This is a genomic window from Siccirubricoccus phaeus (genome assembly GCF_008360935.1).
Lineage (GTDB): Bacteria > Pseudomonadota > Alphaproteobacteria > Acetobacterales > Acetobacteraceae > Siccirubricoccus > Siccirubricoccus phaeus.
Window position 1 is genome coordinate 284,447 of record NZ_SRXO01000004.1, and the last position, 57,183, is coordinate 341,629.

Sequence of the window (57,183 nt, forward strand, 5' to 3'; positions counted from 1 at the left end):
GACCTGCGCACCCCGATCCAGCGCCTGCGGCTGCGGGCCGGGTTCCTGGAGGACGCGGAAGCGCAGCGGGCCATCGATGCCGACCTCGACGAGATGGAGGGAATGGTCGAGTCAACGCTCGCCTACCTACGGGGGGAGACGGAGAGCGAGGAGCCGCGGCGGGCCGACCTGGCCGCCATCCTGCGCACGCTCTGCGACGACGCGGCCGACCGGGGCTCCGCCGCGACCTACGCCGGGCCCGACCGGGCGCCACTTCCCCTCCGGCCGCTGGCGGTGAAGCGCGCCTTCGCCAACCTCATCGACAACGCGGTCAAGTACGGCGGCGCCGCGCGCGTCACGCTCTCCGACCTGTCGGGCGACGCGACGGTCCGGATCGAGGACGACGGGCCCGGCATCCCGGCACCGGAACTCGGGGCGGTGTTCGAGCCGTTCCACCGCCTCGAGGCGTCCCGCAACCGCGGCACCGGCGGCTCGGGGCTGGGTCTCACCATCGCCCGGCAGGTGATCGCGGCCCATGGGGGCACGGTGTCCCTCGCCAACCGACCCGGCGGCGGCCTGACCGTGACGGTGCGGCTGCCGCCCACAAGCGCGAGCGCGGGCGTGGCCACCACCGAGGCCGAGACCGGATCCCCGGCATGAACGCCCTTCGGTCACAGAGCTCGCCAGACCCATTGGGAGGACAAGGGCATGCTGCAACGCCGCCATTTGCCTGCCGCCCTGGCCTCGGCGGGCATCCCTCCGTTGTTCGCCCTTGCCCAGGGCACCGGCGGCACGGGTCCCGCGACGCCGGAGATGGGCCATGGCAGGATGCTGCCCCGGGACTGCGTCCTGATCTGCGTCCGGTCCCACGCCATGTGCCTCGAGACGGCGCGCTACTGCACCGAGCAGACCAGCGGCCACATGGGGCCGGGCCACATCGCGCTGCTGCAGGACTGCGCGGAGATGTGCCAGCTCACCGCCAACTCCCCGCTCCGGCGCTCGCCCCGGCACGCGGTCGTGTGCAACGCCTGCGCGGAGCTCTGCGAGACCTGCGCCAAGGACTGCGAGGCCTTCCCCGACGACACGCAGATGAAGCGCTGCGCGGCGGTCTGCCGGGACTGCGCCGGGAGCTGCCGCGACATGGCCAGGTCGCCCATCTGACGGGGGCGGGACAGCGCCTGGCGGTCCTGTCCAGCACCTTCGGCGACCTGGAGGGTTGGTGCGAGCGCGCCCCCCCGACCGCGGTTTCGGAATCGGACGGCTTGTTGATCCCGATCAAACTGCGGCCGCCACGGCCATGCTAGACAAGACAAATGGGCGCCCTCTCCTTCCGGTGCGTCGTGGCCATCTTGGCGGCGATCGCGCTGCTCCTCTCGGGAGCCGCTCCGGCGGTGGCGGGGGAGCCGTGCGCCCAGACGGCCGCGGCGGCGTCGACGGCAAGCCACCACGGCACGCCATGCGACCCGGATGGCAAGGCGCCCGACCGCCCCATGGGGACCGCCTGCGCCTCGGCCTGCTTCACCAGGTGCCCAGCGCCGATGCCGAGCCTGGACGCACCCCAGCTGGTGCCGCTCGCCTGGCCGGTCGTGCCGTCGGCGGCGCCTGACGTCCAGCTCGCCGGGATCGGCGTGGCGCCTCCGCTCCAGCCACCGAAGGTCTGAATCCGATCCGGCCGCGCCGTTCGCGGCCGACCCGTCCCGCGGGCGCCGGGCGAATGCCCGGACGGTCGCGCGTGCAGGCGACTGACAAGGATTCAGGACGATGTTCGGTTGGATGAGGCTGGCGGCTGCCGCGGCGGTGTCCGCGGCCACGCCGCTGGCGGCGAGAGACGGCGAATTCCGGCCGGTGGCGCGAGGCGAGCCGGTGGGCTGGCCGCACCACACCGGCCCAGTCACGGGCGACGCCTGGGCGCCGGGCCTCGGCGCCAGGGTGGAGGGCGACGACGGCACCGTCCGGTCCCGCCTCCCTCACGGTTCGATGGGAGGTTGACGATGCGACGCGGCATCCTCCTGGCGGCCCTGATCCCGGCGGCCGCTGTCGGGCTCGGCGGCTACGCCGCCCACCGGGCGGGCTGGATTGACCTGCTTCCCCGCCCTGCCCTGGCGTCCGAACGCCATGACCATGGCCCCGGTGGGGTGCATGCGGCCGGTGAGCCCGGATCCGGGCATCCCACGGCTGCTTCGCCCGCGGACGGCCACGCCACCCACCAGGCGCACCCGACGGAGGCGCAGCCCGCGGCCAGCGGACAGCGGCGCATCCTCTACTACCGAAATCCCATGGGACTGCCGGACACCTCGCCGGTGCCGAAGAAGGACTCGATGGGGATGGATTACGTCCCCGTCTACGAGGACGAGGCCGAGAACGGCCCGGTGGTCCGCGTGGCGCGCGGCCGCCTCCAGACCACCGGCGTGCGGTCCGAGCCGGTCCAACGGCGCGAGGTGGTCCGCTCCGTGCGCGCCCCGGGCAGCGTCCAGCTCGACGAGCGGCGGGTGGCGGTCGTCGCGCTGCGCACCGAGGCCTTCGTCGAGCGGGTGGAGAACGTCACGACGGGGGACCGGGTCCGCCGCGGCCAGCCGCTGATGCGCCTCTACTCGGCCGAGGTGGTCGCGGCGGGGGCGCAGTACGTCGCGGCGCTGAACATGCCCTCTGGCCTCACGGCGGCCACCCCTGACGGCGCCAGGCGCCGCCTGGAGAACCTCGGCGTGCCGCCCGAGGTGCTGGCCGAGATCGAGCGGACCCGGCGCATCCCGCACAGCTTCACCTGGCCCGCGCCGCGCGACGGCGTGGTCCTGGAGCGCACCGCGGTGGACGGCATGCGCGCGCCGCCGGGCGACGCGCTGTTCCGCCTCGCCGACCTCTCGGTGGTCTGGGTGCTGGCCGAGATCCCCGAGCGCGACGTCGGCGCCGTTGCCTCTGGCCAGGCCGTGGAGGTGCGCCCGCGCGGCCTGCCCGACCGGGCCTTCGAGGGACGCGTCGCTCTGCTCTACCCGCAGCTCAGCGCCAGCGCCCGCACCGCCCGGGTGCGGATCGAGTTGCCGAACCCCGACGGCGCGCTGCTGCCCGGGATGTACGCGGAGGTCGAGATCGCCGCCAGCGGGGGCGGTGGCGCGGCCATCGCCGTGCCGGAGGGCGCCGTCATCGACAGCGGTACCCGCCGGGTGGTGTTCCTCGAGCGTGGCGAGGGCCGCTACGAGCCGCGCGAGGTGCGCACCGGGCGGCGCGGTGGCGGCTTCGTCGAGGTGCGCGAGGGACTCGCCGAGGGCGACCGGGTGGTCGTCGCCGCGAACTTCCTGATCGATGCCGAAAGCAACCTGCGCGCCGCCCTGCGTGGCCTCGCCGCCGCCACCCCGGCCGGGGAGGACAGCCAATGATCGCCCGCCTCATCGCCTGGTCGGCGCGCAACCTCTTCCTGGTGCTGCTGGCGACCGCCTTCACCGTCGCCGCGGGCGTCTGGGCGGTGCGCAACACGCCGCTCGACGCGCTGCCCGACCTCTCGGACACCCAGGTCATCGTCTACACCGAGTTCGCCGGGCAGGCGCCGCAGGTGGTCGAGGACCAGGTCACCTACCCGCTGGCCTCCGCCATGCTGACGGTGCCGCGGGCCAAAGTGGTGCGCGCCTTCTCCTTCTTCGGCGCCTCCTACGTCTACGTCATCTTCGAGGACGGCACCGACATCTACTGGGCGCGGAGCCGCGTGCTCGAGTACCTGAACAACGCCTCGCGCGGGCTGCCCGCCGGGGCGGCGCCGACGCTCGGGCCGGACGCGACCGGCGTCGGCTGGGTATTCCAGTACGCGTTGCTGGCCAAGGATTTGACGCTGGCCGAGCTGCGCTCGCTGCAGGACTGGCGGCTGCGCTACGGCCTGGCCCGCGCCCAGGGCGTCGCCGAGGTCGCCGCGGTCGGCGGCTTCGTCAAGCAGTACACGGTCGTGGTGGACCCGCTGCGGCTGCGCGCCCTGGGCGTGCCGCTCGATCAGGTGCGCGAGGCGATCCGGACCAGCAACCAGGATGTCGGCGGCCGCACCGTCGAGATGTCCGAGTTCGAGTACATGGTCCGCGGCCGCGGCTATCTGCGCGGCGTGGAGGACATCGAGCGCATCGTGCTGCGCGCCGAGGCGGGTGGCACCCCGGTGACGCTGGCCGACGTGGCACGGGTGGAGGTCGGCCCGGACGAGCGGCGCGGCTTCGCCGAGCTGAATGGCGAGGGCGAGGTGGCGAGCGGCGTCGTCCTGCAGCGCTACGGCGCCAACGCCCTCGATGTCATCCAGAACGCCAAGGAGAGGCTTGCGGAACTCCTGCCCAGCCTGCCTCAGGGGGTCGAAATCCAGGCCGTCTACGACCGCTCCGGCCTGATCAAGGAGGCGATCGAGACCCTCAAGCGCACCCTGCTTGAGGAGAGCCTCATCGTCGCCCTGGTGACCATCGTCTTCCTGCTGCACCTAAGGAGCGCGCTGGTCGCCATCCTGATGCTCCCGGTGGGCGTGCTGATGGCCTTCCTCGCCATGAAGGCGCTCGGCATCGGCTCGAACATCATGAGCCTGGGCGGCATCGCCATCGCGGTCGGCGCCATGGTGGACGCGGCCATCGTGATGATTGAGAGCGCCCATAAGCACCTGGAGCGCGCCGCCCCCGGCAGGCCGCGGATCGAGGTGCTGATCGAGGCCGCCACGGAGGTGGGCCCGGCGCTGTTCTTCAGCCTGCTGGTCATCACCGTCTCCTTCCTGCCGATCTTCGCCCTGGAGGCGGAGGAGGGGCGGATGTTCCACCCGCTCGCCTTCACCAAGACCTTCGCCATGGCGGCCTCGGCCCTGCTCTCGGTCACGCTGGTCCCGGCCCTGATGGTGATCTTTGTGCGCGGGCGGATCATGCCGGAGCACCGCAACCCGGTGAACCGGCTGCTGGTCTGGCTCTACCGGCCCTTCATCCGTCTGGTCCTCCGGGCCCGGGTCCTGACCATCCTGGTTGCCGTGGCGGTGCTGGCCGCCACCGCTTGGCCCGCACGGCAGATCGGCGGCGAGTTCATGCCGACGCTGAACGAGGGCACGCTGCTCTACATGCCGACCACCCTTCCGGGGCTGTCGGTCACCAAGGCGGCGGAGTTGATGCAGATGCAGAACCGCATCATCCGCTCCTTCCCCGAGGTCGCCTCGGCCTACGGCAAGGCGGGCCGGGCCAACAGCGCGACCGACCCGGCGCCCATCGAGATGTTCGAGACGGTGATCCAACTCAAGCCCCGCTCGGAGTGGCGGCCGGGCGTCACCCCCGAGAGCCTCGTCGCCGAGATGGACCAGGCCCTCCAGTTCCCCGGCGTCAGCAACGCCTGGACGATGCCGATCCGGGCCAGGATCGACATGCTGTCGACGGGCATCCGCACCCCCATCGGCGTCAAGGTGTTCGGCCCCGACCTCACGGAGGTCGAGCGCCTGGCCCGCGAGGTCGAGGCCACGGTGCGCCACGTGCCCGGCACCACCAGCGCCTACGCCGAGCGCATGATCGGCGGCTACTACCTCGACGTCGCGCCGGACCGGGCTGCACTCGCGCGCTACGGGCTCGCGGTCGGCGACGTGCAGGCGGTGGTGTCCTCGGCCCTCGGGGGCGAGACGGTGACCACCACCGTCGAGGGGCGCGAGCGCTATGCGGTGAACCTCCGCTACCCGCGCGAGCTCCGCGGCGACCCGCAATCGATCGCCACCGAGGTGCAGGTGCCGCTGCCCGGCGGCGGCATGGTGCCGCTCGGCGAGGTGGCGCAGGTCGGCCTCAGCCGCGGCGCGACGGCGATCCGCACCGAGAACGGCCAGCTCGCGGGCTACGTCTACGTGGACCTGCGCGGCCGCGACCTGCGCGGCTATGTCGATGAGGCGCGGCGGGTGGTGGCCTCGGAGGTGGCCTTCCCGCCGGGCTACTACGCGGCCTGGAGCGGGCAGTTCGAGTACCTGGAGCGGGCCGAGGCGCGGCTGCGCGTCGTCGTCCCGGTCACGGTGCTGCTCATCTTCCTGCTGCTCTACCTGAACTTCCGCTCCGTCGCCGAGACGCTGATTGTCATGCTCTCGCTGCCCTTCGCCATGGTCGGCGGCGTCTGGCTGGTGTGGTGGATGGGCTTCAACATGTCCGTCGCGGTCGCGGTCGGCTTCATCGCCCTCGCCGGGGTCGCGGCGGAGACTGGCGTGGTGATGCTGATCTACCTCGACCACGCCCTCCGGGACGTCCGGAAGCGGTGCGAGGCGGAAGGCCGGGCGCTGACCCGGGCCGACCTGCGCGAGGCCATCATGGTGGGCGCCGTGGACCGGGTCCGGCCGAAGATGATGACCGTGGTCGCCATCATGGCCGGGCTGCTGCCGATCCTCTGGAGCGACGGCACCGGCTCGGAGGTGACGCGGCGCATCGCCGTGCCCATGGTGGGCGGGATGGTCTCCTCGACCCTGCTGACGCTGCTGGTCATCCCGGCGATCTACGGCCTGGTGAAGGGCTGGAGCCTGCCGCGGTCGGAGGCCGACAGGAGCCGGGGCGTGGCGCCGGGCGCGCGGGCCGGGATGGCATCCCTGGACCCGGTGCCGATGGCGGGAGAGTAGGAGCGTCCCGTGCCGGGCCGATCACGGTCGGGCGCGGGATCGGCCCAGCCGGAAGCGCGGGTCCGGGCCGGGGCCCCGGCGGCGGCCGCTCCATGGGCCTTGACCTTCCCACGATGGGAAGCCCCATGTTCGGTGATGCCCCCGCACGGCACGGCGGGCGACGGAGGCCAGCATGAACATCGGGCAGGCATCGGCGGCATCGGGCGTCTCGGCCAAGATGATCCGCTACTACGAGGGCATCGGACTGATTCCGATGGCGGGCCGGACCGAGGCGGGCTACCGCGTCTACACCGCCGCCGACGTCAACACGCTGCGCTTCGTCCGGCGGGCGCGCGATCTCGGGATGCCGATCGAGCGCATCCGGCTGCTGGTCGGCCTGTGGCAGGACCGGGCGCGCTCAAGCGGCGACGTCAAGCGCATCGCCCTCGAGCACGTGTCGGAGCTCCGCACCAAGATCGCCGAGTTGACCGCGATGTGCGAGGCGCTCGAGGGCCTCGCCCACGCCTGCCACGGCGACCACCGGCCGGATTGCCCGATCCTGGAGGACCTCGAGGCCGGTGGCAGGCAGGCGCGCACCCGGGCCGGGCGGCGGCGCCGGGTTGACGCGGATCAAGGTGTTTCGAGTGAGGCGGCGTAGCCTGGAAGCTGTCGGGGTCGCCGCAGGACAGGGACAACCGAGATGCCGAGGCGCAAGGTCGGGTTCAGGAGGGTCGTCGCAGCGCTGCTCGCGCTGGCCCTGCTCGCCCTGCCGGGTGCCCCGGCATGGCATGCCGCGGCTGCCGCCCCGCCGCAGCAGCACGCGGCGCATCACTGCGTCACGCACGACCACTTGGCGCACGAGGGGGCGCTCGCCTCCCATCAGCGGCACGACGGCCAGTCCGACGAGGACCCCGGCGGCATGCCGGGCCTCGGCTGCTGCGTCTCGGCCCAGTGCCCGGCCACCGTCGCGGTCCCGCTCGTCCCGCCCGGGCAGCCATTGAGGCCGTCCAACCTGCGGCTCGTCGGCATCGCCACCCCCGTGGTGCCGGACGGCATCACCGTGGCCCCTTCCCTCCACCCGCCTCGCCCCTGGCCTGACCCGTCAAAGGGTGCCGCGCGGCCGGACGGCGGCTTGCGCGCACCTGAAACGCGCGCTCGTCGGGATAGGCACCTGTAGGCGCGCAACCTGAACCTCGCCTCGGACCCGATGCGTCACACGCGATCCGAAACTGCGACACGGACAACGGAGGAAGTTATGAGCATGACCAACCGCCTCACCAGCAACGCGATCACCGCCGCGCTCGCGGCCAGCCTCGCGCTCGGCGGCGCTGCGGGCGCCAGGGCGCAGTCCGCCCAGGAGCACGGGGCGCACCACCCTGGGGGCAGCGCGGCGCAGGCGACGCCCGCACCGGCCCCGGCGCCCGGCCCGGCGCAGCAGCAGCGCGGCACGCCAGGCATGATGGGCGGCCAGGGCACGCCGATGCCGGGCATGCAAGGCGGCATGCCCGGAACGATGGGCAGCCAGGGCATGCCGATGCCGGGCGCACCCGGTGGCCAGCAGGGCGGCATGCCCGGGATGATGGGCGGCGACATGGGCCGCATGATGGAGATGATGCACCGGATGATGGCGGCGCGGGGCATGATGGGCGGCCCCGGTGCCATGCGGCACTTCGAGCGCATCGACGCGCACCTCGCCTATGTCCGCACCCTGCTCCGCATCACCGACGCGCAGGCGCCGCAGTGGAACGCCTTCGCGGACGCCTCGCGGGCCGCGGCGGACAAGCTCCGGCAGGCCTATGCCCAGGCCATGCAGGCGGCCGGGCAGCCCGCGACCGCACCGGCGCTGCTGGAGCGGCGGATCGCGCTGCTCTCGGCCCAGCTCGAGGCGATGCGCACCTTCGCCGCCGCGACACAGCCGCTCTACACGGCGCTGTCGGACGAGCAGAAGCGCGCCGCCGACGAACTCCTGGCGGAGCATCTGCGGGACATGCGGAGGCTCGGGCTGTGAGCGGCGCCAGCTCGCCCCAGAAGGCCGTGACCAGGCGGGGAGCGCTGCTCCTTGCCCTGGCGGTACCCGGCGCGGTGTCGGCGCAGGCCGCGCCGCTAGCCCGGGTCGAGGTCTGGCAGGACCCGACCTGCGGCTGCTGCGAGGGCTGGGTCCGCCACATGCGGGCGGCGGGTTTCGACCTGGCGGTCCGCAAGGTCGCGGACGTCCGGCCGGTGAAGGCGGCCAATGGCGTGCCCGAGGCGCTGTGGTCCTGCCACACCGCCGTGGTGAACGGATACGTCATTGAGGGGCACGTCCCCGCCGCCGACATCTGGCGGCTGCTGGCCGAGCGGCCGCAGGCGCGGGGGCTGTCCGCCCCCGGCATGCCGCCGTCGTCGCCCGGCATGGACATCCCTGGCACGCCCTACGAGGTCGTCCTGTTCGGCGCGCCCGGCGGCGAGCGGATCTGGGCGCGGCACTAACGACACCCTGCCGGGGCGCGCAGCCCCGGCGGGGATCTCCGGAGGAGACGTGAGATGGACAACCAAACCCCGGTGCCCTGGTGGCGGACCCGCGGCGGCATCGCCGCCATCGGCTTCGGGCTCGTCATCGCGTTCTTCGGGCTCCGCGAGCATTACGAGCACGCCCTCGGCCTGCTGCCCTACCTGCTGCTGCTCGCCTGCCCGCTGATGCACCTGCTGATGCCGCACGGGCATGGCGGGCACCACGGGCATGGGGCTGCCCGGTCGGACCGCGGCGGCGGCGCCACCGGGGACCGGTCCGCATCCGGGTGACGGGCGCGCGCGGGAGCGGCGTCGCGCTGCCGAATTGGCTCGCCGTGGTCAGGGCTACCTGGCCGCGGCCGCCATCGGGAACCTCGCCTGGGAAGTCGCCCAGATGCCGCTCTACACGCTGTGGCGCACCGGCTCGACGGGCGAGATCGCCTTCGCCGTCCTGCACTGCACCCTGGGCGACCTGCTCATCGCCGGTTCTTCGCTTCTGGGCGCGCTGGTGCTCCTTGGGGCGCCGGACTGGCCGCGTCGGCGCTTTGCCGCGGTTGCCGCCGCGGCGATCGTCTTCGGCCTGGCCTACACGGTCTACAGCGAGCACCTGAACCTCGCCCGCGGTGCCTGGGCCTACACCGAGGTGATGCCGAGGCTTCCCTGGCTGGGCACCGGCCTGGCGCCGCTGGCGCAGTGGCTGGTCGTCCCGGCGGCATCCCTGGCCTGGGCCTGCCGGGCTTGGGCAGGCCCAGCCGCGGCACGCGCCGCCAGACATACTTTGACATGAACCTGGCCCACATCCGGACCCTTAGAATGACGCGGTCAGTTCCGGCAGGTGGCGGCGTGGTCGCCGTGCAGCGCCCGAATCAGGAGGAGAACCGCATGGCGAGACTGAGGACGGGCACCGGGCTGAGCCTGGCCCTGCTGCTGGCGGCAGGCCTTGCTGCCTGCGCGCCGCAGCAGCGGGCCACTCCCGCGGCCGCCGCGACACCCGGCGCGACTGGCACCGCAACGGCCACCCCGGCTCCAGGGGACCATCCGGCATGGATGGCCCACTGCGCGGAGATGCGGCAGCAGATCCGGCAGGGCGCACCGATATCGCCCGACATGCAGCGGATGGTGACCTACTGCCAGCACATGGACCACGCCATGGGCGCCCAGCGCGGTCGCTCCGGTCCTTATCCGTAAGCCGGTCACGGCGCAGTCTCGACTGGCTGCGCCGTGATTCCGGGGCTGCGGTCGCAGCTCGCCCCATCGCCAGGGCGCGCGGGGCGTCGTAGATGGGTTTCCGCGCAAGGGATGCGCCCTTGCTTGAGCGCCTTCGCCTGACTGCCGCTCGCCCCCTTTGGCGCCATGCCGCCGGGTGCCTCGCGTCTGCAAGACACGTCCGGCATGTTGCCCCCGCCGCGTCGCCGGTCCGGGAAGTCCACGCCTGAGGCCGAGCGCACGCCTCCGATGTGTTATCAATGTATTCCTTTTCGCCGTCTTCACCACTCGCGAATAAATCGCGGGAACCTCGACGGCGCCACACGGTATGCATTGTCACGCCCTGCTTCCGGCTCCTCATTCCCGCCCCATGAAGTCCTTGTCCCCACAAGGGGCGCCGCACCTCGTCGCTGACGAGACGGTGCTGCACGGACACGATCGCTGAGAGAATGACCATGCACACCCACTCGACGGCGGCCTGGCGCCACCCCCACACCTTCGGTCAGGACCGGCCCCGCGACGCCGAGCGGCGCACCCTGCTCGTGCTGGCCCTCACGGTCGCCACGATGGCGCTGGAGGTCACAGCCGGGCTGGCCTTCGGCTCCGTCGCCCTGCTCGCGGACGGCCTGCACATGGGCTCGCACGCGACGGCGCTCGGCATCAACGCCTTTGCCTACATCTACGCCCGGCGCCACGCCGCCGACCCGCGCTTCACCTTCGGCACGGGCAAGGTCAACGCCCTCGGGGGCTACACGGGCGCCGTCCTGCTCGCCGCCTTCGCGCTGGCGATGGTGTGGGAGAGCGTGACCCGGCTGCTCGCCCCGGTGGAGATCGCCTTCGGCTGGGCCATCGCGGTCGCGGCGGTCGGCCTCGCCGTCAACGCGGTCTCGGTCCTGCTCCTCGGCGTCCATGACCACGGCCATTCGCACGATGGCCACCACCACCATGAGTACGACGACGACGGCGACGACCACGATCACCATCATCGCCACCACGGACACGGCGACCTCAACCTGCGCTCCGCCTACCTGCACGTCCTTGCCGACGCCCTGACCTCGGTGCTGGCCATCGCGGCGCTGCTGGCGGGCAAGTTCCTCGGGGCGTGGTGGATGGATCCGCTGATGGGGCTGCTCGGTGCCGCGCTCGTGACCCGCTGGTCCTGGGGGCTGCTGCGCGACACCGGCCGCCTGCTGCTCGACCACCAGGCGCCCAGGCCGATCCAGCGGGCCGTGCGCGAGGCCATCGAGGACGTGGCCGACAACCGGCTGTACGACCTGCACATCTGGTCGGTCGCGCCCGGCGCCTACGCCGCGGTCCTGGGGGTGGTCACGCATGCGCCGCGGTCCTGGGGGTGGTCACGCATGCGCCGCGACCGCCCGAGCACTACAAGGCCCAGATCCCGGAGGATCTCGGCATCGTCCACGTCACGGTCGAGGTGCAGGAGTGCGACGAGGCACCCGTGCGGCCAGCCGCCTGACCGGCCGGGCATGTCCGCGTGGCCGCGGCGGCCTCCCGCGCCGCCACGGCCCGCGGGGTTCCCCCGGCCGCACGCCTAGACCAGCGACCGCGAGATGGCCTGGATGGGCTTCATGCCGTGGCCGAACCTGGCGATGGTCTCGCGGTTCGCCTTGAGCTCGCCGTAGGGCAGGTAGCGCACCTTGAGGTCCGCCACGCGGCTGAAGGCGGGCCGCGCCAGCTGCTCGCGCACCTCGCCCTCGCGGCCGTCCGGCGCGACGAGGAACATGCCCTCGAGGGCGTGCACCTCGGACCCAAGTGCCAGGTCGAGCATGCGGACGATGCCGGAGTAGATGGAGGTGGTGTGTTCCACCTCGCACGCCGCCACGATCCGGTTCGAGTCCTTGTCGAGCCACAGCACATCGATGAGCCGGACGGCGTCCGCGCCCGCGCCGGTGTCGAAGCCCGGCAGGGCGGCGAGGCAGCCGTCGCCCAGCTTGCCGCCGCCGAGCGGACGGCTGCGGTCGTTCGCTGCGACCCAGACGTCGTAGCCGAGCGACAGGCCGAGGTCGCGGAGCCAGCCCTGCACCTCGGTGTGGGTGTGGTCGGACTCCCGGGCCTCGGCCAGCGCCTTGGCGGCCCTCGCGCCCTCCTCGCGCACGCGGGCGAGGTCCGCCTCCCAGGCGGCCCGGGTGCCCAACTCGTCCTCGCGGGGCGGCGCCGGGTAGCGGCCGCTGCCGAGGTCGAACAGCAGGCCGCCGATGGCGCCGAGGTCGTTCGAGAGCAGGCCGCGGTGCCGGGCGTTCAGGGCGAGGATTCCCTGGCGCATGGCCAGGTAATCGTCCCAGCGGCCGAGCTTCACCTTGGCGCCGGTCAGGACGTTGTAGCCGTTGACGATGGCCGTGTTGAACGGCGGCACGAAGGTCGGGTGGAGGAAGTAGAGCAGGTTGGCGACCGCCGGGCCGAGGCCCTTGATGGCCCTGGCGTCGATCTCGCGGATGGCGGCGATGACCTGCTGCTCCGTCGTGCAGCAGACGCAGGCGTCGAGCAGGCGCCAAAGGCGCGCTGGTTGTCCGGGTTCTCGTAGATGTCCGGGATGCGCAACTTGGGTTTCCAGAGGAAGGCGTGGTCCGCCCCTTTGAAGATCTGCCTCTGCTCGGCGATGGAGTGGACCACCGTCTCCAGTGAGGAGCCGCGGTAGGCGACGCCGAAGGTGCCCGCCTTGATGTCGGCGACCACCTGCTGGATGCCGCGTCTGATGGAGCGGAAGTTCTTCACCCGCTCCTCCCACAGGAACCAGCTCCGGTAGGTGGCCCCGGGGTCGTCGCGCCAGCGGCGGAGCAGCGTGGTCATCGGGTCGGGCGAGCCTTCCCCCGTCTCCCCGGGCACCGGGAGGACTGCTGAAATCTGCATGTCGGCCTTGGTCCTGGACTCGGAGGCGGCGGCCCGTCAATCGTTGCCAATAAGGCGGTCCCCGCCCCCTCAATCGCAAGGCGGGCGTCGCGCCCGCAGCTCCGCCGCTCGTGAGCCCGGGCCAGAGCCAAGCCGGGCTGAACCGTTGTAAAACGAATGGGTGCGAACGGAGGCACGCGATGGTGCCGCAGGCCGACTTGAACAGCATCGCCCGCGCGGAGGCGAGCCCCGCGCAGGCACGCGAGATCCTGCTGGCCGTCTTCGGGCGGCCGTCGCCGGACCTGCTGCAGGACGCCTACCTCGCCCTGCGCTCCTGGGCCTGGAAGGCGCTGGACCAGCGGCGGCGCGATCCCGAACTGCTCGAATGGGACGGCATCCTCCGCGCCGCCTCCTGCCTGATGGCACGGCGCGGTCAGCCAGCCCTGGCCGAGCGCCTCACCGCGCTCAGCGAGTTGCTGGCGGAGTCCCTCGCCGTCGGCGAGACGTTGTCCGTGGCCGATGCCACCAAGCGCCAGCACGTTGCCGAGGCGCTGGACCTCCTCGCCCGGTGCGGCGGCCACGCCAGCCGCAGCGCCATCGGTGAGCGCCTCTCGCTCGGGCAGGCGAACCTCACTCAGCTGCTCAACCTCATGACGGCTGCCGGTCTCGTGGAGTGGACCACGCTCGGCAGGGAGGTCGCGTTCGGCCTGTCGCGCGGCGGACGTGAGGCACGACGCGCCGTCCCGCCAGCCAGTCTGGGAGCTGCCGCGCCGATCGGACCGGTCGGTTCATGAGCCTCGAGGGCGAGCGATGACCGAGGGACCGGACACCCAGGACGAGGGACCGGAGGACCCGGACGAGAACGCCGAGGACGAGATGTCCGCCGACGGGCGCGCCCTCCTCGACGCCTACCTCCTGCGACTCGCCGAAGAAGGCGCCCGCGACATCGAGCGGGGCGACTTCGTCGTCGCCCGCACTCCCGAGGAGCTTCGCCGCATCCTTTGGGACGATTGGACGCCGCCGTCCGGGGAGATCAAGGCAGGCTGAGGCGGCTTGGCCGGGGGTTCCTCCCCCGCCGCCAAGAGTCTCTGGCGCGCTGCCTCGCAGTGCCGGTGAAGGGGCGGCAACGATCACCGGCCCCATCTCCTGGTTGGTCTGACCGGGCCTCATGCGACGGGCGCCGACGCGGGACGCTCGACAGGCAAGCGCCTGGTGGTTCCTACCAAGCCCGCCGCCAAACCGGAGGGCCTGAATTCGATTGCCGGGCGGCCGCAATAGGACGCATGCGGGTTCATGTCATTTATCCAGCCGGGGATAAATTATCCCTCGCAAGATAATTACGTCTAATCGGCCCGGTTCGCGCATCGGGGAAGCGTCCACCGGCGACGGCACCCGGCTGGGCAGATCGGCCTGCCCGACGTTGAGTATCTCCGGCATGCGGTGCTGACGAACGAAGCGCGGGCGGCGCGCCGTGCTATGCATTCCGAATGCGGCGCACCCCGCAGACCGTCCGCATCTTCGGCGACTGGGCTCCCGCACGCTGGCTTCGGCGCATGCGGGCCTCCGACATGCGCCTGGACGGCGGCGATGACCGACGCTGCGCCCGCTGCGGCCGATGGCCGGACCAGCACACGGGCGTCACCGGGGATTGGCTCATCGAACCCCTGCGCCTCTGCCCGGGCTGCCTCCAGCGCGTTGAGTTCGTGCTCGCGCGGGCCGGGACCGGCACCGTCGAGGACCTCGCCGCGCGTTGGCCGTGCCGGGGCCCTGGGCTACCGTCATGCCGCCGCCCCCCCGAGCCGCCGTGGCTGACCCGGCCATCAGCCGCCCCCGCGAACAGGACTGCTTCCCGGCGAGTTGGTCGGAGCCGCCCTCGTGGAGCGCGTCGGCATCAGCCTCACGGTGTCCGCCGCGTACCAGCCCCTATGTCGCCGCGCGCGTCTTCCTCTTGCGCTCCAGCATCGCTCGGGCTTCCACCTCGGCTTCTTCGAGGCTGATGAACTCCCCCGCGCTGCGCTGCTCGATCAGCGACCGCAGGGCATGGAGTTCCGCGTCCCGGGCCTCGTGGTCGCGCCGCAGCAGATCCAGCCCGCGCCGGAGAACCGCGCCGGGGCTCGGGTAGTGCCCGCTCTCGACGAGGGAGTGCACGAAGGCGTCCTCGTCCTCGGTCAGCGAGATCGAAACCTCCACGACCATGCCCGCCTCCTGCCGCCACGCCGATCAGTAGCACCTGTGCCCTCGGCCGCCAGGGCGCCGGTCGATGACCACGCCAAGTTACTGCCTGGCGGGGAACGCTGGCGGACGCCATGAGGGCACCTGTCTCCGCGGCGATCTCCGCGACCGCGCAAGCCGCACGCCCCTAGGCATATGAACCCACAAGAGATCCAAGTGCCGACACGCTTGGGTGTCGGTGCTGGGCACGAGCAGCCGCCACGGAGCCCGCCGCGGCACATGGACACAGCAAGGATTCGCGCCCGCTCATCCCCGCGCCGCAGGGTTTCCCGGGCGGAGGCGCCCCAACCGTGAGCCCTGCTGCAGGAGGTGCCAATCGCCGGAAAGGTTTGTTGACTCTAGTCCTATCATTGTGGGTATGTTTTCCGCCATGACGGACGAGCCTCCCATTTCCGACACGGCCCCGCCGGGTGTCCTTGGCGCACCGGCCGACCATGTCGCAGGGCTCCGGCCGAGGCGAAGGGCCGTCATCTCCGCGCCCGCCTGAGGGCGCCGTCGGCCGCGCCCCGAGGCCGGTGACCAGCGCGACACCATCCCAGAGGAACAGGAGACGCCATGATCGTCATCGGCGAGGGCGGACGTGTGTCCGGCGACGCGGACGGAGAGGCCGCACGGCTGGAAGCGCTCGCCGCCGACCTCCGCCGCTTCGGGAGCCTCGCGGCGCCGTCGCCGGAGGAGCTCTCGGCGGCACCGCTGCTCGAGGCGTGGGCCGTTTCGGTGCGGCCGGTCGTGTGCCTGGTCGGGATGGTCACCGGGCACCCCCGGCTCCGCGGCCCACGCTGCCAGACCTCCGACGTCTGGGCCTTCGCGCCCGCGCTGGGATGGGCGCGCACCCTGAACCGCCTCTATCGGCTCGGCGCGCCAAACGCGGGGTCCCCCGTCATCCCGCAGCGCGGCGACTGCACCCGCGCGCCCGGCGGGAGGTGACGCCCCATGCCGGACACCTCCATCGACACCCCCGCCCCCACCCTCGCGCCGGGCGCGACAACATCGCCCAACAGCGCGGAGGGCGCCCTCCCCGCTGGAGACGCGCTGGACCTCGCGCTCAAGGGTTTGGCCGAGGCCGTCAGGGATGAGATCGGAAACGAGCCAGGAGAGGCCGAGCCCGCCCCGTCTCGGGAGGCCATCTGCCCGCCCTCAAAGAGTGCCGTGGTCGCGACCCCGCTGTGGTTCGACGACCCGATCGAGGCCGCCGCCTTCGTGCTGCTGCGCCGGGTGCTGGAGCGCGACCCGGGGCTGCGCGAACGCGCCCTGGCGCCGGGCGCCGCGGTCGTGTTCGAGGTGGCGGACGCCGAGTGGGTGGATCCGGTCGCCGAGGCGTGGCGCGTGCTCGTGCGCGGGACCGACGCGGTGCCGCTTGACGGGGACGAGGACCAGGAGCGCCCCTACCGACCGATTCCGCGCACCGAGCCGTCCTGGGGCGAGTTCCGCCGCGACGGCCTGGGCCGCAGGCACCGGCCGGAGGACGGCAACGGCTCCGTCCGCGCGATGGTCGCGGCCGGGCGGCCCGTCTATGGCTTCAGCCCCTCGCCCGCGCGCTCCCTGCCGTCGGACCTGCTGCGCATCGCGGTGGACACGGTGGTCGTCGGGCCCCTCGACCCGGCGGCCCTCGCCGAGGCAGCCAAGCTCCTCACGGACACCGCCCCCACCACGGCGGCCGTGCCCGCCGACCTCGCGCCGCTGGTGGGCGCCTCCGATCTGTGGCTCGCCCGGCGACCGGGCCAGGACGGCGACGACTACCTCGTGCGCCTGGCCGAGCTGGCCTCGCAGCGCCTCATCGCCCGCCCGGTGACCCTCCGCGACCTGCACGGCATGGACGAGGCCGTCCGCTGGGGCGAGGACGTCGCGCGCGACCTCGCGGACTACGCGCGCGGCGCGCTGCCCTGGCGCGACGTGGACCGGGGCGCCGTGCTGGTCGGGCCGACCGGGACGGGCAAGACGACCTTCGCGCGGGCGCTGGCAGCGCACTGCGGCGTGCCGCTGGTGACTGGCTCGCTCTCGGCGTGGCAGGGCGCCAAGGAGGGCCACCTCGGCAGCCTGCTCGGCGCCATGCGCGAGACCTTCGAGGCCGCGCGCAAGGCGGCGCCCTGCATCCTGCTCGTGGACGAGATCGACGGCTTCGGCGACCGCGCCTCCTTCCGGCACCGCGACCGCGACTACGCCATCCAGGTGGTCAACGCCCTTCTCGAGGAGCTGGACGGCGCGAACGGCCGCGAGGGCGTCGTCGTCCTGGGCTGCTGCAACGACGCCAGCCGCCTCGACCCCGCCATCCTCCGGCCCGGCCGCCTGGAGCGCCAGATCCGGGTGCCGCTCCCGGACCGGGCCGCGCTCGCCGCCATCCTGCGCCACCACCTCGGCGGCGACCTTCCCGGGGCCGACCTGTCGCGGCTGGCGCTCCTCGGGCTCGGCTCGACCGGCGCCGAGGCGGAGCGCTGGGTCCGCGGCATGCGCCGCCGCGCGCGGAACGCCCGCCGCGAGCCGATGCTCGCGGACCTCGAGGCCGAGTTGCGCGGCGGCCGTCCCCGCCCGCCCGAGGAATTCCTCCGGCGGACGGCCGTCCACGAGGCGGGGCACGCGGTGGCGGCGGCCCTCGGGCGTCCCGGCGCCCTGGTCTCGGCCACGGTGCTGGCGTCCGGCGACCGGGCCGGGCGCGTCCTGTGGGCGCAGCGGGACGGCGCCGATCCCTCGTTCACGCGCGCGGCGCTGGCGACCCTGCTCCGCGAGGTGCTGGCGGGTCGCGCGGCCGAGGAGGAGCTGCTGGGCGAGGCGTCGGCCGGGAGTGGCGGCGGCGCGGACAGCGACCTGGCCACGGCGACGCGCCTCGCCACGGCCGCCGTCACCGCGCTCGGCCTCGACCGGGGCGGCGGCGCCCTGGTCTGGCGCGGGCTGCCCGAGGCTGCGGACGTCCCCGGCCTGCTCGCGGCGCGGCCAGACGTCGCGTGCCGGGTCGGCGAGATGCTGGACACCGCCTACGCCGAAGCGCGGACACTGGTGCGGCGCCACCGCGAGGCGGTCGAGCGTCTCGCCGAACTGCTGGTCGCCCACGAGGCCGTTGGCGGCGCCGAGATCGCGTCCTTGGTCGCGGCCCATGTGTGCGGCACCGCGGCCGTGCCTGCCATCCTCTCCGGGAGTGAGGCCGGGCTGCTGGAGGCACCCTGACATGGGTGCAGCCGATGGAAGCCGCTCCGCGACCGTCGTCGGGGCGGCACTGGCTTACGCGGAGCGTGGATGGCCGGTGGTGCCCGTCCACGTCGCACGGAATGGTGCCTGCGGCTGCGGCCGCGCGGACTGCTCGAAGCCCGGCAAGCACCCTCGGGCCGAGCACGGTTTCAGGAGCGCCACGGCCGTCCCTGAGGAGATCCGGCGCACGTTCCGATGGGAGTCCAACGTCGGGATCGCGACGGGCGAGACGGCCGGGGTCTGGGTGCTGGACGTGGACGGCGAGCGCGGCGCCGCGTCCCTCGCCGACCTCGTCGCGCGCCACGGCGAGCTGCCGGTCACCGTCGAGAGCCGGACCGGCGGGGGCGGCCGCCACCTGTTTTTCCGCTACCCGGTCGGCCACGCCGTGAGGAACTCCGTGCGCAGGCTGGGGCCCGGTCTCGACACACGCGCGGATGGCGGCGGTGTAGTCGCGCCTCCTTCCCGGCACGCCTCCGGCCGGGCCTACGAGTGGGCGCAGGGCCGCGCCCCCGGGGAGGTCGAGGTCGCGCACGCACCGGCCTGGCTCTACGAGGCGCTGGATGGCGGCGACCGACACCGGGCCGGGACGCCCGCCCGCGCCCCACGCGATCCGGGCGGCGCCACGGCGGCGAACGCCTACGCGGGCGCGGCCCTGGACGGCGAGACCATGGCTGTCCTGGGGGCCGGGGAGGGGACGAGGAACGACACCCTGCACGCCGCCGCGGTGAAGCTGGGCAGCCTGGTCGGCGCAGGGCTGCTGGACCGGCGGCAGGTCGAGCACGAGCTGACCAAGGCCGCCCTCGGCTGCGGCCTACTCCTCCACGAGATCGAGGCCACACTGCGCTCCGGCCTCAATTTCGGGGTGGCCAACCCGCGTTCCCTGGAAGGGGTCGGGAGCGCCCAGGAGGCGCGCAGGCGGGCGGCGAACCACGAGGCCCAGGCGGCGCGCCGCAAGCGCCTCAGGGACAACCCGGCGGCCATGGCGTGGCTGACGGGCGAGATGAGGCTGGAGCAGGGGACGCTGGACCACTTCGCGTTCGGTCTGGACAAGCCCTACGAGAGCGCGAAGACCGGCAAGGTCTTCGCCGACGCCCTGACCTTCCCGCTGCGCTCGGCCGACGGCACGGCGCTCTCCGTCATCTGCAAGGCGAATGTCCCCGGGGTCACCCGGCATCCCAAGGCGGCCTGGTGGTCGGCCGCCAGGGAGGCCGCCACCTTCTACGCCGAGCCAGGCGAGTTCGCCGCCGTCCTCGTCTGCGACATGCCGGACCTGTGGCGCCTCTGGCAGGATCTCCGCCGCGGAGGGGAGCGCCCGGACATCCAGCTCGTCGCCTCGAGCGAGGTGGAGGCCACCCCCGCGGAGTGGTTCCGGGCGGAGTTCTGGGACCGCTGGAGCGAGATCCACGTGGCGACCGCGGCGGATGCGCGGGGCGACCGCGTCGCCCAGGAGGTGTTCCGGGCGGCAGGCAAGGCGGTGCGCCGCCTGCGTCCGTCGGCGGCGACCTGGCGCGAGGTGCTCGCCACCGGGACCGGCGTCGGTGACTTCCTCGAGGCCATGGTGGACGCGCAGCCAATGGAGGAGTCGCTGCGCTCCGAGGACGACGCCGGGCTCGGCCGCAAGGCATACCGTCCCCTCGACATCGGGCGCGCCTTCCACAACGGCCACCTCTACTATCCCGTGGACACCCTCCTGACCGAGATCGAGGTCGACAAGGACGGCGTCGTGCGGAGGGTCGAGCGCGTCGAGACGGTCGTCGTCCGCTCTGACGGGCGGCAGCTCCACGCCGTCGAGGTCCCGGCGCCGAAGGGGACGCCGCTGGACAAGCGCATCATGCGCCTCTCGGACGGCACGCTCATCGACGGCATGCCGAAGGCGCCCGCACACCCGAGCTGGTCCTGGCCCTCCATCAGCACCTGGCTCAAGGCGAAGGACGCGAAGCAGCCCATCCGGCACCGGCCCTTCCGCGAGATCCTGGAGGACGTGGTGTCGGCCTTCCGCGACACGGTGTGGCTTCCCTACGAGGAGGACTACATCGTCCTGGCGCTGACCTCGGCCGCGAGCTACTGCCAGGCCGTCTTCCAGGCGGTGCCCCTCCTCCTGCTCTGCGGCGAGCCGGGGTCGGGCAAGTCCACCGCGGGCATCGCCATGAGCATGCTCTCCGCGAACGGCACCATCGTCGGCCAGGTCAACGCGGCCGCGGCTGCGCGCCTCATCCACGAGACCAAGGGGCTCATCGTTCTCGACGACCTCGAGGCAATCGGGGCGCGTCCGGGCAAGGACGGCGCCTCTTTCGGCGACCTCGTGCAGTGGCTAAAGGTGTCCTACAACCGCGACACCGCGACCAAGGTCTGGGTCGACGCCAGCCGGAACTTCAAGGTCGAGCGACTGAACGGCTTCGGCATCAAGGTCGTCAACAACACGACCGGTGTCGACAGCATCCTCGGCAGCCGCATGATCCGCATCCAGACGCGGAAGATGCCGCAAGCGCAGGCTGACGCCCGCCGCGACCTGGTCCCGCCGTCGGCCGAGAGGCTGCAGGCGCTCCGCGACGAACTGCACACCTGGACCTTCGACCACGTGGCCGACATCGCCCGCGCCTACGCGGAGGTCTGCCCCTCGGCGACGGAGCGCTCGGAGGAGATCGCGGCGCCTCTTCGCGTGCTGGCGCGACTTTCCGGGGACGAGGGGCATCTCGCCCTCCTCGATGCCGCGCTGGCCCGGACGAGCAAGGCAAACCTCAACGCGGACGACCCCGTCGAGGTCTTGCGGGAGGCTGCCACGGTGCTGGCGCGCCAGGGATTTCGGGAGATCTCGCCCACCCACATCATCCTCGAGATGAAGCGGCTGGTGGACGCCTTCTTCGGGCAGGTCAGCACAACCGAGATCCCCGAGTATCAGCAGCCCGAGTGGGTCGGCCGAATGCTGAGGTCGCGGGACATCCTGGCCCCTGGGCAACCCGGCCACCGGAAGCGGTTCTTCGGCAAGAATCTGCGCGTTTACCCGTTCAGCCAAAATTTTCTCCATGAGGTTCTGGAGAATCAGGATTCGGTGCCCCGGAAGGAGGCGACGGACTTCTGCGTGGGATGCGCCGCATGCCCGTACCGCTCGCACGGCTGCCCGTTCATGGAGGAGCGAATGGCGGCCGAGGGCACCCGAGGGGGGCGGTATTGAGCGCTGCGGGACCGTGAGAGAGGCCAAAACCTAATGGTTGATGCCGTGCCCGTGGCCGACCGTAACTTCGAGCCACGGCCATGGGGTTGATGCTTGGCCTTCGCCATGTGTAGCACTAAGTGCCACATGAGGTCACGATAAGGGTATTCCTGACGCCGCAGGTCGCCAAACTTCAGCGAGACGAACGGCTCGGCGACAGCGTTTTCTGTGAGGTCGCAGGCGAGGTACTCAGAGGTGAGTTGGGGGTTGGGGAGGCGAATCTCGGAGGGGGGCTGTTCAAGGAGCGGGTGGGACGCGCCAACAAGGGGAAGTCGGACGGCTATCGGATGATTGTTGGTTACCGCACCCCGAACTCCGAGAGAGTTCTCTTCGCATACGGCTTTCCCAAGAGCGTTGCCTCAACTCTCACTCCCGCTGGCCGGAAGGCTCTCACCATCGTCGCAAGGGACTTCATCGCGGCCGACGACAAGAAGGTTCTGGCGTTGCTCAAGGACGGCAAGGTCAAGGAGGTGAAGTGCGATGACGGAGCAGAAGAGGCAGGCTAGGCCGAGCGCGAAGGCCGTCGAGGACGAGATCCTCGCCACCGCGCATGAGCTTGGCGCGGCCCTGCACAGCGTCGGCGCCACCGACGAGATCACCATGCGGGAACTGGACCAACTCTGCCTTCCGCCGCCCAGGGTCTATGGCAAGAGCGACGTGGTCAGGATTCGGCGCAGGACCCGCATGAGCCAGCCGGTCTTCGCCAAGCTACTGGGCGTGGGGAAGTCGGCGGTCGTTCAGTGGGAACTGGGCACGAAGAAGCCTTCCGGGACCGCCCTACGGGTTCTGGAGCTGCTCGACCCCGAGGCGTCCGGGAGTGCGCTCCTAGAAGTTCGCGAGATTTCCAGAGAGGAGCACCCGCGTCCCCGTCTGCGGTCGCATTCCCGTCATGCGGTGACTACCGGGTAGCTGGCGACCAGTTCCGCATCCCAAGGCTGGCGCCTTACGGAAGGCCGAAAGCGAACGCGTTCCATCCCAATTCGGGATGCCTGCATTCATCCGCATGCCGTGTCTGCCGCCTCCGTGTCGACGGCCTGCGAAAATGGCGGGGGCGGGTACCTCCTCGGCATTCCGGGCGGCCGGGCCACCCGTACGATTGTAGGCTCGAGGGGGCGAGGCCTCATTAGCCTCGTGAACCGCTCAACCCCGTTCGGCTCTTCAGCCAAGAATTGTCAACATTAGTTGCCGAGAATGTGGCGCCTCCCCCGACCGCCTCGACGGGTGAGTCTAAGTTGCTGATTTCATTGGGTTCGATGCGTCCTGTAAACCCTCGTTTAACAAGATTTGCACGTCTATTGCTACGCCGCAGACGGCCATTGAGGGTAGATCAGTTGCTATTAAAGCTTTGATTTCAAAGGACAATCCTCATTGCGTCCGAGCGGTCTTGTTAGGTGGCCTCTGGAGGCTTGTTAGCCCGCCCGAGATTGGCTTGTCGACGCCGAAGAATGCCCCAGGTTGCACAGTGAGGCCCGGCACGATCCGGGACGAGGCTTTCGTGGTTCATGGGAGCCGACCTGCCTCTTCCGCCAGCCTTCCTGCTGGACCAGCCCTCGATCCAACGAACGCGGCCGCCGAACCGATAGAGCATGAAGCTTCTAATCTTATTTACTAAATTTATGAACCAGACACTGAACCAGGTTCTCCACATGCTGAACCAGTACTCCTGAACCAGTCTGCTCTGTTTGGTTCGAGCTGGTCCGGCTTCTGGTTCAACCCCTCCCCCCAGCCCGGCCACGAGGAAATGGCGTGTCTCAAATGGCTTCCGAAGGTTGGCCGGGGATGCCCGCCCACCGCTGAACCGGTCGGTGCCGTCGGACCGGCACCCTCCGCCCGGTCCCCTGCCAAGATTGTCCGTTCGGGCTTGGCGCAATAATCTCGATGTCATCGCCCTCTTCGGTGGCATACAGCGGGAGAGGCGCGCAAACGTGAACAAAATAGAAACGAAATCGATCTAGAGTCCTCCTGGTTGCAGGCAGCAGGGGACAGTGCAGTATGCGTTTGGAAGACAGTTCGATATCACTATTGTAACGAGCACAGTAGATGTTGTGCCGGAGGAATCCCCACGTCTGACGCAGAGCCAGCTGGATGTCGTGACTTGGCTCCGCAGATTTTGGGCGACCACCGGCATTGGCCCGCGCAATGGGAGGTCGCGGCCGGGGTCGGGGCACCGTCGCAGGCGGCGACCGCTGCGCCGCTCGTCGGCCCGGTGGCGGCCAAAGGCTGCTTGGAGCGACCGGAGGCTGCCAGCCGGAATATTTGGCCGACGCTCGGGCCATGGGGAAGCTGAAACCCTGGGCGCATGTGCAACCGGAGACGGTGGCACTCGCCCCAAACTGAGGATTCTTGGAATGGATGGGTCGGTGCCCGTTCGCCAAGCAGGCAGATCTGCGCCTGCTGGACGGCTGACGTTCAAAGTCCTCAAGGCGGCGCGAGAGAAACTCGTGGCCTCGGGGCAGCTCGGCAGGAAGGCGTTCGCCAGCGACGTCTCCGCCTTGAACAACTTCGCCGCCACCCACGACCTCACGGACGACGATGCCTTCGCTCCCCTGCTCGGGGTGTCGGACGAGGAATTCGCCGAGCGGCTCCGGGAATACGAGAGCAGGGCCACGGTCTCGGCCGGGACCATGACCGGGTACCGCAGCCGCCTGCGCACGTGGAACGACGCGGCTAGAGAGCTTTCCACCCGCGACGGACCGCGGACCGCTCTGCTTTCGGACGTGCTCAGCGCCGCGATCGACGCTTTCGAGCGGAAGAATCTGGGGACCAGCTACAAGCAGGTGGCAGAGCGTGCAGGCGTCCACCCGGGCACGGTGTTCAAGTGGCGGAACGGCGCCCGCCCGTTCAGTGCCCCGAACAGTGTGAAATACGCAGGCAGCCTGGAACGCGTGCTGGGTCTTCCACCGAAGACGCTCTCGTCGCTTCTCAGGCCCAAGACGCAAGCCCGCAGGAGCAGGCGCGACTTGGTCAGGAGGCGCAAGGAACTCAACAACAAAGTCCAGCTGAACGGCATCCGTTTCAGGCCAAAGGAGCTTCCTCCGAAGCTCGCGGCCTTTTTTGAGAGGCTCAAGACATACAAGTCAACGGCCCACGTGTTATACGACTTGATCGGCGGTCCGCTGGAACGGCCACGTAAGACCTGGAGGGTCCAGCGGAAAGGTGGGGAGGTTCCCGCCTACGACCTCTACATGGCTCGGTTCCTGACGCGGATTGGATGGATGACGCTTCCTTCCTCGCTGGAGGGAGCGGTTCTCTACCTGCTCGACACCGGCAACCGAGTTGGGCAGCCGCTGTCACCCGAGATGGCGTCATCCCTTGCCCCGGTCTTCATGGGCAAGGGCATCCCGCTCGAGGACGTCACCCCGGCTCATCTTGTCGACCCAGAACTGCTCGGCGAGTTCATTGAGTGGCGCAAGAGAAGAAACGGCGACATCAGCAAAGAATACGTGCAAGATGCCCTGATGCTCGTGACGCCAGGAGGCTTCCTGCGGCAGCAGCCAGAGTGCGCGTGGGACTACGCGAAGACGAAGCTGTCTCCGGTCGACGTGACCGCTCCGGAAGGGGAAGACGACTACGCGCAGCGGAGCGCGGACTGGGCGAAGATGTGTGGTCGGTGGGAGAAGCAACTCCGCGGCCTCCTGCCCCATGTTACGAGAAAACGGTCAAGAAGGGCCAGGGACAAGCTTCAGCCGATTCTAGCTCTCCCAGAGCCGATGTCGGTCGTCAAGGGCGTCATCGAGGCCCACGCGGCCACCAAGCCGGTAGGCCGTTTGGTCAAGGGCTACAGCGGGGCCGTCCAACTCGCGCTTTGGTACCGCGATCAAGTCCTCCTTCGGATGCTGGCTTCCAACCCCCTGCGGAACAGGAATTTCCGCGAAATGCGGTATAGGGAGAAGCCCACGCAGGAGGACAGGGGCAATCTCTACCGCACGCCCGAAGGAGCGTGGCGGCTCCACTACGAGCCGCACGAGTTCAAGAACGAGGCCGGAGCCGCGAGCGAGACCTACGATGTCGAGGTGTCGAAGGATCTCTGGGCCCTCATCGAGCTCTACATCTTCAAGGCCCGGCCGATTCTCTTGGAAGGCGACTCAGAACTCGTGTTCGTCAGCAGGACTGGGAAAGCCATGAGCAGGGTCACCCTGTCCGACACGATCTGGATCCTCACCAGCATGTCCCTGCCGGACATACCGGGCATGCCGGACGTCTTCGGGTTCCGTTCCCACGCCTTCCGGCATCTCGTGGCCACGGCTTGGCTGAAGGCGAATCCCGAGGACTACCTCACGGTCAAGCACATCCTGCACGACACGCTCGAAACCGTCCTGAAGAACTACGCGCACGACAGGCCGGACGACGGACTGACCCGCTACAACAATTGGCTCGGGACGCAGCTGAAGCCACCGCAGAATCTGGATGACGCCTGACGCGCCCCGGATCGCCGGGGCGAGGTCCACGTCGGGCCCGTTGCAGGCGGCGGCCCGGCCGCTCCGGGGCCGCCTCGTCGGTCGCGTCCACCATGCCATGGCTGGCGCCGCGAGGCGGCGCTCCAAGTTCCGCCTTGAGCGATCGACACCGGGTTCTAAGCAGGCGCCTAGGCGGACCGGCGGAGATCCAAGGTTCGCATCCTCGCTCCCGGCGCAGGACAATGGCTGATGGCCAAGCCCAGAATCCAGTCCTCCCACTTGCGCATGGTCACCCACCTCGCATCGTTCGGGTTGCGGAGCGGGTGGATCTGTATCTCGAGCTCGTCCGGCCTCCCGTAGACCAAGACCGTCATCCGCGGGCCCTGCTCCCGGACGTGGTGCATGATCGCGGCCAGGTCGACGGGCTTGATGCCGAGCCGGGTCGGCCCATACGTCCCGAACGCATGCCTGAAGTCGTGCGGGTCGAGCGGATCCAGCGGCTCGGCCACGGGGTGGTAGGAGATGTGGCCGTCGCAGGGGCCGCCCTTTCTCCTAGGCCGGACCTGGGGGAAGAGCCAGTCGCCGGGCGCCGGGAGGGCGAGCGCCTGCCTCGCCACGTCCGCCGTGGCGGGCGGAAGGGGCACCACGTGGCACCGCTTGGCCTTAATGTGCTCCGCCGGGATCGCCCAGACCAAGCCGGACTCGAGTTCCCGGAAGTCCTGCCGCCTCGCGGAGATGACCGTCTCGACGCGCTGGACGGTCAGCAGCATCAGCAGCCCGGCTAGGCGCGACTGGGCGGAGATAGGCGCCGCCTCGAGCCGCCACGGCAGGAGACCGAGCTCCGCCTCGCTCGGCAGGTGCACCCTCCGCTTCGTGGCCTTGCCGCGCGGCAGCGGCTTTACCCCGGCGATGAGCGAGACGTCGATGCCACTGCCGGTCTGCTCTGCGACCCAGCTCATGCACGCCTGCAGGATGGACAGGACGTGCCGCGACTGCGCCGGGACGCCACGCTCGTGGACCGCGTTCCGGATTCGTTTGGCGTCCTCCGGGCCAATCTGCCGGACGAGCTTGCCCTCCAGAGGCTTCAGATCCCCGCTGTGCAGGGCGATGCGGTAGTCCTTGTAGGTCGCGGGCGCCAGGTTCTCCTTGACGTGGACGAGGTATCTATCCCGCGCCTCCTTCCAGTCCCACCCGTCCCGCGCCCTGTCGTGGTAGCGCTCCGTGAGACCGTCGTTCTCCAACTCGCGCAGCTTCTCTTCGGGATCGATTCCCCTCCTAATCAGCTTCCACGCCTCGGCGACATTCTCGCGGGCGGTGTCCGGATCCTCCATGACGCTGGCGTCGCCGACCCGCCAGGTCGTCTGCTTCGGACCGAACCGCGCGCGCAGGCACCAGATGGCCGACGTCTTGCGCACCCTCAGCGACAGTCCCTTGGACTGCTCGTCGCTCAGGGTGAGCTCCCGCTTGCCGATCTGCGCGACGGCGGCGGCGACGATGCCCTTGGTCAGCTTCTTGCGCTGGGTTTCCATGCGGCCTCCTGGGACACCGTGGGCGACATGGGACACCAGCGGGACACCAAATTCAATCCTTCCTCAATCCTTTGCGGTAAGGAATCGAACACAAGGAAAGGAGCCGTTTGCCGGGAGTTCTGGGGGGCGCGGCAGTGCGGCAAGGACAGGCCAGGCAGGGAACAAGGATACAATCAGCGATCGCGAACTCATGGCATTCAAGAGGTCGTCGGTTCGATTCCGATTGGCTCCACCAGTTCCGCCGCCGGCTTCCGAGTGATCGGGGCCGGCGGTTCTGTTTCTGCCGCAGCCTCAATGCGGCCGCGCCAGGCGACCGGCGGCGCGCTCTGGCCTCTGCCGCAGGCGAAGCCCCGCCGGGGCCGCACGGCGAGGCTAGAGCGGTTTCGCCTCGCGCTCGGCGGACCCGCTCCAGCTCCTTGTCCGGCCGCATTTTCCGGGTCGTCCGGCGATTCCGCCGGAATTGAAAATGCTTTAGCCCGAGCCCCCGGCCCCGGCCCCGGCCGGCGTAACCCTGACGGCGCAGAATTTGAACTCCGGGATCCTGCCGAAGGGGTCGAGCGCCGGGTTGGTCAGCAGATTGGCGGCCGCCTCGGCATAGCAGAAGGGCAGGAACACCATGCCCGCGGGCACATCGCGATCGGCGCGGATCCTGAGCTCCACCGCGCCGCGCCGGGTTTCCAGCCGCACCTGCCCGCCCGGCCGCAGCCCCAGCCGGCCCAGCTCCGCCGGCGAGAGCAGCGCCACCGCCTCCGGCTCCAGCAGGTCCAGCACGTCGGAGCGCCGGGTCATCGAGCCGGTGTGCCAATGCTCCAGCACGCGGCCGGTGGACAGCACCATCGGGTAATCCTCGTCCGGCACCTCGGCCGGCGGCGTGACCCGGGCGGGCACCAGCCGCGCCCGGCCGCTGGCGGTGGGGAAGCCGGTGGCGAAGAGGATCTCGTTGCCGGGCCGGTCGGGCGCCTCCACCGGGTAGGTCACCGCGCCCTCGCGCTCCAGCCGCTCCCAGGTGATGTGGGCGAGGGAGGGCATGACGGCGGCCATCTCGGCGAAGATCTCGCGCGGGCCGGCATAATCCCAGCCGAGCCCGAGCCGGCGCGCCATCTCCTGGATGATCCACCAATCCGGCCGCGCCTCGCCCGGCAGCTTCACCACCGGGCGCGCCATCTGCACGCGCCGGTCGGTGTTGGTGAAGGTGCCGGCCTTTTCGTAGAAGGCCGAGGCGGGCAGCACCACATCGGCATGGAAGGCGGTCTCGGTGAGGAAGAGATCCTGCACCACCAGGTGCTCCAGCCGCGCCAGCGCCGCGCGCGCATGGTGCAGGTCGGGGTCGGACATGGCCGGATTCTCGCCCTCGATATACATGCCGTGGATGCTGCCGGCATGGATCGCCTGCATGATCTCCACCACCGTCAGGCCGGGCTGCGGGTCCAGCGCCATGCCCCAGTAGCGCTCGAAGGCGGTGCGGATCTCCGGCTGCGCCACCGGCTGGTAATCCGGCAGCACCATCGGGATCAGCCCGGCATCCGAGGCGCCTTGCACGTTGTTCTGGCCGCGCAGCGGGTGCAGCCCGGTGCCGGGCCGGCCGATCTGCCCGGTGACCAGGGCGAGGGCGATCAGGCAGCGGGCATTGTCGGTGCCGTGCACATGCTGGCTGATGCCCATGCCCCAGAAGATGATCGCGGCGCGCGCCTTGGCGTAAAGCCGCGCCACGGCGCGCAGCGTGGCAGCGGGAACGCCGCAGACCGCTTCCATGCGCTCGGGCGGGAAGTCGCGGATGCGCTCGCGCAGCTCGGCGAAGCCCTCGGTGTAGCCGTCGATATACTGCTCGTCGGCGAGGCCTTCCTCGATGATCGTGTGCAGCATGGCGTTCAGCATCGCCACATCGCTGCCGGGGCGGAAGGCGAGGTTCCAGGTCGCCAGGCGGGAGAGGCTCTGGCCGCGCGGATCCATCACCACCAGCTTCGCGCCGCGCTGCTTCACCGCGTTCTTGATGAAGCTGGCGGCGACGGGGTGGTTCACCGTCGGGTTGGCGCCGATCACCAGGATCACCTCGGCCTCCAGCGCCGCCGCGAAGGGCGCCGTCACCGCGGCGGAGTTCAGCCCCTCCATCAGCGCCGCCACCGAGGAAGCGTGGCAGAGCCGCGTGCAATGATCGACATTGTTGCTGCCGAAGCCGGTGCGCACCAGCTTCTGGAACAGATAGGCCTCCTCATTCGAGCCCTTGGCGGAGCCGAAGCCGGCGAGCGCCTGCGGCCCATGCGCCTCGCGCAGACGGCGCAGCCCGCCGGCGGCGGCGTCCAGCGCCTCCTCCCAGCTCGCCTCGCGGAAATGCGTCCAGGGATTGGCCGGATCGACCTCGTCATCGGCGCGCTTGAGAACGTCCTCGCGGCGGATCAGCGGCCGGGTCAGCCGATGCGGGTGATGGGCATAGCCGAAGCCGAACCGCCCCTTCACGCAAAGCCGCTGATGGTTGGCCGGGCCATCCCGCCCCTCGGCATGGACGATCCTGTCGTCCTTCACTGCATAGGTGACCTGGCAGCCGACGCCGCAATAGGGGCAGAGCGAATCCACCTCCCGGTCGGGCCAGATGGTCCGCGTCTGGTTCTCGTCCAGATAGGCAGCGGGCATCAGCGCGCCGGTAGGGCAGGCCTGCACGCATTCGCCGCAGCCGACGCAGGTGGAGGCGCCCATCGGGTCGTCGAAATCGAACACCACCTTGGCGGCGGCGTTGCGGTGGGCCATGCCGATGACGTCGTTGACCTGCACCTCGCGGCAGGCGCGGACGCAGAGATTGCATTGGATGCAGGCGTCGAGATTGACCCGCATGGCCGGGTGGCTGGCGTCCGGCGCCCAGCGCTTAGCCGCCGGGAAGCGGCTCTCCGGCACTGCCATCCGCTCCGCCCAATGCCAGAAGCGGGAAGTGGGATCGTGCGAGGTCGCGCGCGCCGGCTGGTCGGCGACGAGCAGCTCCATCACCACACGGTGGGCGCGCTGTGCCCGCTCGCTGGCGCTGTGCACCACCATGCCCGCGCGGGGCTGCCGCATGCAGGAGGCGGCGAGCACCCGCTCCCCCTCGATCTCCACCATGCAGGCACGGCAATTGCCGTCCGGGCGATAGCCGGGTTCCGCAGAATGGCAGAGATGCGGGATCTCCGTGCCCAGGCGGCGCGCCGCGTCCCAGATGGTCTCGCCGGGCAAGGCCGCCACCGGGACGCCATCCAGCGTGAAGGGGATCGGCTCGCTCATCGCCCGTCCTCCTCAGCGGCCACTCCCTCCGGAAAGTGGCGCAGCAGGCTGGTCAGCGGATTGGGCGCCGCCTGGCCGAGGCCGCAGATCGAGGCGTCGCGCATCACCGCCGCCAGCTCCGCCAGCAGCGCGCCGTCCCAGACCGGGCGTTCCATCAGCAGGCGCGCCTTCTGGGTGCCGAGCCGGCAGGGCGTGCACTGGCCGCAGCTCTCATCCTCGAAGAAGCGCATCAGGTTCAGCGCGGCGGCGCGCAGATCGTCGCGGTCGGAGAGCACGATCACCGCGGCCGAGCCGATGAAGCAGCCATGCGGCTCGAGCGTGCCGAAATCCAGCGGCAGATCCGCCAGGCTGGCGGGCAGGATGCCGCCCGAGGCGCCGCCGGGCAGGAAGGCCGCCAGCCGATGCCCCTCCGCCATGCCGCCGCAGAACTCCTCCACCAGCTCGCGCAGGGTGATCCCGGCCGGGGCCAGCTTCACCCCGGGCTGGCGCACCCGGCCGGAGACGGAGAAGGAGCGCAGCCCCTTCCCGCCATGCCGCCCCTGCGCCGCCCACCATTCCGGCCCGCGCTCCAGGATGTCCCGCACCCAATACAGCGTCTCGACATTGTTGATCAGCGTCGGCCGGCCGAAGAGGCCACGCTGGAAGGGGTAGGGCGGCTTGTGGCGGGGCAGGCCGCGCTTGCCTTCCAGGCTTTCCAGCAAAGCGGATTCCTCGCCGCAGATATAGGCGCCCGCGCCGCGCCGCAGATGCAGCCGCGGCCCGCCCGGCGGCAGCTTCGGCAGCTCCCGCCGCAGGATCTCCCGCGCCAGCGGGTATTCGTCGCGGAGGTAGAGATAGACCTCCTCGGCCGCGACGACATGCGCGGCGATCAGCGTGCCTTCCAGGATGCGGTGCGGATCGGTGTTGAGGTAGTGCCGGTCCTTGAAGGTGCCGGGCTCGCCCTCATCGGCATTCACCGCCATCAGCCGCGGGCCCGGCTCGCCGCGCACCGCGCGCCATTTGCGGCCGGTGGGGAAGCCGGCGCCGCCCAGGCCGCGCAGCCCGCTATGCTCCATCGCCGCCAGCACCGCCTCGGCACTGAGCGCGCCGCTGCGTACCCGTTCCAGCAGGGCGTAGCCGCCGCCGGCGCGGTACTGCGCCGCATCCACATAGGGGGCGAGATGCGGGTGGGTGTCGTCCTGCCGGATCGCCTGCAGCACGGCCGGCGCCGTCGCCTGGTGCAGGAAGTGATGCCCCACCTCGACCACCGGCGCCTGGTCGCAGAGGCCGAGGCAGGGCGCGCGCAACACCCTGGCCGCTGGCCCGACCTGCGCCGGCAGCGCAGCCAGCAGCGCCTCCGCGCCATGCATCGCGCAGCTCAGGCTGTCGCAGACGCGCACCGTGAGCGGCGGCAGCGCCGGCGCCCCCTCCTTCACCACGTCGAAATGCGCGTAGAAGGTCGCGACCTCGTACACCTCGGCCTCCGAGAGCCGCATGGCCTCAGCCAGCGCCGCCAGCCAGGGGGCCGGGATCTGCCCGAAGCGGTCCTGGATCAGGTGCAGATGCTCGATCAGCAGGTCCCGGCGGCGGGGGCGGTCGCCGAGCAGTGCCGCCAGCGCCGCCCGCACCTCGGGATCCACCTGCCGGCCCCGCGGCGTCTCCCGGGCGGCGCGGCGGCCGCGGACCGGGCCGGCCTGTTGCGCAGCCCTGGACTCCCTCTGCTGCATCGGCGGCACCGGGGCTAAGCGCTCCCTTCGGGTTGGCGAACCGACGTCGCGGGCCGCGCCCGCCCTGTAGCAGGAACCGTGACGTTCATTGGCCCGGCCCTCCGATCCTTCTCGTTGGTCCGATCCTACCGGCTGTGCCTTGCCAGGACAGCCCCGATTTCGCCGGCCTCACCGCCTGTTCGTTGGCGGCCGGCGGCGGCCATGCCCCGCCGCGCCGTAGGCCGGGCCATGGCGCAGGCGCCGCGCCCCGATTGTGCCACCATGCCGTCATGCCCGCGACACACCGCCCCGGCAAATGGAGCATGCCGGAACGGGAGAAGAAGAAGCCGTCATGCGCCGCATCACCGCCATCATCGCCCTGGGCCTGCTGGTCGCGCTGCCTGCCTGCGCCCAGCCCTATTACGGGGCGGCGCCTGCGTACCGTGCCTACCGCCCGGCGCCCTACGCGGCCGCGCCGCTCTACTGGGGCGGCGGCGGGCACTACCACCATCGCGCGGCGCCACGATACCACCACCATCACGGCAGGCATCACCATGGCTGGCACCGAGGCGGCCACCATCATGGGCGTCACCACCACCACGGCCGCCATTAGAGCGGTTTCACGCTGACTGTGCAGCGCGAAACCGCTCTAGCTTATGGATGGTAGAGCAGATTCACGCCTCCGGGCGATGCCGCCCTCCGGCGATCTGCTCTAAGGCTGCGGCCTCTCGGGCGGCCCAGGCACCCGGCCGCGCCCTGGCCCCCCGGTGCTGCGTGGCCTGGTCCGGCGGCCCGTCCGTGGACGGCCTCTGGCTCCGACGCGGGCCGCGGCCCATAGCCGGGGCCGTCCGCCGCGCGAGAGCCGCGTGGCCGGGCCGAGATCAGTCGGCGGTGATGCCGGTGCTCCGTATCACCTCGCCCCAGCGGCGGATCTCGGTGGCGATGAAGGCCTCGTAAGCCTCCGGCGTCGTGCCGCCATCCGGCTTCAGGTTCGGCGGATTGCCGCCCAGCTCGTTGAGCCGTGCGCGATAGGCGGGATCGCGCGTCACCACATCCAGCTCATGGCCCATGCGTTCGATGACGGCGCGCGGCGTGCGCGAGGGTGCCTGGATGCCGAACCAGCCGGTCGCCTCCGCGTCCTTCACGCCGGCCTCGGCGAAGGTGGGCACGTCCGGCAGGGCATGCGCCCGCTCGGCCGAGGTGACGGCGAGCGGCCGCAGCCGGCCGTCGCGGATATGGCCGATGCAGGACGGCATGTTGTCGCAGGCGGCGTCCAGCCGGCCGGCCACCGCCTCCACCAGCATCGGCCCGGCGCCGCGATAGCCGACATGCACGATCCTGACCCCGGCGCGCAGCTTGAACAGCTCGAACGCCAGGTGACCGGAGCCGCCGCTGCCGGCGCTGCCGTAATTCAGCGCATCCGGCCGCGCCTTGGCGGCGGCGATCAGCCCGGCCAGGTCCTTGATGGGCGAGGTGGCGGGGACGAACACCACATTCGGCACCCGGATCAGCAGCGCCACGGCGGCCAGCTCCTCCGGCTTCACCGGCATGCGCTCGCCGAACAGGGTGTAGTTGATGGCGGCGGTGGAAATGGCGTTGACCAGCATGGTGTAGCCATCCGGCGCGGCGCGCGCGACCATCTCCGCCGCGATGTTGCCGCTGGCGCCCGGGCGGTTCTCCACCACCACCTGCTGGCCCAGCCGCCTGCCGACCATCTCCGCCGCCAGCCGGGCAGCGATGTCCGTGGTGCCGGCGGGCGAGAAGGGCACCACGAAGCGGATCGGCCGTGCCGGCCAGGCGGCCTCCTGCGACCTGGCGCCGCGCATCTGCGCGAACAGCAAGGCCGGGGCCGCAAGGCTGGCAGTCAGCACGCGGCGGCGCGCGAGGCCCATGGCGATCTCCTCCATATGCCTTTTCCGGCATTGCCGCGCATGATGCCCGCCGGCCCGGGCAACGGCAAGGCGGCGCGGCGAAGGCGTGCCCGCCCTCGGCCGCCGCTTCAGGCCGGCACGACGGCCGGCCGCCGGGGCCAGAGACCCGCGGCGAGGATCACTGCCACCAGCACGGCCAGGCCGAGGGCGAGCGGGCTCTGCACGAAGATGGCCGGATCCCCGTCCGCGATGGTCAGCGCCTGCCGCACCGAGCGCTCGATGATCGGGCCGAGCACGAAGGCCAGGATGACGATGCCGAGGTCGTAGCCGCGCCGGCGCAGGAAATAGCCGAGGAAGCCGAAGGCGACGCACAGCGCGACGCCGGAGGCGTCGCCGGTCGAGGAATAGACGCCGACCAGGCAGAGCAGCAGGATCACCGGCGAGAGCCAGGCGCGCGGGATCTCCAGCACGCGCACCAGCAGGCCGATCAGCGGCAGGTTCAGCACCAGCAGCATGAGGTTGCCGAGATACATGCTGGCGATGATCCCCCAGAACAGCTCGGGCTGCCGCTCGATCATCGCCGGCCCCGGGGAGACGCCATGGACCATGAAGGCGTTGAGCAGCACGGCGGTGATGGCGTTCGCCGGCAGGCCCATGCAGAGCAGCGGCACGAAGGCGCCCGCCGTGCCGGCATTGTTGGCGCTCTCCGGCCCGGCGACGCCCTCGACGGCGCCGGTGCCGAACTCCTCCGGCCGCTTCGAGAGCTTGCGTTCCAGCGCGTAGGACAGGAAGGAAGCGAAGACGGCGCCGCCGCCGGGCAGGACGCCGATGAGGAAGCCGAGCACGGTGCCGCGCGCCACCGGCCCGGCGGAGCGGCGCGCCTCCTGCCGGCTCGGCAGGAAGCCGAGCAGCCTGGCGGGCGGCGCGATGATCTGCAGCTCCTCCGCCCGCCGCCGCGCCATGAAGAGCAGTTCGGAGACCCCGAACAGGCCGATCGCCAGGGACACGATGTCGATGCCGCCCGAGAGATCGACCAGGCCGAAGCTCAGGCGTGGCTCGGCGGTCATCGGGTCCGGCCCGATGCAGCCGAGCGCCAGCCCGAGCCCGGCCATGAGCAGCGCGCGCAGGATGGAGGTGCCGGAGAAATAGGTGACGGCGCACAGCCCGGCGAGCATCAGCATGGTGTACTCCGCCGGGCCGAAGGCGAAGACCAGCCGGGCCAGCGGCGGAGAGAGGTAGGAGATGGCGAGCGTGCCCACGGTGCCGGCGAAGAAGGAGCCGATGGCGGCGATCCCGAGCGCCGCGCCGGCCCGTCCCCGCCGGGCCATCATGTAGCCGTCGAGGCAGGTGACGACCGAGGAGGCCTCGCCCGGGATGCGCATGAGCACGGAGGTCGCGGTGCCGCCATAGGCGACGCCGTAATAGATGCCGCACAGCATGATGATGGCCGAGGAGACCTCCATCTTGAACGTCATCGGCAGCAGGATCGCCATGGTGGCGAGCGGCCCGAGCCCCGGCAGGATGCCGATCACCGTGCCGAGGAAGACGCCCAGGAAGCACCAAAGCAGCTTCGCCGGCGTCAGCACCTGGCCGAAGCCGAGCAGGAGATTCTCCATCGGTCGACGCTCCCAGAGCGTGATCGCTTCAGGTTGCCTTCAACTTGAAGCGTGAATCACGCGACCGAACAATGGGCTAGAGCGGGGCGGGTGAGCGCAGCTCAACCGATCCCGCTCTAGCGGAAGATGCGCTGCACCGACTCGTCGAAGGACGAGCGCGGGATGTCCACGTTCAGCGCCAGGCCGAAGAACAGCACGCCGACCGCGGCGCAGCCGAGGCCGAAGGCGAAGGCCGACCAGGGCCGGCGGCCCTCGCCGAGCCAGGCCATCAGCAGGGCGATGCCGATGGCGGCGGCGGTGAAGCCGAGCCACGCCGCCGCCGGGACGAGGAAGAGCAGCGCCGCGATCGTGGCGCCGAAGGCCCGCCGGTCGGGCGGCCCTTCATCCTCCTCGCCCGCCTCGCTGCCGCCCAGCGCGGGCAGCAGGCAGAGCAGCAGGGCGAGCACGGCCACCGCGCCGAGCACGATGCTGGGGAACAGCCCCGGGCCCGGACCCATGAAGCTGTGCAGCTCGAGCTGCCGGGCCTGGCCGAGGCCGATCAGGGCCAGCAGGAAGACGAGCGCCGGCACGAGCCGCCGCGGAATCATCGGGTGCATGGCTGGGCCTCCTGCCGTTGCTCTGCGCCTACCGCCGCCGCATCCCCGCTTCCTCGAGCGCGGCGGTGATCATCGGCTCCTGCCCCAGCATGTCGGTCCGGATCTGCTCGGGAGTCATCGGGCGGGGCCAGCCGCCGAGATTGGTGATGGTCGTCTGCGTCTCCGGGTCGGTCGCCGCCTGGGCCAGCGCCGCGCTGAGCTTCTCGCGGATCGCCTCACTGGTGGCGGTGGGGCAGGCGAGGCCGAGCGGGACGAAATTGGCGGCCTCGTAGCCCATCTCGCGCAGCGTCTTCACCTCCGGGAAGCTCGGCCAGCGGTTGTTGCAGGCGGAGGCGAGGAAGCGGATCTGGCCGCTGCGGATCAGCGGCGTCATCTCCGGCGGCGACTGCACGACGGCATCGACATGGCCGCCGGCGACCTGCGCCACGGCTTCGGCCTGGGCGTTGGTCGGCACCCAGTGGAATTTCACGCCGGCGCGGTTGCCGAGCTGGATCATGGCGAGCTGGTTGACGATGACGTTGGAGCTGCAGGTCACCCGCCGGGTCTTGGCCAGGGCGATCAGCTCCTCGACGGAGCTTGCCGGCCCGCCGGCCTTCATGCCGAGCCCGTAGAGCACCTCGGCGAAGCCGCCGAGGAAGGCGAAATCCTCGGTCTTGTAGGGGACCGACATGAGCCGCGGCATGAGCAGAAGGGCGGTCATCCCGAGCAGGCCGATCGTGTAGCCGTCCGGCCGGGCGGAGGCGATCTGCGCGGTCGCGAGCGTCGGGTTGGCGATGTTCCGGACGACCATGGGGACGCCGAGGATGCGGCCCATCGGCGCGAGCACGCCGCGCAGGGAGACGTCGGCACCGCCCCCCGGCGCCGTGGGCATGATCACGGTGATCTCGCGGTTCGGGAAGGCGTCTGCGGCGGCGGCAAGCCGCGGCAGGGCCAGCGCGCCACCCGCGGCGGCTGCGCCGAGCAGCAATCTTCTACGCGACATCGTTTCCTCCGTTCGTTGTTCTTATGCCGGCGAGGCCTGCCTGCGCTTCCCTGCGATGCGGGAAGGGAGGCCCCTACGCCCGCCGGCTCATCGCCGCCGCGCGGCCTGCCCTGCCGGCGCGATCGACTGCTGCGGGCGGGCAAGGCGCGCGGCCGGCATCCGTGCGGCATGGCGCGAGGGCGGCGGCGCGGCCACGGGGCGGCGCCGGGTCCGGCGCAAGGCGCCTGGGGCCGGCCAGGCCATGGCGGCGCGGGCTCGGGCGGGGCCGAGGGGCTTGGACATGCCTTCTCCCTGGGCGGCCGAATTCTTGTCGCCGCCGCTGTTTTTTCCCTTTAGAGGAAATTGTGTTCCTTTCAACAGGAGCATGAGAGCGGCGGAAGCGTCAAGCGCCCGCGGCCCGCGCGGCGCGCCGCCCCTGCGCCGCGCCGGCGGCGTCAGCGCGCCAGATGGGCCTTCAGCATCGGCCGCAGCCGCGCCTCGATCTGCGCCGTCGCCGCCCGCATCTCCGCCAGCACCTCGTCCAGCCGGGGCGGCTGCAGCCGGGTCGAGATGGCGGCGAGGCCGAGCGCCGCGACCGGGTCGCCCGCCGGCCCGCAGATCGGCAGGCCGATGGCGCTGGTCCCCGGGACCAGATCCTGCACGATGCTGTAGCCATCCCGGCGCGAGGCGGCGAGCCATTGCCGGATCAGCGCCTCATCGACGCCGGCCCGGGCCCGCCCCGCCCGCTGTTCCGGCAGGCTCAGCAGGCGCTCGATCTCCGCCTCGTCCCGGATGAAGGCGAGCAAGGCGAGGCTGCCGGCGCCGAGGCCGAAGACGTGGCGGTCGCCCGGCTTCACGATCCGCACATAGATGGGGTAGGAGCCCTCGATGCGCGACACGCACATCGCCGTGTCGCCGGAGCGGAGCGACAGGTAGACCGTATCCCCCGTCACCTCGCAGAGATGGTGCATGACGGGGTGCGCCACCTCCGCCACGCCGAAGCGGTTCGCCGCGGCGAAGGCCCAGCCCGCGAGCTGCATGCCAAGGAAGTAGCGGGAATCCGTCGCCGCCTGCTCGACGAAGCCATGCTCGGCGAGGGCGGCGACGAGCCGGTGCACCGTGGTCTGGCTGAGGCCCGTGGCGCGGACGATGTCCACGAAGCGCATGCCCGCCTCGCCGGAGGCGGCCAGCGCGTTCAGGATCACCGTCGCCCGCCCGAAGGATTGTTCGAGCCCGCGCTCCCCCGGCGTGAAGCTGCGGCGTTCCGCCGCGCGCTCTGCGGTCATGCTGCGTCTCTCCCGAATGCGGCTGGGGCCGGGGTCAAGCGATGCGGGGCCAGGTGATTGATTGACACGCGGGCGCCCGTCATGTTTCCCTAAAGGGAAAGAAATTTCCTGATAACGGAAATTCGGACCGGAGACAAGCCGGCTCGCCCGCGGGGCGCGCTGGCACGTCGAAGGCACCGGGACATGCGCCACCCGGCGCATGTGTGGGAGGAGGACGGCATGGCACGCGAAGCGGAGCTGATGATCCGGGGCGGCACGATAGCCGATGGGCTTGGCGGTGCCCCCTATGAGGCCGATGTGGCGATCGGCGGCGGGCGCATTCTCGCGGTCGGCAAATTGGGGCCGGCGCCGCGCGGGGTGGAGGAGATCGACGCGAAGGGCCTGCTGGTCACGCCGGGCTTCGTCGACATCCACACCCACTATGACGGCCAGGCGACCTGGAGCAACCGGCTCGACTCCTCCTCCTGGCACGGCGTGACGACCGCGCTGATCGGCAATTGCGGCGTCGGCTTCGCGCCCTGCACGCCGGGGCGGCGCGACATCCTCGTCGCCCTGATGGAGGGCATCGAGGACCTGCCCGAGATCGTGCTGACCGAGGGACTGCCCTGGACCTGGGAGAGCTTCCCGGAATTCCTCGACGTGCTGGGTGGCCGCCGCTACGACATGGACATCGCTACCCAGGTGCCGCACGCGGCGCTGCGCATCCATGTGATGGGCCAGCGCGCCGCGGATCACGAGCAGGCCAACCAGGCCGACCGCGCGGAGATGGCGCGGCTCGCGGCCGAGGCCATCGCCGCCGGCGCGCTGGGCTTCTCCACCTCCCGCGCCCTGGCGCACAAGACGCTGGACGGCCGCCACACCCCCACCCTGCGCGCCGCCGAGGAGGAGCTGGCCGATATCGGCCGCGCCATCGGCAGGCTGGGGCGCGGCTGGCTGCAGGTGATCTCGGATTTCGACGAGCCGGGCGAGGAATTCGCCATGCTCCGCCGCGTCGCCGAGGCGGCCGGCCGGCCGATGACCTTCAGCCTGCTGCAGCGGGAGAAGGTGCCGTGGCTGTGGCGCTTCCTGCTCGACCGGCTGGAGGAGGCGAATGCCGCCGGCACCCGCATCAGCGGCCAGGTGATGGCACGCCCGATCGGGCTGATGCTGGGCTTCGAGCTGAGCCAGAACCCCTTCTTCGCCCGGCCGAGCTGGCAGCATGTGGCCAAGTTGCCCTTCGCCGAGCGCCTGGCGGTGCTGCGCAACCCGGAATTCCGCGCCCGCATCATCGCCGAGAAGACGACCGACCCGGCGATGCTCTACCGCCTGAACACCTGGCACATGCTGTTCCCGCTGGGCGACCCGCCGGACTACGAGCCGTCGCCGGAGCGCAGCCTCGCCGCCATGGCGGCGCAGCGCGGGGTGGATGTGCAGGAGCTGGCCTATGACCTGATGCTGGAGAAGGACGGGCGCGGCATCCTCAACCGCCCCATCATCAACTACGCCGATGGCGACCTGGCCGCGGTGAAGACCATGGTGGAGCATCCCAACACGCTGATGGGCCTCGGCGATGGCGGCGCGCATCTCGGCCTCATCTGCGATGCCAGCTCCACCACCAGCACGATCACCCATTGGACGCGCGACCGCAGCCGCGGCGAGCGGCTGCCGCTGGGCTTCGTGATCCGGCGGCTGTCGCATGACAATGCGCAGGCGCTGGGGCTGCGCGACCGCGGCGCCATCGCCCCGGGGCTCAGGGCTGACATCAACGTCATCGACTACGACCGGCTGCGTGTACGCCCGCCGGAGCTGGCCTATGATCTGCCGGCGGGCGGCAAGCGGCTGCTGCAGCGCGCGGAGGGCTATGTGGCGACGCTGGTGAACGGCCAGCCGGTCTATCGCGAGGGCGAGGCGACGGGCGCGCTGCCAGGGCGCCTGGTGCGCGGCGCCACCGCCTGAGGCAAGGCCGGGCGCCGGAGGCCGGCGGCGAAATGACAGCGGAGGAACCAAGATGACGCAGGATCAGCAGCGCGGCGCCGCGCCGCCGGATGTGGATGTGGTGGTGGTGGGGGCGGGCTTCGCCGGCCTCTACATGCTGTACCGCCTGCGCGGCCTCGGCCTGCGTGCCCGCGCCTTCGAGCAGGCCAGCGGCGTGGGCGGCACCTGGTGGTGGAACCGCTACCCCGGCGCCCGCTGCGACGTGGAGAGCATGCAGTACTCCTACGGCTTCTCCGACGAGCTGCAGCAGGAATGGAAATGGAGCGAGCGCTTCGCCTCCCAGCCGGAGATCCTGCGCTACGCCAACCATGTCGCCGACCGGCTGGACCTGCGGCAATACATCTCCTTCAGCACCCGCGTGCAGGCAGCGAGCTGGGATGAGGCCACCGATCTGTGGACCGTGCGCACCGACAAGGGCGATGCGGTGCGGGCGCGCCATGTGGTGATGGCCACAGGCTGCCTCTCCACCGCCCGGCTGCCGGAGATCGAGGGCATCGGCAGCTTCGGCGGCAGGACCTACCACACCGGGCAATGGCCGCATGAGGCGGTGGATTTCACCGGCCAGCGCGTGGCGGTGATCGGCACCGGCTCCTCCGCCATCCAGGCCATTCCGGTCATCGCGGCGCAGGCGGCGCAGCTCACCGTCTTCCAGCGCACGGCGAATTTCAGCATTCCCTCGCACAACGCCCCGATGGACGAGCCCTACGAGCAGGAATGGAAGTCGGACTACCCGGCCCGGCGCGCGAAGGCCCGCGCGCAGCACACCGGCATTCTGCGCAACCTGAACGACAAGGGCGCGCTGGAGGTCTCCGAGGAGGAGCGGCGGGCGGAATACGAGCGGCGCTGGGCGGTGGGCGGCACCGCCTTCATGGTCTCCTTCAACGACCTCGTCCTCAATGAGGAGTCCAACCGCACCGCCGCCGAATTCGTCCGCAGCAAGATCCGCGAGATCGTCAAGGATGCGCGGACCGCGGAGCTGCTGGCGCCGAAGGACCACCCGATCGGCACCAAGCGCATCTGCGCCGATACCGGCTATTACGAGACCTTCAACCGGCCCAACGTCTCGCTGGTGGATCTGCGTTCCAACCCGATCGAGCGGATCGTGCCGGAAGGGGTGAAGCTGGCGGATGGCACGGTGCACGCCGTCGACGCCATCGTCTTCGCCACCGGCTTCGACGCGATGACGGGCACGCTGACCAGCATGAACATCAGCGGCGTGGGCGGCGAGACGCTGGCGGAGAAATGGGCGGCCGGGCCGCGCACCTATCTCGGCCTATGCAGCGCGGGCTTCCCCAACCTCTTCATGATCACCGGCCCGGGCAGCCCCTCCGTGCTCAGCAACATGATCGTGTCCATCGAGCAGCATGTGGACTGGATCGCGCAATGCCTGGCGGAGCTGCGGCAGAAGGGGCTGACGCGCATCGAGGCGGAGCGCGAGGCCGAGGACAAATGGGTGGAGCACAACAATGAGGTGGCCCACCGCACCCTCTATCCGCGCGCCGGCTCCTGGTACATGGGCGCCAATGTGAAGGGCAAGCCGCGGGTCTTCATGCCCTATATCGGCGGCGTCGGCACCTACCGGAAGATCTGCGACGAGGTGGCGGCGGAGTCCTATCGCGGCTTCCGCCTCGGCGAGCCTGCCGCCGTGCCGGCCTGACGGGAGCGGTGCGCGGATGCGCCCGGGCTGAGGCACAGGTGGTGACGCCGGCCCATGGCCACTCGGCCGCCGGGGGCGCTCCCCTGCCCGGCGCGGGAAGCGCCGTGCCGCGGCCGGGCGGTCCCGGCGTGCTGGCGTCAGCGCCGGAGAGGCAGATCGATGTCATGGCTTCGGGCACCCTGCGGCCCGCGCCGCCGGGCGCTGCCGCCGGCGCATGACACAACGCCATCGGGCCGCCGTCGCCTCCGGCGTGCCGATCCGGCCGGCTGGCAGGGCCATGCGCGCCCTGCCGGGCCGGCTGCTGCGGGGAGGGAGGCCGGCCATGGCCTGATCGCCATCGCCAAGGGGAGGAAAAAATGCCAAGCAAGATTGCCAGGCCGCCCGGGGCCGGGCGTCGCGGCCTGCTGGCCGCGGCGGGGCTCGCCGCACTCGCCAGGCCGGCGCTGGCGCAGCAGGGCTTTCCCGACCGGCCGGTGCGCTTCGTGGTGCCCAGCTCGGCAGGGTCGGGCGTCGATCTCCTGACCCGCGTGCTGGCCGATTGCATGGCCCGGCAAAGCGGCCGCGCCTTCCTGGTGGACAACCGGCCCGGCGCGGCCTCGGCGATCGGCACCCAGCACGTCGCCCGGCAGCCGGCGGATGGCTACACGCTGCTCTATGGCGGCCCGAACATCACCATCCTGCAGGTGATGAACAGCAGCTTCGCGCGCGAGATCGACGTCCGCACGGCCTTCGCGCCGATCACCATCGCCGCCTCCGGCCCCTATGTCTTCGTGGTGAACAATGAGCTGCCGGTGCGGACGGTGCCCGAACTCATCGCCTGGCTGCATGCCAATCCCGGCCGCGGCAATTACGCGACCACGGGCATCGGCGCGACCATGCATCTGATGTCCGAGCTGTTCCGGCAATTGGCCGGCAACCCCGCCGTCACCATGGTGCCGTACCGGAGCGACGGCCCGGCCGTGCAGGCGGTGGCGAGCGGCGAGGTGCAATACGCCATCGCCGTCTCCGGCACCGCCAAGCCGCTCGTCGATTCCGGCCTGGTCCGGGCCCTGGCGGTCACCGGCCCGCGGCGCATGGCAGGGCTGCCGGAGGTGCCGACCATCACCGAGGTTGGCGTGATCACGGAGTTCGATATCGTCGCCTGGCTCGGCTATTTCGCCCCGGCGGGCACGCCGCCCGAGCGCGTCGCCTGGGTGCAGCGGGCGATCGCCCTGGCGCTGTACGATGAGGGCGTGCAGGCGCGGCTCGCCGATCTCGGCTTCGCGCCGGTCGGGTCGGAGCCGGCGGCGCTCCGCGCCGTGGTTGAGCGCGACGTGGCGCTGTGGACCCGGGTCGCCAAGGCGGCCGGGCTGAGTCCCTTGTGAGGCCTGCCTGCCGCCCGGGCGGCGCTACTCGCTGATCTTCTGCAGGAGGAATTCGAGGGCGAACCGCTCGGCGGGATTCAGGTTCTTCAGCGTCTCCTCGGTGATGCGGCGCGCCTGCGGGATGGCCGCTTCCAGCGTGGCCGCCCCCATGGTGGTGAGCCACATGATGACCTTGCGGCCATCGTCGCTGCTCCGGCTCATCTGGATCAGGCCGCGGGCTTCCAGCCGCTCCACCACGCCGCGGATGGTCGCCTGGTCCACCGCCGTCGCCCGGACCAGATCCGCCTGCGAGCATTCGCCGTGGTCGCGCAGGGTGCAGAGCGTGGTGAACTGGGCCGGCGTCAGGCTGAGCGGCGCGAGGAGGTCCGAGAAGATGGCGAGGTGCCGCTGGCTCGCCTTCCGGATGAGAAAGCCGATCTGCTTGGTGACGTCGTAGGTGGTGTCATCCGCCTTGAAGACCGGTTGGTCCATCAGAGCCTGCCTCCCGCACCAGCCATCCACCAAGCACATGAGGCCGGGCCGTGCCAAGTGCCTGTCCGACCGAGTCGCGCCGGATGCGGGCCACGGGGCTGCCCGGGCGGGAAAGAGCGCCCACGCTCGACATGAACAGCGCCTAAACTGCGCAAGGTGCCTGCCTATTCACCACCACTCGAAAATTTCGCGCTAAAATTCCGTATTCCGACCTCGCAAGGACGCAGGATTGTCGTTGCGGGGATAAGCGCCTGCGCTGCAATCTCCCCTCTGGGGCGGCCGAGACCGTCGGATGCCGGACAGGAGCGAGCCCGCTGTGCAGAGCCGTCGCCAGATGCACCTGATCGCCTATTCGAAGACGGGGCCGACGGCGCGGCATGTCGGCGGCTGGCGCCACCCGGAATCGACGCTGGACGATTTCCTCCGGCCGTCGCGCTATGCCCAGTATGCGAGGACGCTGGAGGACGCGAAATTCGACGGCTGCTTCTTCGCGGACCTGATCGGCATCTACGACATCTATGGCGGCAGCTACGAGACCTATATCCGCAATGGCGGCCAGATCAGCTACCTGGACCCGATGGTGGTGCTGCCCGTCATGGCCGAGGCGACGCGCCATCTCGGCCTCGGCATCACCCTTTCGACCACCTTCCACAACCCCTATCACCTGGCCCGCTGGCTCGGCTCGCTGGACGTGCTGAGCGGCGGGCGGGCGGCCTGGAACATCGTGACCTCCGCGGCCGAGCTCGAGGCCCGGAACGTGGGCGGCGAGCTGCCGCCGCGGGAGGAGCGGTACGACCGGGCGGATGAGGTGCTGGAGGCCTGCTGTGCGCTCTGGAACAGCTGGGACGCGGACGCCTTCGTCCTGGACAAGGAGAAGGGCGTCTTCGCCGACCCCCGGAAGGTGCATTACGTGGATTACGAGGGGCGGTGGGTGCGCACGCGCGGCCCGCTGCCCACCCCCCGCAGCCCGCAGGGGCGGCCCGTCCTCATGCAGGCCGGCAGCTCCGACCGGGGGCGGGATTTCGCGGCGCGCTGGGCGGAGGCGATCTTCACCGACCAGCCCAGCCTCGAGGCGCTCCGCGCCTTCTATGACGACATCAAGGGCCGCATGGTCGGGCAGGGCCGCCGGCCGGAGGATTGCGCCATCCTGAACGCCGCCACCTTCGTCATCGGCGAGACGGAATCGATCGCCCGCGAGCGCGCCGAGTATCTGCGGAGCCTGATCAACCCCGAGACCTGGGCCGCCCGCGTTTCTGGCAGCCTCGGCGCGGATGTGCGCCAGGTGGAGGATGAGGCGGCGCTGGCGAACCTCCAGGGCACGCAGGGCATCCAGGGCGCCACCGACCGGATCCTGCTGACCGTCAAGGACAAGGGCCTCTCCTTCCGCGAGGCCGCCAAGGCGGAGAGCAACAACGAGATCGTTGGCACGCCGGGCCAGATCGCGGACCATCTGCAGCATGTCTTCGAATCCGGTGCCTGCGACGGCTTCATCGTGGCCCCCACCTACTTCCCGGGCATGATCGAGCAATTCTGCCGCTCGGTCGTCCCCGAATTGCAACGGCGTGGGATCTTCCGGCGGGACTATACGGGCCGGACCCTGCGCGAGAACCTGCTGCCCGCCTGAGGCCGCCGTCATCCGTCGTGGGCCCCAAGCGCCCACCCTCAAGGAAGGACATCGTATGAGCGTCTCGCGTCGGCTTATTTACCGCCTGCTCGGCGGCCTGGCGGCCCTGGCCCTCCTTGCCGGCGTACCGGTCAAGGCGCAGACGGTCGCCGTCTCCGAGGCTGCGCGGGCGGCGCTCCCGGAGCGCGTGCGGCAGGAGGGCGTCCTCCGCATCGCGACGTCGCTGCAATGGGCGCCCTTTGCCTACCGCTCGGAGCGGGACGAGCCCGTCGGGATCGACATCAGCCTGGCCCGGCTGCTGGCGGCGAAGCTGGGGCTGCAGCCGAGCATCGACGACATGAAATTCCCCACCATCATCACCGGCGTCACCTCCGGCCGCTACCATATCGGGGTGAACCAGCTCTCCATGACGCCGGAACGTCTCGCAGCGGTGGACATGGTGCCGTATTTCAGCACGACCAGCGTCGTGCTCGTGCGCCGCGGCAAGACGATCGGCGATCTCGGCAATCTCTGCGGCATGACCTTCGTGGTCACCCAGGGCAGCGTGCAGATCCGCCAGCTCAACCAGATGAGCGAGGCCTGCAAGGGGCGCGGCCAGGCCGAGATCGTGCAGCAGCTCTACCCGAGCAGCGCGGACACGCTGCTGGCGCTGTCCAACGGGCGGGGCGACGCCTTCCTCACGGCCGCGCCGCAGGGCGTCTACATCTCCCGCATCAACTCCCGCGTCGCCCTGATCCCGGGCGACGTGCCGGATACCGAGCGCTTCCCGGCCGGCATCATGGTGGAAAAGGGCAACGCCGCCATGCGGCGTGCCGTCGCTCTCGCCCTGGCCAGCGCCATCGAGGACGGGTCCTACCGGAAGATCCTGGAGGAATACGGCGTGGCGAGTGCCGCGGTCAGCGCCGAGACCGTCATGCAGTCGGCCAACTGAGTGGCAAGCTTCGGCCTGAGATGATTCGGTTGCTGTGGGAGGCCGCATGAGCCTGCATCTGGCGAGGAAAAGGACGGGCTGGCCGGATGCGGCCCTCGGCGCCGCCGAGGTCATGGATCCGCCCCGCACATGGCGGTGGGTGGGCGTCGCGGTCGTGGCGGTCGGGTTGGCCTGGATCCTCTACCAGCTCCTGACCAATCCCGGATTCCAATGGGACATCGTCTTCCGCTACATGCTCGACCCGACGGTGCTGCGCGGGGTCGCCATGACGATCCAGCTTACCGTGCTGGTCATGGTCATCGGCATCGCCGTCGGCATCGTGGTGGCGCTTATGCGCATGTCGGGCGACCCGCTGCTCATCGCCTGCGCCCACGCCTTCGTCTGGTTCTTCCGCGGCACGCCGGTGCTCGTCCAGCTCGTCTTCTGGTACAATCTCGGCGCCCTGTTTCCCGATATCGGGCTCGGCATCCCGTTCGGCGGGCCGAAATTCCTCGAAATCCCCGCGACCGTTGCCATCTCCTCCTTCACCGCCGCCATGCTCGGCCTCGGCCTGAACGAGGGCGCCTATATGGCGGAGATCATCCGGGCCGGCCTGCTCTCGGTCGATCATGGCCAGACGGAGGCCTCGAAGGCCCTGGGGCACAGCCCGGCCCAGACCTTCCGGGTCATCGTGCTGCCGCAGGCGATGAAGGCCATCGTCCCGCCCACCGGCAACCAGCTCATCGGCATGCTGAAATACACCTCGATCGCGAGCGTGGTGGCGCTGCACGAGCTGATGCATTCGGTGGAGACGATCTACAGCCGGACCTACGAAACCATGCCGCTGCTGATCGTGGCGGCGCTCTGGTACCTCATCATGGTCAGCATCCTCTCCCTCCTGCAGTCCCTCATCGAGCGGCACTATATGCGGGGCTGGCGGGCCGACGCCCATGCCTCGGCCCAGCCCTGAGCCGCCGGTGCCGCAAGGAGCATCCGCCATGACCCGCGCCCCGCAGGCCGAGGAGCAGCCGCTGGTCCGCATTTCCCAGGTATGGAAGAAGCGTGGCGCCAACATCGTGCTCCGGGGCGTCGATCTCGATGTCCATCGCGGCAAGGTCGTCTGCCTGCTCGGCCCGTCCGGCGCGGGCAAGAGCACGCTGCTCCGCTGCATCAACGCGATCGAGCTGCCCGACCGCGGCACGATCCATGTGGACGGCCAGGCCGTCGGCGTCCGCGAGACGCCCGGCGGCAATATCCGCCTCCGCGAGCGGGCGGTGAGCCGCCAGCGGGCGGCGATCGGCATGGTGTTCCAGGGCTTCAACCTGTTCCCGCACATGTCGGTGCTGGACAACATCATCGACGCGCCGGTGCGGGTTCGCGGAGAGAGCCGGGCCGCGGCCACGGTGCGGGCGCAGGAGCTGCTCGAGCGGGTGGGCCTGGCCGCCAAGGCGCGGGCCTATCCGCGGCATCTCTCGGGCGGCCAGCAGCAGCGGATCGCGATCGCCCGGGCGCTGGCGATGCAGCCGAAGCTTATGCTGTTCGACGAGCCGACCTCGGCGCTCGATCCGCATCTGACGGATGAGGTGCTGGACGTCATGAAGGGCCTGGCCCTGGGCGGCATGACGATGATCGTCGTCACCCATGAGATCGGCTTCGCCCGGCAGGTGGCGGATACCGTCGCCATCATGACCGATGGCGTGATCATCGAATGCGGGCCGGGGCGGGAGGTCCTCAGCGTGCCGCGGGACCCGCGGACCCGCAAATTCCTCGCCAAATCCCTGGCGGAAGCGGCCTAGTGTCCTGCCCGCGAAGTTCGCCGGATTTCCAGCGAACGGAGCGGACAAGCAGGCCACTGGACACTAGAGCAGATCGCCGGAGGGCGGCATCGCCCGGAGGCGTGAATCTGCTCTACAATCCATAAGCTAGAGCGGTTTCGCGCTGCACGGTCAGCGTGAAACCGCTCTAGCCCGCCGGCGTGGGTTTGCCGCCGGCGCATGGATATCGGGGTTCGATCGGAGTGGCGCTATGAGGAAGATGCACCTTGGCTCCCTGTCGCACGGCGTCGGCGGCCATGTCGCGGGCTGGCGCATGCCGGGCGCCGAGACGGAGAAGGAGCGCTTCGAGAAGGTCGCCCAGGCGGTGAAGACGGCGGAGCGCGGCAAGTTCGACTTCGTGTTCTTCGCCGATGCGGTCAACACCGGCGCCGACGCCGCGCCGGGCTTCATCGTGCGGTTCGAGCCGCTGACGCTGCTCGGCGCGCTTTCCGTGGCCACCAGCCGGATCGGGCTCGTGGCGACGGTCTCGACGACCTATTCGGAGCCTTACAACGTTGCGCGCGCCTTCGCCTCGCTGGACCATCTCAGCGGCGGGCGGATCGGCTGGAATGTCGTCACCGGCTCCAGCCCGGACGCGGCCGCCAATTTCTCGCGGGAGAAGCATCCTCCCCATGCCGAGCGGTATGCGATGGCGGAGGAATATATCCAGGTCGTGAAGGGGCTGTGGGACAGTTGGGAGGATGATGCGGCGGTGGCCGACAAGGCCACCGGCGTGTTCATGGATGCGTCCAAGCTTCACGTCCTGAACCACGCCGGGACCTACTACACGGTCAAGGGGCCGCTGAACGCCAGCCGCCCGCCGCAGGGCTATCCGGTGATCTTCCAGGCAGGCGCCTCGGATCGCGGGCTGGAACTTGCCGGTGCGACGGCCGAGGTCGTCTTCGCGTCGCAGTGGTTCAAGGAGGATGCGATCGCCTTCTGCAACAGGCTACGCGATCAGGCCGAGGCGGCCGGCCGGCCGCGCGATGCCATCCGTATCCTGCTGGGCGTCTCCACGATCATCGGCGAGACCCGGGAGGAGGCGCAGGACATCATCGCCCGATTGGGCGCCATGGTCGATCCGGTCGCCGCCATGCGCGTCCTCTCGGACCGGCTGGGTGCGGATATGAGCCAGTTCGACATCGACGGGCCGGTGCCGGACCTGCCCCCATCCACCATGATGCAGGGGCATGCGCGCGTGCTGCAGGCCGTCGCCCGGCGGTTCAACCTGACCATCCGGCAGTTGCGCGACTATGCGGCGGTGAGTTCCGGGCATCGCGTCCTGGCGGGGACGGCGAGGGATGTGGCGGACGATCTGCAGGATTGGTTCGAAAGCGGCGCCTGCGACGGATTTGCGATCATGACGCCCTTCTCGCCGCAGCCCTTCGAGCGCTTCGTCGATCAGGTCGTCCCGATCCTGCAGCAGCGCGGCCTGTACCGCAGCGATTATGCCGGGACGACCTTGCGGGAGCATCTTCTCCTGCCCCGGCCGGCGCATCCCGCGACCCGCAAGGCGGTGTCGTCCGCAGCCTAGAGCGGTCTTCCGGCCGCCGCCGTCCTCGCTGCGTGGCGGCTGGCTACTGCGCGGCCGCGCCGACGCCCCGGTGGCTGCCGGGCCGTGGCAGGCCGAGATTCTCCCGCAGGGTCGTGCCCTCATAGGCGGTGCGGTACAGGCCGCGCTGCTGCAGGATGGGGATGACCTGGTCGACGAAGGCGTCGAACTGCCCGGGGAACCATGGCGGCAGCACGACGAAGCCATCCGCCGCGCCGGTCAGGAACCACTCCTCCATGATGTCGGCGATGCGCGTCGGCGAGCCGTAGATCACCCAATGGCCGCGCGCCGCCGCCACCAGATTGTACAGGTCGCGCAGCGTCATGTTGTCCCGCCGCGCGGCGGACATCAGGGTCTGCGCGAAGGCATGCGACATGTCGGTGGGCGGCAGCTCCGGCACCGGGCCGTCCAGCGGATAGCCGGACAGATCATGGCCGATGCGGGCGGAGACAAGCGCCAGCGCATTCTCCGCATCCAGGAAGCCCTGCAGTTGGTCCAGCAGCGCCTTCGCCGCCGCATCGGATTCGGCGATGAAGGGCATGACGCCGGGCAGCAGATGGCAATGCTCCGGCTGGCGGCCGAAGCGGGGCAGCAGCGCCTTGAAGCCGGCATAGTGCCGCCTGGCCTCCACCAGATCCTGCACCACGGTGAACACCACATCGGCGGTGCGCGCCGCGAAATTCTGCCCGGCCGCCGAGGCGCCGGCCTGGATGATGACCGGATGCCCCGAGGGGCAGCGGGACATGTTCAGCGGGCCCTTCACCTGGAAATACCGCCCGACATGGTCCAGCGTCCGGACCTTGGCGGGATCGACGAAGAGGCCGGTTTCCCGGTTGCGCGGCAGCGCATCGTCCTCCCAGCAATCCCACAGCCCCTTGACGACATCGACGAATTCCTCGGCGATCTCGTAGCGGTGGTCATGTTCCGGATGCCCGGCCCGGCTGAAATTCGCCGCCGCGGCGGCGGCGGAGCTGGTGACTGCATTCCAGGCCGCCCGGCCCTGGCTGAGATGATCCAGCGAGGCGAAGGCGCGCGCCGTGGTGAAGGGATCCGAATAGGTGGTGGACATGGTGCCGCCGAGGCCGAGATGCCGCGTCGTCACTGCCAGCGCGGCGAGCAGCGTCGTCGGCTCCAGCCGCGCCACGAAGGAGGGGTGGTCGCCCTTGACCTTGGTCGCCAGCCCGTCGGAGACGAAGAGCAGATCGAACAGCCCGCGCTCCGCGGTCGCGGCGATGTTCTGCATGACGGCGAGGCTCTCGCCATTGTCGCTGGCCCCCGGAAGCCGCCAGCCGGCGATATGATTGCCGGTGCCCTGCACGAACACTGCGAAGCGCATGCAACGCGATCGGGACATGAGGGTCTCCTCGGGTCGGAGAGGATTGCTGGGCGGGCTGCGCTTCTCTCCGCACGCAGCCCCTCGATGATGGACCGGCGCCGGGGGGCGGCGGCGCTGCGGCCTGGCCTAATCCTGCTGCGCTTTCGCCTGCCGCGCCAGCTCCGCCCAGCGCGGCACCTCATCCCGGACCAGACGGGTGAAGGCGGGGGTATCCATGGCCACATATTGCGTGCTGGTGCGCGCGAAGCGGGAAGCGACGACGGGATCGCCGCGCCGGCGGGCCAGCGCCTCCGCCGCCCGCTGCACCACCTCCGCCGGCAGTCCCGCGGGGCCGAACAGCCCGTTCCAGGTTTCCAGCTCGAAGCCGGGCAGGCCGGCCTCGGCAATGGTCGGCACCTCCGGCAGCTCCGGCAGGCGATGGCGGCCGCTGGCGCCGATGAGCAGAACGTCCGGGCTGCGGTTGAAGGCGACGACATCCGCGGGGTTGGAGAACAGCACCGGGATGCGTCCCGCCACCACCTCCGCCATGGCGGCCGGCCCGCCGCGGAAGGGGATATGCGTGCCGCCAGTGCCGGCGCGCGAGAGGAACAGCTCCGTGGCCAGATGCTGCACGCTGCCGACGCCGCCGGAGGCATAGGGCATGCCGCCATCCTCCGCCTTGAAGCGGGCGATCAGCTCCGGGATGGTCTTCACGCTAAGGCTGCGGCTGACCGCCATGATCAGCGGGTTGGTGGCGACCAGGCTGATCGGCGTCAGATCCGCGACCGTGTCCACCGGCGGGTGGTTCCGCATCACCGCCGGGGCGATGGCGACATTGGCGACCGAGGCGAACAGCAGGGTGTAGCCATCCGGCGCGGCACGCGCGGCCGCTTCCATGGCGATGTACCCGCCGGCGCCGCCGCGATTGTCGACGATGACCTGCACGCCATAGGCTTCGCTGAGGATCTCCGCCGTCAGCCGCGCCAGCGTGTCCGTATTGCCGCCGGGCGGGTAGGTGACGATCAGTCGCACCGGGCGCTCCGGCCAGGCGGCGAAGCCCGGCGCAGATTGCAGCAGCAGCGCCAGGGCTGCCCAGGCAGCCAGCAGCAAGGAACGCATCATCACCCCCGCCTTCATCCCCGATGTCGCACCGGGCCGCTCACCCGGCGAACTCGCGGAGCATAGGCAAGATCAGGGCCAGACCGGCCGCGCCGCCAATCGCGGAAATCACCGGCTCCTCGAGGCCGGCCTCGATATAGGCCTGCAGCCGGCGGCTGCATTCCGCCGGCGTCCCGGCCACCGCGAAGGCCTCGACGGCCTCGTCCGGAATCAGCGCGGTCGCCGCCGCCAGGTCGCGGCGCGCCACGGCGGCGATGACCGCCTCCTGATCCACCGGAATGCCGGAGCGCCGGACATTCTCGGCGAGGAATTTGTTGCGCATGACGAAGGCCAGCTTCGGCCGCACCGCATCCATGGCGGCCCGGCTGCTCTCCTGCACGCTGCAGAAAAGGTAGCCGGCGCGGCGGAAACCCGCCGCATCGCGCCCGGCGCGCGTCGCGGCCTCGGCGCAGATCGCCAGGGAGTCGCGGACGGAATCGAGCGACAGCGCGGCCGAGAGCACCACGCCGTCGGCGATGCGCCCGGTCAGCCGCAGCATGTCCGGGCCGGTGGCGGCGATGTAGATCGGCGGCTTCTGCCGCGGCGTGAAGGCCATGCGGGCGCCGGCCAGCCGGACATGCGCGCCCTCCATATGCACCGCCTCGCCCGTCCAGAGTCGGCGCAGCGCCTCGACATATTCCCGCATCAGCGGGATGGGCTTCTCCAGCGCCTTGCCGGATTCGGCGAGGAAGAGCGGGTTGCCGACGCCGAGCGCAATCGCTGCCCGTCCGGGCGCCAGCTCGTCCAGCGTCGCCATTTCCATGGCCACCGGCATCGGGTGCCAGAGATAGGGGCTGATGGCCGTCGGCACGAGCATCGGCCCCGGCGCCGCCATGGCGAAGGCCATGCAGCTGCCGCAGGCGCTGCGATAGCCCAAATGCTCCGCCATCCACAGGCTCTGCGCGCCGGCGGCGACTGCCTGCTGCGCCATGGCGATGGCTTCCTGGGTGCTGACGAAGCCGTCGAAAGCGAGGCCGATCCGCGCTGCCATCATCGTTCCCTGTTCATGCCACGCTGTAGCGTTCGAGCTTCGCCTCATTCACCTCGATGCCGAGGCCGGGGCCGTCCGGCACCAGCATATGGCCGTCGCGATAGACGAAGGGCTCCTCGATGATGTCGTCGAGGTATTTGTGCCCGGCGATCCGGGTGCGCACGACCTCGGCGGTGGAGGTAACGGGGATGGTGCCGGGCAGGGTGATGATCGCGCTCGAGGCGGCGAGGTGCAGGTTGGCGGCATTGCCGATGCCCATCTCGCCCGAGCCGTTGATGTCGCAGGCGAGGCCCGCGGCTTCCGCCACCGCCAGCAGCTTCTTCGACTTCAGCAGCCCGCCCGGCTTGGTGTAGTAGACCGAGAGCATCTCCGCCGCCTGGTGCTGGACGATCCGCAGCACGTCATGCGCGGTCCAGGCGCTTTCATCCGCCATGATCGGCACCTCGGTGTTCTGCGCCACCCGCGCCATGTTCTCCAGCCCCTCGCAGGGCTGTTCCATGTACCAGATGTTCTCGCCCTGCATGACCCGCGTGACCTGCAGGGCCTCCTTCCAGCTCCGGTAGCCCTGATTGGCATCGACCCTGAGCTTCACCGTGGGGCCGAGCTCCGCGCGCAGTCGGCGGACCAGCTCGATGTCGCGGGCCGCGTCGATGCCGACCTTCACCTTCAGCGTGGTGATGCCCTCATCCACCACCTGCTTCGCTTCGGCGATGGCGGTGTCGATCTCCATCAGGCCCAGGCTGTGCGCCAGCGCCACCTCCCGCCGGTACAGCCCGCCGAGCAATTGATAGACCGGGATGCCGTAAAGCTTGCCCACCGCATCATGCAGCGCCACATCGACGGCTGCCTTGGCGTAAGGATAGCCGCGGACGAATCTGTCCATCTTGGCGTGCAGCACTTCGATCTGCCGGGGATCCTCGCCGATCAGCAGCGGGGCCAGCAATTCCTCGATGACGAGCTTCGTGGTCTGCGGCGCCTCGCCATAGCGGCTGCCGAATTCGCCGCCCCAATCCTTCAGCACCTGGGCCTCCCCCCAGCCCACCGTGCCATCCTCCAGCACCAGCTTCAGGACGGTGTAGCCATACCCCACCGGCGCGTAATTGCCCGCCCAGGTATGGGGCCGGCGCATCGGCAGGGCGATGCGCCAGCTCCGCAGCGAAGCGATCTTCATGCGCCGATCTCGATCAACCGGTCGTTCGGGGAGAGCAGGCCGGTGATCGGCTCGAAGCCGGTTTCGGTGATGAGGTACATATCTTCCACATGGAAGCCCATGCGGCCGGGGATCATGTAGAGTGGCTCCATCGTCATGGTGACGTTGGGCTGCAGCAGGATCTGCCGCGTATCGGTGATGTAGGGTTCCTCATGGATGGTCTGGCCGATGCCATGGCCAAGGAATTTCAGCGTCGGCTCGATATTCCGCGTGCGGAGGTAGTCCACATAGGCACGGTAGAGATCCGGCACGGGCGTGCCCGGCCGCAGCATCGCTTTGCAGAGGTCGCGGGCGCCGATCATCACCTCCCAGATGCGCCGCTGCTCGTCGGTCGGCTTGCCGACCACCGCGGTGCGGGTGACGTTGGAGCGGTACCCGCCCATATCGCCCAGGATTTCCAGCCGGAGCACGTCGTCGACCTCGATGAGCTTGGCGGTCGGGCTGCAATTGACGATGCCGCTGCGGATGCCCGATCCGACCTGGCATTTGAGGCCGTCGCAGCCGCCTTCCACCATGCGGCTGGCGACCATCTGGCTGACGGCCTTCTCCGTCATGCCGGGGCGGATCTCCGCCAGCACCTCGCCGGCGATGCGGTCGGTCAGCTCGCCGACGCGACGGAGAATGGCGATCTCCTCCGCCGTCTTGACCATGCGCGTGGTGAAGTAGAGGTCGCGGCAATGTTCGAAGCGCGCCTTCGGCAGCCTCTCGCGCAGCCGGATGAAGTCCTGTGCCGGCATGTAGTCCAGCTCGATGCCGATGCACCCCTCGGCGGCGCCGGCCTCCGTCAGGATATCCGCCAGCAGGTCGGCCGGATCCTCGGTGAACTGGTTGTAGGGGCGGATGTCGCTGAAGCGGGAACGCTGCCGCGCCAGGTTCTCCTCGACATTGACCACCACCTGCACTGCTTTGCTGTCGCCGGCCAGCACGGAGATGGTCCGGCGAAAGCGGTTGCTGAGCTGGCTCGGCACCTGGAAGCCGGCGGTGTAGGTGACGTTGTCCGGCGAGAAGGCGACCAGCGCGTCGAAGCCGGCGGCGCCAGCGGCGCGCCGCAGCTTGGTGAAAACCTCGTGCTCGGCAGCCATCACGCCCCCTCCTCGACCAAATGCCGCAGCGCCTGTGGCGTCATGCCGGCAATGCCCAATTTCTCCAGGGTCAGCCCGGCGCTGAGAAAATCGACGTCCAGCGAGAGGCTGGCGAGATGGATCAGCGCATCCATGGTCGGCGTCTTCACGCCGGCCACCTGGCCCAGCGCCGCCATCGGCACCAGGCCGGTGCCGACATCCTCATGGATGTAGCGATCGTCCAAGGAGGCAGGCGATTTGATGGTGGCGTTCGGCGCGCTCTCACGGCAGGCGCGGGCGATGTCGCCGCTGGCATAGGCCTCCGCCGTCGTCGCGCCGAATTCGTAGAAGGTCTGGAGGAAGGAGATCGCCGGGACCTGCAGCGCCGCGGCCACCGCCATGCGCTCCGCGTCAATCGCTGCCGTCACCCGTGCCACGGCGGGCGTGATGCCTTCCCGGTAGAACAGGAAATCGCCGCCCGTCGCCTCGATCCAGCCGGCATTCATCAACATCCCCGGCGGGTGGAACACCGCGTTGACGTTGCCGAGCGCGGATTCCAGCGCCGAGCTGGCCGCCTGGATGTCCGGGTAGAGCGGCTGCACCAAAGCGAAGAGCTCCGCGGTGCGGGTGGCCGGCAGGGCGGCGAAGCGCAGCTTCCTTGCATAGCTGTAGATGCCGACCTTCGCCGGGCCTTCCATGCGTGAGATGTAGGTCAGGGAGACAGTCTCGCAGAGCGCCAGCTTGCCCCGATAGCCGGCGAGGCGGAGCTCGTTCAGGAAATGCAGCCCGCCGCCGGTATGGCCGGGGTTCAGCATGACCGGCACGCTGCCGTCCAGCAGCGGCGCCAGCGCCCGGGCGTAGTGGCTATGCGCCACGGAGGGCACGACGAGCATGATGAGGTCGGCACCGCTGATCGCTTCGGCCAGGTCGGTGGTCATCGCCTCCGGCGTGACGAAGCCTGCCTGGACGCCATGCGCCTCGATGCCGCCGCGCGCCCGCAGCGGCGCCAGCCGCGCCGTGCTGCGGGCATGGAGCCGGACGCGGAAGCCGCGCAGCATCAGATCGGCCGCCGCGGCGCAGCCGCCATGGCCGGCGCCGAGCACGGCAACGCAGCGCACCGGCATCACCCGCGCCCCTGCGAAATTTGTCGCGCCGCGGGGGCGATGGGAGTCGTCCTTACAGGCCGCATGCGCTCGTACCCTC

The 57,183-nt window shown here is 70.5% G+C and carries 47 protein-coding genes (1 of these 47 running past the window's edge); 29 read left to right on the forward strand and 18 right to left on the reverse strand.

The window, feature by feature from the left end; translation table 11 throughout:
* The 12 genes from E5N76_RS07910 to dmeF form a co-directional block, all read left to right on the forward strand.
* Window positions 1-639, forward strand: the end of a protein-coding gene (locus E5N76_RS07910; RefSeq protein ID WP_149536735.1) for an ATP-binding protein. 735 nt of this gene lie to the left of the window's left edge; only the last 639 of its 1,374 coding nucleotides appear in the window; its start codon lies off the left edge, out of view; the stop codon is at window positions 637-639.
* A gap of 48 nt (window positions 640-687) precedes the next feature.
* Entirely contained in the window at window positions 688-1,140 is a 453-nt protein-coding gene (locus E5N76_RS07915; protein ID WP_149536736.1) for a four-helix bundle copper-binding protein, read from the forward strand.
* A gap of 1,115 nt (window positions 1,141-2,255) precedes the next feature.
* On the forward strand, window positions 2,256-3,350 hold the full coding sequence (locus E5N76_RS07920) for an efflux RND transporter periplasmic adaptor subunit (protein WP_207791902.1): 1,095 nt from the start codon (window positions 2,256-2,258) through the stop codon (window positions 3,348-3,350).
* Complete coding sequence (locus E5N76_RS07925; protein WP_149536738.1) at window positions 3,347-6,547, forward strand: efflux RND transporter permease subunit; 3,201 nt, start codon at window positions 3,347-3,349, stop codon at window positions 6,545-6,547. The genes E5N76_RS07920 and E5N76_RS07925 overlap by 4 nt, the downstream gene beginning before the upstream one ends.
* A 172-nt stretch (window positions 6,548-6,719) precedes the next feature.
* Window positions 6,720-7,184, forward strand: coding sequence for a Cu(I)-responsive transcriptional regulator (gene cueR, locus E5N76_RS07930; protein ID WP_149536739.1), 465 nt, complete (start codon window positions 6,720-6,722; stop codon window positions 7,182-7,184).
* Window positions 7,185-7,226: 42 nt separating this feature from the next.
* Window positions 7,227-7,703, forward strand: a complete 477-nt coding sequence (locus E5N76_RS07935; RefSeq protein ID WP_149536740.1) for a hypothetical protein — start codon at window positions 7,227-7,229, stop codon at window positions 7,701-7,703.
* A gap of 84 nt (window positions 7,704-7,787) precedes the next feature.
* Window positions 7,788-8,534: a Spy/CpxP family protein refolding chaperone gene (locus E5N76_RS07940; RefSeq protein WP_149536741.1), complete on the forward strand. Its 747-nt coding sequence runs from the start codon at window positions 7,788-7,790 to the stop codon at window positions 8,532-8,534.
* A 26-nt stretch (window positions 8,535-8,560) separates the two neighbouring features.
* Window positions 8,561-8,995: a DUF411 domain-containing protein gene (locus E5N76_RS07945; RefSeq protein ID WP_235907610.1), complete on the forward strand. Its 435-nt coding sequence runs from the start codon at window positions 8,561-8,563 to the stop codon at window positions 8,993-8,995.
* Window positions 8,996-9,049: 54 nt separating this feature from the next.
* Entirely contained in the window at window positions 9,050-9,307 is a 258-nt protein-coding gene (locus E5N76_RS07950; protein ID WP_149536742.1) for a DUF2933 domain-containing protein, read from the forward strand.
* 103 nt (window positions 9,308-9,410) lie between these two features.
* Window positions 9,411-9,803 (forward strand): hypothetical protein, encoded by a 393-nt coding sequence (locus E5N76_RS07955; RefSeq protein WP_207791904.1) that lies wholly within the window; start codon window positions 9,411-9,413, stop codon window positions 9,801-9,803.
* A complete protein-coding gene (locus E5N76_RS07960) occupies window positions 9,800-10,204 on the forward strand; it encodes a hypothetical protein (protein ID WP_149536743.1) in 405 nt (134 codons plus the stop codon). Before E5N76_RS07955 ends, E5N76_RS07960 begins: the two co-directional genes overlap by 4 nt.
* A 467-nt stretch (window positions 10,205-10,671) precedes the next feature.
* A complete protein-coding gene (dmeF, locus tag E5N76_RS07965; protein ID WP_235907611.1) occupies window positions 10,672-11,778 on the forward strand; it encodes a CDF family Co(II)/Ni(II) efflux transporter DmeF in 1,107 nt (368 codons plus the stop codon).
* Here the strand turns inward: dmeF and E5N76_RS07970 are convergent.
* Together E5N76_RS07970 and E5N76_RS31575 are read right to left on the reverse strand one after the other, a co-directional pair.
* The gene (locus E5N76_RS07970) at window positions 11,775-12,596 is read right to left on the reverse strand and encodes a hypothetical protein (RefSeq protein ID WP_235907612.1); all 822 of its coding nucleotides are present in this window, start codon (window positions 12,594-12,596) and stop codon (window positions 11,775-11,777) included. The genes dmeF and E5N76_RS07970 overlap by 4 nt on opposite strands.
* Complete coding sequence (locus tag E5N76_RS31575; protein ID WP_235907613.1) at window positions 12,551-13,030, reverse strand: hypothetical protein; 480 nt, start codon at window positions 13,028-13,030, stop codon at window positions 12,551-12,553. The genes E5N76_RS07970 and E5N76_RS31575 overlap by 46 nt, the downstream gene beginning before the upstream one ends.
* A 239-nt stretch (window positions 13,031-13,269) precedes the next feature.
* Here E5N76_RS31575 and E5N76_RS07975 point away from each other — a divergent pair, with 239 nt between their 5' ends.
* Together E5N76_RS07975 and E5N76_RS07980 are read left to right on the forward strand one after the other, a co-directional pair.
* Window positions 13,270-13,863, forward strand: coding sequence for a hypothetical protein (locus E5N76_RS07975; RefSeq protein WP_149536744.1), 594 nt, complete (start codon window positions 13,270-13,272; stop codon window positions 13,861-13,863).
* A gap of 16 nt (window positions 13,864-13,879) precedes the next feature.
* Window positions 13,880-14,116 carry a hypothetical protein gene (locus tag E5N76_RS07980; protein ID WP_149536745.1) on the forward strand — a complete coding sequence of 79 codons (237 nt, stop codon included), beginning with the start codon at window positions 13,880-13,882 and terminating at the stop codon, window positions 14,114-14,116.
* 876 nt (window positions 14,117-14,992) lie between these two features.
* Here the strand turns inward: E5N76_RS07980 and E5N76_RS07985 are convergent.
* The gene (locus E5N76_RS07985) at window positions 14,993-15,265 is read right to left on the reverse strand and encodes a type II toxin-antitoxin system ParD family antitoxin (RefSeq protein WP_149536746.1); all 273 of its coding nucleotides are present in this window, start codon (window positions 15,263-15,265) and stop codon (window positions 14,993-14,995) included.
* A gap of 591 nt (window positions 15,266-15,856) precedes the next feature.
* Between E5N76_RS07985 and E5N76_RS07990 the strand changes: the two genes are divergently transcribed.
* The 6 genes from E5N76_RS07990 (at window position 15,857) to E5N76_RS08015 (ending at window position 26,110) form a co-directional block, all read left to right on the forward strand.
* Window positions 15,857-16,228, forward strand: a complete 372-nt coding sequence (locus tag E5N76_RS07990; protein WP_149536747.1) for a DUF6634 family protein — start codon at window positions 15,857-15,859, stop codon at window positions 16,226-16,228.
* 6 nt (window positions 16,229-16,234) lie between these two features.
* Window positions 16,235-18,460: an AAA family ATPase gene (locus E5N76_RS07995; RefSeq protein ID WP_149536748.1), complete on the forward strand. Its 2,226-nt coding sequence runs from the start codon at window positions 16,235-16,237 to the stop codon at window positions 18,458-18,460.
* A 1-nt stretch (window position 18,461) separates the two neighbouring features.
* Complete coding sequence (locus E5N76_RS08000; RefSeq protein WP_149536749.1) at window positions 18,462-21,653, forward strand: bifunctional DNA primase/polymerase; 3,192 nt, start codon at window positions 18,462-18,464, stop codon at window positions 21,651-21,653.
* Window positions 21,654-21,772: 119 nt separating this feature from the next.
* Window positions 21,773-22,198, forward strand: coding sequence for a type II toxin-antitoxin system RelE/ParE family toxin (locus tag E5N76_RS08005; protein ID WP_149536750.1), 426 nt, complete (start codon window positions 21,773-21,775; stop codon window positions 22,196-22,198).
* A complete protein-coding gene (locus E5N76_RS29420; protein WP_187830049.1) occupies window positions 22,173-22,601 on the forward strand; it encodes a helix-turn-helix domain-containing protein in 429 nt (142 codons plus the stop codon). The genes E5N76_RS08005 and E5N76_RS29420 overlap by 26 nt, the downstream gene beginning before the upstream one ends.
* A 1,439-nt stretch (window positions 22,602-24,040) precedes the next feature.
* Window positions 24,041-26,110: a helix-turn-helix domain-containing protein gene (locus tag E5N76_RS08015; RefSeq protein WP_149536751.1), complete on the forward strand. Its 2,070-nt coding sequence runs from the start codon at window positions 24,041-24,043 to the stop codon at window positions 26,108-26,110.
* A 167-nt stretch (window positions 26,111-26,277) separates the two neighbouring features.
* Here E5N76_RS08015 and E5N76_RS08020 read toward each other — a convergent pair whose 3' ends face one another.
* The 3 genes from E5N76_RS08020 to E5N76_RS08030 form a co-directional block, all read right to left on the reverse strand.
* The gene (locus E5N76_RS08020; protein WP_149536752.1) at window positions 26,278-27,618 is read right to left on the reverse strand and encodes a tyrosine-type recombinase/integrase; all 1,341 of its coding nucleotides are present in this window, start codon (window positions 27,616-27,618) and stop codon (window positions 26,278-26,280) included.
* 471 nt (window positions 27,619-28,089) lie between these two features.
* Window positions 28,090-30,864 (reverse strand): formate dehydrogenase subunit alpha, encoded by a 2,775-nt coding sequence (gene fdhF / locus E5N76_RS08025; RefSeq protein ID WP_149536753.1) that lies wholly within the window; start codon window positions 30,862-30,864, stop codon window positions 28,090-28,092.
* The gene (locus E5N76_RS08030; RefSeq protein ID WP_149536754.1) at window positions 30,861-32,570 is read right to left on the reverse strand and encodes an NAD(P)H-dependent oxidoreductase subunit E; all 1,710 of its coding nucleotides are present in this window, start codon (window positions 32,568-32,570) and stop codon (window positions 30,861-30,863) included. The genes fdhF and E5N76_RS08030 overlap by 4 nt, the downstream gene beginning before the upstream one ends.
* Window positions 32,571-32,901: 331 nt before the next feature.
* On the opposite strand from E5N76_RS08030, the gene E5N76_RS08035 reads away from it, so the two are divergent.
* Complete coding sequence (locus tag E5N76_RS08035) at window positions 32,902-33,162, forward strand: hypothetical protein (RefSeq protein ID WP_149536755.1); 261 nt, start codon at window positions 32,902-32,904, stop codon at window positions 33,160-33,162.
* A gap of 268 nt (window positions 33,163-33,430) precedes the next feature.
* Here the strand turns inward: E5N76_RS08035 and E5N76_RS08040 are convergent, their stop codons facing one another.
* From E5N76_RS08040 to E5N76_RS08060, 5 genes are all read right to left on the reverse strand, one after another.
* Entirely contained in the window at window positions 33,431-34,456 is a 1,026-nt protein-coding gene (locus tag E5N76_RS08040) for a Bug family tripartite tricarboxylate transporter substrate binding protein (RefSeq protein WP_235907614.1), read from the reverse strand.
* Window positions 34,457-34,548: 92 nt separating this feature from the next.
* On the reverse strand, window positions 34,549-36,036 hold the full coding sequence (locus E5N76_RS08045) for a tripartite tricarboxylate transporter permease (RefSeq protein ID WP_149536757.1): 1,488 nt from the start codon (window positions 36,034-36,036) through the stop codon (window positions 34,549-34,551).
* A 116-nt stretch (window positions 36,037-36,152) separates the two neighbouring features.
* Window positions 36,153-36,632, reverse strand: a complete 480-nt coding sequence (locus tag E5N76_RS08050) for a tripartite tricarboxylate transporter TctB family protein (protein ID WP_149536758.1) — start codon at window positions 36,630-36,632, stop codon at window positions 36,153-36,155.
* Between the two features lie 28 nt (window positions 36,633-36,660).
* Complete coding sequence (locus E5N76_RS08055) at window positions 36,661-37,614, reverse strand: tripartite tricarboxylate transporter substrate binding protein (RefSeq protein ID WP_149536759.1); 954 nt, start codon at window positions 37,612-37,614, stop codon at window positions 36,661-36,663.
* A 434-nt stretch (window positions 37,615-38,048) separates the two neighbouring features.
* The gene (locus tag E5N76_RS08060; RefSeq protein ID WP_187830050.1) at window positions 38,049-38,879 is read right to left on the reverse strand and encodes an IclR family transcriptional regulator; all 831 of its coding nucleotides are present in this window, start codon (window positions 38,877-38,879) and stop codon (window positions 38,049-38,051) included.
* A 219-nt stretch (window positions 38,880-39,098) separates the two neighbouring features.
* Here E5N76_RS08060 and E5N76_RS08065 point away from each other — a divergent pair, with 219 nt between their 5' ends.
* The 3 genes from E5N76_RS08065 (at window position 39,099) to E5N76_RS08075 (ending at window position 43,874) form a co-directional block, all read left to right on the forward strand.
* Window positions 39,099-40,814 carry an N-acyl-D-amino-acid deacylase family protein gene (locus E5N76_RS08065; protein WP_149536761.1) on the forward strand — a complete coding sequence of 572 codons (1,716 nt, stop codon included), beginning with the start codon at window positions 39,099-39,101 and terminating at the stop codon, window positions 40,812-40,814.
* Between the two features lie 52 nt (window positions 40,815-40,866).
* Window positions 40,867-42,510 (forward strand): flavin-containing monooxygenase, encoded by a 1,644-nt coding sequence (locus tag E5N76_RS08070; protein WP_149536762.1) that lies wholly within the window; start codon window positions 40,867-40,869, stop codon window positions 42,508-42,510.
* 356 nt (window positions 42,511-42,866) lie between these two features.
* Complete coding sequence (locus tag E5N76_RS08075) at window positions 42,867-43,874, forward strand: Bug family tripartite tricarboxylate transporter substrate binding protein (protein ID WP_149536763.1); 1,008 nt, start codon at window positions 42,867-42,869, stop codon at window positions 43,872-43,874.
* Window positions 43,875-43,898: 24 nt separating this feature from the next.
* On the opposite strand, the gene E5N76_RS08080 is transcribed toward E5N76_RS08075, so the two are convergent.
* Window positions 43,899-44,345 carry a MarR family winged helix-turn-helix transcriptional regulator gene (locus tag E5N76_RS08080; protein WP_149536764.1) on the reverse strand — a complete coding sequence of 149 codons (447 nt, stop codon included), beginning with the start codon at window positions 44,343-44,345 and terminating at the stop codon, window positions 43,899-43,901.
* Between the two features lie 316 nt (window positions 44,346-44,661).
* On the opposite strand from E5N76_RS08080, the gene E5N76_RS08085 reads away from it, so the two are divergent.
* The 5 genes from E5N76_RS08085 (at window position 44,662) to E5N76_RS08105 (ending at window position 50,227) form a co-directional block, all read left to right on the forward strand.
* A complete protein-coding gene (locus E5N76_RS08085; protein ID WP_235907615.1) occupies window positions 44,662-45,969 on the forward strand; it encodes an LLM class flavin-dependent oxidoreductase in 1,308 nt (435 codons plus the stop codon).
* Window positions 45,970-46,024: 55 nt separating this feature from the next.
* Entirely contained in the window at window positions 46,025-46,900 is an 876-nt protein-coding gene (locus tag E5N76_RS08090) for a transporter substrate-binding domain-containing protein (RefSeq protein ID WP_149536766.1), read from the forward strand.
* A gap of 46 nt (window positions 46,901-46,946) precedes the next feature.
* Window positions 46,947-47,849 carry an amino acid ABC transporter permease gene (locus tag E5N76_RS08095; protein WP_149536767.1) on the forward strand — a complete coding sequence of 301 codons (903 nt, stop codon included), beginning with the start codon at window positions 46,947-46,949 and terminating at the stop codon, window positions 47,847-47,849.
* A gap of 28 nt (window positions 47,850-47,877) precedes the next feature.
* Window positions 47,878-48,675, forward strand: a complete 798-nt coding sequence (locus E5N76_RS08100) for an amino acid ABC transporter ATP-binding protein (protein ID WP_207791905.1) — start codon at window positions 47,878-47,880, stop codon at window positions 48,673-48,675.
* A gap of 229 nt (window positions 48,676-48,904) precedes the next feature.
* The gene (locus E5N76_RS08105; RefSeq protein ID WP_149536768.1) at window positions 48,905-50,227 is read left to right on the forward strand and encodes an LLM class flavin-dependent oxidoreductase; all 1,323 of its coding nucleotides are present in this window, start codon (window positions 48,905-48,907) and stop codon (window positions 50,225-50,227) included.
* Window positions 50,228-50,270: 43 nt separating this feature from the next.
* Here the strand turns inward: E5N76_RS08105 and E5N76_RS08110 are convergent, their stop codons facing one another.
* From E5N76_RS08110 to E5N76_RS08135, 6 genes are all read right to left on the reverse strand, one after another.
* On the reverse strand, window positions 50,271-51,599 hold the full coding sequence (locus E5N76_RS08110) for an LLM class flavin-dependent oxidoreductase (protein WP_149536769.1): 1,329 nt from the start codon (window positions 51,597-51,599) through the stop codon (window positions 50,271-50,273).
* Between the two features lie 108 nt (window positions 51,600-51,707).
* Window positions 51,708-52,682 carry a Bug family tripartite tricarboxylate transporter substrate binding protein gene (locus E5N76_RS08115; protein WP_187830051.1) on the reverse strand — a complete coding sequence of 325 codons (975 nt, stop codon included), beginning with the start codon at window positions 52,680-52,682 and terminating at the stop codon, window positions 51,708-51,710.
* Between the two features lie 37 nt (window positions 52,683-52,719).
* Window positions 52,720-53,709, reverse strand: a complete 990-nt coding sequence (locus tag E5N76_RS08120) for an LLM class flavin-dependent oxidoreductase (protein WP_187830052.1) — start codon at window positions 53,707-53,709, stop codon at window positions 52,720-52,722.
* Window positions 53,710-53,722: 13 nt separating this feature from the next.
* Window positions 53,723-54,880 carry a mandelate racemase/muconate lactonizing enzyme family protein gene (locus tag E5N76_RS08125; protein WP_207791906.1) on the reverse strand — a complete coding sequence of 386 codons (1,158 nt, stop codon included), beginning with the start codon at window positions 54,878-54,880 and terminating at the stop codon, window positions 53,723-53,725.
* Window positions 54,877-56,001, reverse strand: coding sequence for a M24 family metallopeptidase (locus E5N76_RS08130; protein WP_149536772.1), 1,125 nt, complete (start codon window positions 55,999-56,001; stop codon window positions 54,877-54,879). The genes E5N76_RS08125 and E5N76_RS08130 overlap by 4 nt, the downstream gene beginning before the upstream one ends.
* Complete coding sequence (locus tag E5N76_RS08135; protein ID WP_149536773.1) at window positions 56,001-57,104, reverse strand: NAD/NADP-dependent octopine/nopaline dehydrogenase family protein; 1,104 nt, start codon at window positions 57,102-57,104, stop codon at window positions 56,001-56,003. The genes E5N76_RS08130 and E5N76_RS08135 overlap by 1 nt, the downstream gene beginning before the upstream one ends.
* Window positions 57,105-57,183: the final 79 nt, after the last annotated feature.

Bases quoted from the DNA above. Each gene is read 5' to 3' on its own strand.
- E5N76_RS08105 (WP_149536768.1), top strand. From the start codon at position 48,905: ATGAGGAAGATGCACCTTGGCTCCCTGTCGCACGGCGTCGGCGGCCAT.
- dmeF (WP_235907611.1), top strand. From the start codon at position 10,672: ATGACCATGCACACCCACTCGACGGCGGCCTGGCGCCACCCCCACACC.
- fdhF (WP_149536753.1), bottom strand. From the start codon at position 30,864: ATGAGCGAGCCGATCCCCTTCACGCTGGATGGCGTCCCGGTGGCGGCC.
- E5N76_RS07935 (WP_149536740.1), top strand. From the start codon at position 7,227: ATGCCGAGGCGCAAGGTCGGGTTCAGGAGGGTCGTCGCAGCGCTGCTC.
- E5N76_RS08110 (WP_149536769.1), bottom strand. From the start codon at position 51,599: ATGTCCCGATCGCGTTGCATGCGCTTCGCAGTGTTCGTGCAGGGCACC.
- E5N76_RS07950 (WP_149536742.1), top strand. From the start codon at position 9,050: ATGGACAACCAAACCCCGGTGCCCTGGTGGCGGACCCGCGGCGGCATC.
- E5N76_RS08130 (WP_149536772.1), bottom strand. From the start codon at position 56,001: ATGGCTGCCGAGCACGAGGTTTTCACCAAGCTGCGGCGCGCCGCTGGC.
- E5N76_RS08120 (WP_187830052.1), bottom strand. From the start codon at position 53,709: ATGGCAGCGCGGATCGGCCTCGCTTTCGACGGCTTCGTCAGCACCCAG.
- E5N76_RS08060 (WP_187830050.1), bottom strand. From the start codon at position 38,879: ATGACCGCAGAGCGCGCGGCGGAACGCCGCAGCTTCACGCCGGGGGAG.
- E5N76_RS07940 (WP_149536741.1), top strand. From the start codon at position 7,788: ATGACCAACCGCCTCACCAGCAACGCGATCACCGCCGCGCTCGCGGCC.
- E5N76_RS08090 (WP_149536766.1), top strand. From the start codon at position 46,025: ATGAGCGTCTCGCGTCGGCTTATTTACCGCCTGCTCGGCGGCCTGGCG.
- E5N76_RS08030 (WP_149536754.1), bottom strand. From the start codon at position 32,570: ATGCAGCAGAGGGAGTCCAGGGCTGCGCAACAGGCCGGCCCGGTCCGC.
- E5N76_RS08015 (WP_149536751.1), top strand. From the start codon at position 24,041: ATGGATGGGTCGGTGCCCGTTCGCCAAGCAGGCAGATCTGCGCCTGCT.
- E5N76_RS08055 (WP_149536759.1), bottom strand. From the start codon at position 37,614: ATGTCGCGTAGAAGATTGCTGCTCGGCGCAGCCGCCGCGGGTGGCGCG.
- E5N76_RS07975 (WP_149536744.1), top strand. From the start codon at position 13,270: ATGGTGCCGCAGGCCGACTTGAACAGCATCGCCCGCGCGGAGGCGAGC.
- cueR (WP_149536739.1), top strand. From the start codon at position 6,720: ATGAACATCGGGCAGGCATCGGCGGCATCGGGCGTCTCGGCCAAGATG.
- E5N76_RS07915 (WP_149536736.1), top strand. From the start codon at position 688: ATGCTGCAACGCCGCCATTTGCCTGCCGCCCTGGCCTCGGCGGGCATC.
- E5N76_RS08065 (WP_149536761.1), top strand. From the start codon at position 39,099: ATGGCACGCGAAGCGGAGCTGATGATCCGGGGCGGCACGATAGCCGAT.
- E5N76_RS08045 (WP_149536757.1), bottom strand. From the start codon at position 36,036: ATGGAGAATCTCCTGCTCGGCTTCGGCCAGGTGCTGACGCCGGCGAAG.
- E5N76_RS29420 (WP_187830049.1), top strand. From the start codon at position 22,173: ATGACGGAGCAGAAGAGGCAGGCTAGGCCGAGCGCGAAGGCCGTCGAG.
- E5N76_RS08020 (WP_149536752.1), bottom strand. From the start codon at position 27,618: ATGGAAACCCAGCGCAAGAAGCTGACCAAGGGCATCGTCGCCGCCGCC.
- E5N76_RS07990 (WP_149536747.1), top strand. From the start codon at position 15,857: ATGATCGTCATCGGCGAGGGCGGACGTGTGTCCGGCGACGCGGACGGA.
- E5N76_RS08125 (WP_207791906.1), bottom strand. From the start codon at position 54,880: ATGAAGATCGCTTCGCTGCGGAGCTGGCGCATCGCCCTGCCGATGCGC.
- E5N76_RS31575 (WP_235907613.1), bottom strand. From the start codon at position 13,030: ATGACCACGCTGCTCCGCCGCTGGCGCGACGACCCCGGGGCCACCTAC.
- E5N76_RS08115 (WP_187830051.1), bottom strand. From the start codon at position 52,682: ATGATGCGTTCCTTGCTGCTGGCTGCCTGGGCAGCCCTGGCGCTGCTG.
- E5N76_RS07960 (WP_149536743.1), top strand. From the start codon at position 9,800: ATGAACCTGGCCCACATCCGGACCCTTAGAATGACGCGGTCAGTTCCG.
- E5N76_RS08040 (WP_235907614.1), bottom strand. From the start codon at position 34,456: ATGGAGGAGATCGCCATGGGCCTCGCGCGCCGCCGCGTGCTGACTGCC.
- E5N76_RS08050 (WP_149536758.1), bottom strand. From the start codon at position 36,632: ATGCACCCGATGATTCCGCGGCGGCTCGTGCCGGCGCTCGTCTTCCTG.
- E5N76_RS08100 (WP_207791905.1), top strand. From the start codon at position 47,878: ATGACCCGCGCCCCGCAGGCCGAGGAGCAGCCGCTGGTCCGCATTTCC.
- E5N76_RS08075 (WP_149536763.1), top strand. From the start codon at position 42,867: ATGCCAAGCAAGATTGCCAGGCCGCCCGGGGCCGGGCGTCGCGGCCTG.
- E5N76_RS08070 (WP_149536762.1), top strand. From the start codon at position 40,867: ATGACGCAGGATCAGCAGCGCGGCGCCGCGCCGCCGGATGTGGATGTG.
- E5N76_RS07925 (WP_149536738.1), top strand. From the start codon at position 3,347: ATGATCGCCCGCCTCATCGCCTGGTCGGCGCGCAACCTCTTCCTGGTG.
- E5N76_RS08080 (WP_149536764.1), bottom strand. From the start codon at position 44,345: ATGGACCAACCGGTCTTCAAGGCGGATGACACCACCTACGACGTCACC.
- E5N76_RS07995 (WP_149536748.1), top strand. From the start codon at position 16,235: ATGCCGGACACCTCCATCGACACCCCCGCCCCCACCCTCGCGCCGGGC.
- E5N76_RS08135 (WP_149536773.1), bottom strand. From the start codon at position 57,104: ATGCCGGTGCGCTGCGTTGCCGTGCTCGGCGCCGGCCATGGCGGCTGC.
- E5N76_RS08035 (WP_149536755.1), top strand. From the start codon at position 32,902: ATGCGCCGCATCACCGCCATCATCGCCCTGGGCCTGCTGGTCGCGCTG.
- E5N76_RS07955 (WP_207791904.1), top strand. From the start codon at position 9,411: ATGCCGCTCTACACGCTGTGGCGCACCGGCTCGACGGGCGAGATCGCC.
- E5N76_RS07920 (WP_207791902.1), top strand. From the start codon at position 2,256: ATGGGACTGCCGGACACCTCGCCGGTGCCGAAGAAGGACTCGATGGGG.
- E5N76_RS07980 (WP_149536745.1), top strand. From the start codon at position 13,880: ATGACCGAGGGACCGGACACCCAGGACGAGGGACCGGAGGACCCGGAC.
- E5N76_RS08000 (WP_149536749.1), top strand. From the start codon at position 18,462: ATGGGTGCAGCCGATGGAAGCCGCTCCGCGACCGTCGTCGGGGCGGCA.
- E5N76_RS08095 (WP_149536767.1), top strand. From the start codon at position 46,947: ATGAGCCTGCATCTGGCGAGGAAAAGGACGGGCTGGCCGGATGCGGCC.
- E5N76_RS07985 (WP_149536746.1), bottom strand. From the start codon at position 15,265: ATGGTCGTGGAGGTTTCGATCTCGCTGACCGAGGACGAGGACGCCTTC.